We start from the raw sequence: 52813 nt of genomic DNA on the forward strand, positions 1-52813 counted from the left end.
TGACGCAGATCGCCAGGTCAATACTCGACGCCCGACAGGCCCTTCTGGAGCAGTTCAACCTTCTCCATCGAAAGGTTCTAGCTATGGCAAAGGCCGACCAGCGAANGTGTCGACTGATGACCATACCCGGCGTCGGCCCNNTAACCTCGCTGACTTTTGTATCTGCTATCGACCAAGCCGAGCGGTTCTCCTNGTCACGCGACATTGGTCCACACTTCGGACTGACCCCGCGAAAGTATCAGTCAGGAGAAACAGACTACACCGGCCGCATCTCAAAGACGGGGGATGCCAGCGTACGCACAGCTCTTTACGAGGCGGCGAACACAATCATGATCCGGCCCAGCAAAGCCATACGCCTGAAAGCGTGGGCGACAGCGATTGCCACGCGCTCGGGCCTAAAAAAGGCCAAGGTCGCCTTGGCCAGGAAGCTCGGCGTCATCATGCATGCCATGCTCCGCAATGGGCAGGACTTTGCGGCTACCCAAACAGAAAGGGCTGCCATGGCCTGACATATTACACCCTCAGGCCGCTCTACCATCCTCGGCCTGAGCCAGGTCCCTTCGCCGGGACGCGAGGATCGGTCAGACCGCACGTCCGCTCGCAGCCGAATAGGACTGCGACCTAAAGATTGGTCGGCCGAGCCTTTTTCCTACACCATCAAGCAGCGCTCTCAGAGATGACTGCGGACAGAAGCACGAAGCCGGCGATCGGAAATGGCTCAAAAGGGATTGACTTTAAGTGGCCCGTTACAGAAGCGGACGTTTGAAAACCAGGGCCATGCGATCGGTCTTGCCGCGGACCTGCGGATCAAACACGATCTTTGTATGGTCATCGGCCGGATTGGCAAGAGCCTTGCTATCCTCAACCAGTTCAAAACCCGCCGCCTTGAAATCGGCCAGAACACTCGCCTTTTCAATGCGGTGCAGGCTGTTTGTGGCGGTGGTTCCTGCGCCGGCCACGGTGGCGTGGTCGGTCACGATAACAAGGCCGCCCGGCTTGAGCGCCGCCAACAAGGCCTTGTCGAGCATCAGGGCATCGTGGCCCTTTTCATTGTAGGTGTCGTGGTAGACTGTGCCGATAAAGATGACATCGTAAGGCACAGCGGGCGTCGGGATCTTGCCGAAATCGGCGGTCAGCAAATGCACATTGGGACGCGCGGCGGCCATGGCATCACGCGCCGGCCCCATCTTGTAGCCATCGACCCAGCCCTGAGGGTTCTGCGAATCAACCTGACCGGAGCACACCGCCGATGATAGCAGCATCGAGGCGTAGCCCTGGCCGGCGCCCATATCGAGGACATGATCGCCCGGTTTGACGTGAGACAGTACAAAGCGTGTTTCACTCAGGCGGTGAGCGTCGTTATCGCGCTGATTGGCGGGACGGTCGGTCTTGGCCAGCACGGCCTCGACACGGGTGTCGAGCGTGGCGCCGGGCGCACATTCAGGCGCGGTTTCGGCCATGGCGGCGCCGGATAAGGCGCCGAAGGACAGCGCCAGGGCGAGACAGAGGATACGCTGCGATACCATGGTATTTCTCCCGAAATTGATTATTGGCCAAAGAAAAAAGGCGCTCAGAAAGAACGCCTTTTTCACATATCTCACAAGTAAATTCTCAGTAACCTAGAGACCGGGAAGCTTGAACTTGCGATCCGGCTTTTGCGTGATGATGATCGGCTGCGTGCCGACCAGAGCCTTGACGCGCTCGGCTTCGGAAGTGGCATCTACCGGCGTCGACTGGTTGCCCAGGCTGGCATTGGTGGAGGCGGCCGTGGTGTCGTCCTTCTTTTTCCAGAACATCACCTTGTCGGCGAAAGAAGGCTCCTTGTAAGCCAGATCGCCGAATTGATCGTCAACCACGTAGCGGGCCAGCGGGTCGGCCTTATCGGCGCCCATGCGGGCCACAAGGGCGGCTTCACCGGCGCTGCGGTTGGTGGCGTCGCGCTGGCCGAGCAGGGCCTGACGGGCGGCGCTATCGGGTTGCAGTTCCTGCGGACGGGGCTCACCGGGTGCGGGCGGACGCAGGGCGTAATCGGGCGGCACGACCAGCGGCGCCTTGGTGACCACGCGGAATTCGTCGGGCACAACCTTATTCAGGCCGAGCGCGTTCTTGGTGGACGAGCAGCCCGACAAGGCTACACCCGCCAAAATCATCAAACCCGCCGCGATCTTAACCGACTTCATCATTTGCTCCAAATTCCCCATCCGACATTTTAACCATGCGGGACCGTGAAGTGATACTTGTTTTCTACATACCTGCCAAGCGCTTTACGCCTGACCGGCATCTTTGTCCTTGGTTGTCATGTCCGCGCGGATGAAATACCACACGAGCAGGGCCACCCCGATGCAGATGGCGCTATCGGCGACATTAAAGACCCACGGGAAGATATGCGTCCCGGAAAAGTCAAGAAAATCTACCACATAGCCCAGCCGCGCCCGATCGATGCCGTTACCCAGAGCGCCACCCATGATCAGACCGAGGCTCAAAGCGGCCAACGGGTTTTTCTGGTTACGCAAGAAATCGACAATGACCGCGGCCATGCCGAACTGAAACAGCACCAAAAGCCACCGGCCAGGGCCTTCCAAAGTCAGAAGTCCGAAGCTGATGCCTTTGTTATGAACCATGGTGAAGGAAAAGAACGGCAAAATATTGACGTGCTGTATCTCCTCCAGGCGCAGGCCGAATAAAATCCAAAGCTTGCTGGCCTGATCGAGCACCAGCACGACCAGCGCCAGAAGGATGCCTTGCAGGCCAAGCGGGCTGTAAAGCGGCGTGAAATGGGTGCGCAGTTTCTGCATCAGGTTATCCGGCATGGGTTTGGTCCCACAGGGCCACAGCCTCGGCATCGCGCAGGGACAGATCGGGGTAACGCGAATCCGTGCCAACCTCCGGCAGGATGCGCCACGATCTCTGGCACTTTTGCCCTTCGGCGAGCGCGAATTCGACCGCGATCATCGGCAGGCCTTCGAGCGTAAAGGCGTGGGCCGGCGGCGAATCGGTGGTAACACTCGCCTGTGACGTGCGGAACACTTCGGCGGCGTCAATGTCTTCGAAGGCCTCAAAGGCGGCGCCATCGGCGAGATAGACCCTCGGCGCGGCTTCGAGCGCCGAGCCGATCACCTTGTCACGGCGCTTGTCTTCGAGGGCTGCGGTGACGACCGAAAGAACCGTCTCGATCTTGGCCCAGCGGTCGCCTTCGGCGACATTGTGCCAGACGTCCGGCGCGGCTTCGAGCACGCGGAACAGATTGGCCTTGTCGTTCGGGCTACGTGAAGACCAGGCTTCTTCCATGGTGAAGGTCATAATCGGCGCCAGCCACAGGGTGATGCGCTCGAACAGGATGTTCATGGCGGTGCGGCAGGCGCGGCGTTTCAGCGACGAGGGCGCGTCGCAATAGAGGCTGTCCTTGCGGATATCGAAATAGAGCGCGGAAAGCGTCTGGATGCAGAAATCGGCGACCGGGCGAACCACGGCGGCGAAATCATAGACCTCGTAGGCAGCGCGCACCTTGGCATCGAGCGAATAAACCTCATTGAGGATATAGCGCTCCAGTGACGGCAGGTCAGCGTAATCGACCGCTTCGGCCTCGCTGTAGCCGTTGAGTGCCCCCAGCAGGTAGCGCACGGTGTTGCGCAGCTTGCGATAGGCGTCAACCGTGGTCTGGATGATCTGTTTGCCGATGCGCAGGTCTTCGGAATAGTCGGCGAAGGCGACCCACAGACGCAGGATTTCGACACCGGATTCCTTGGCGATATCCTGCGGGGCCACGACATTGCCCTTGGACTTCGACATCTTCTCACCCTGTTCGTCGAGAACGAAACCGTGGGTCAGGACGGCGTTATAAGGCGCGCGGCCGCGCGTGCCGCAGGATTCCAGCAAGCTTGACTGGAACCAGCCGCGGTGCTGGTCGGAGCCTTCGAGATAGAGATCGGCGGGCCAGTGGCTATCCGCACGGCCTTCGATGGTGAAGGCGTGGGTGCAGCCGGAATCGAACCAGACGTCGAGGATGTCGGTGACCTTCTCGTAATCATCCGGGTTATAGCCGTTGCCGAGGAAATCGGCATCGGGTCGGGTGAACCACGCATCGGCACCGCCATCAGCGATCATCTTGATGATGCGCTCGTTGACGGCTTCGTCCTTCAGCGGTTCGCCGGTCTTCTTGTCGACAAACATGGCCAGGGGGGTGCCCCAGTTGCGCTGGCGGCTGATCAGCCAGTCCGGGCGCGTCTCGACCATGCCGCCGATACGGTTGCGGCCCTGATCGGGATAGAAGGCGGTGGCGGCGATGGCGGCCATCGCCTTATCTCTCAGAGATTCATCGCCATCCATGCGGATAAACCACTGTGGCGTGTTGCGGAAGATGACCGGAGCTTTCGAGCGCCACGAGTGCGGATAGGAGTGCTCGACCCGGCCGCGCGCCAGCAGATTGCCGGTCTCGATCAGCTTCGTCATGACCGCGCCATTGGCCTCGCCAAACTTGCCGGCCTTCTTGCCTTCGGTTTCCAGCACCTTCATGCCGGCAAAGAGCGGCACGTGCGAATAGTAGGCGCCGTCGGGATCGACCGTATCGGGGATCGAATCGAGCGAGCGGCCCGATTTCAGCCAGACAAGGTAGTCGTCGGCGCCATGGCCCGGTGCGGTATGGACAAAGCCGGTGCCGGCATCGTCGGTGACGTGATCGCCGGCCAGCATCGGCACGTCGAAGCCGTAGCCCGAATCCAGCGTGGCCAGCGGGTGTGACAGCTTGAGGCCGCCCAAAACGTCCGGCGGCACATCGATGACCTGTTTCCAGGCAGTGGCGTTGGCGGCCTGCAGCACGCCTTCGGCCAGCTTTTCGGCCAGCACCAGCTTGTCACCAGCCTTGACCCACGGCGCGAACCCCAGCTCTTCCTCGGACTTCACGGCCGTCACTTCATAGACGAAGTAGGCGACCTTGGGATTGAAGCTGACGGCGCGGTTGGCGGGGATCGTCCATGGCGTCGTCGTCCAGATAACGACCGAGGCATCTTTCAGATTATCGAAGGCTTCGGTGGCTTCCGCCCAGTCGCCGGTCTGGATCGGGAACCTGACCCAGATGGTCGGGCTGACATGCGGATGGTATTCGATCTCGGCGTCGGCCAGCGCTGTGCGCTCAACCGGCGACCACATCACCGGCTTGGAACCGCGATAGAGCTGACCCGACATCAGGAACTTGTGGAACTCAGACGTCACCTTGGCTTCGGTGGTGAAATCCATCGTGGCGTAACGGTTCTGCCATTCGCCAAGCACGCCCAGTCGCTTGAATTCGTCGCGCTGGCTCTCGATCCATTTTGCGGCGTATTCGCGGCAGGCCTTGCGGAACTCGGCGGCGGGCACCTCGTCCTTCTTGCGGCCCTTGGCCCTGAATTCCTCTTCGATCTTCCATTCGATCGGCAGGCCGTGGCAATCCCAGCCCGGTACGTAGTCGACGTCATGGCCGGTCAGGAACTTCGAGCGCACGACAAAATCCTTGAGGATCTTGTTGAGGGCATGGCCTATGTGGATATTGCCGTTGGCGTAGGGCGGGCCGTCGTGCAGCACGAACAGGGGGCTACCCGCGGCCTGACGGGCCTTGCGAACGCCATGATATAGATCGGCCTCATCCCACTTTTTCAGCATTTCGGGCTCGGCCTTGGGCAGGCCGGCACGCATGGGAAATTCGGTTTCGGGCAGGAAGACGGTTTCGCGGTAATCGCGGGCCGCAGGGGCATTTTCGAATTCGGGCATGACTCTCAGGTCTTATAAAAAGATGTCGGTAATGGGGCAGGCACGTTTATTCCCAGCACAGGCGATCCTGCGCTGGGCCTCAAATTCGTATGATTTGCAAGCCTGACATCAACATGGTTCTGGCTTTAACAGAGCGTCCCAAACTTGCCTAGAGCCTTATGCCAAAAAGTGGATGCCACTTTTGGGAAAAACATAAGGCGTCACAAAGATTTACAGCCTTGAACCGATTTAACCTCATCGTTCAAGGCTGTAACGCAAAAATAGGATAAAGTGGCTTTTTGCAAACACAAAGCCGCATTGACTTTGCCGGTGGCTCCGAACTAGCCTGCGCTCATAAAACAGCCAAGGAAGCGCCCCATGAAAGCCATACCCGTTCTCAGTCTCGCCCTGCTGGCCCTGACCGCCGGCGCCTGTCAGGCGCAAACACTCGCGGAATCGGGCGCCACGCCCTTCACCGTCACCGAGGTGGCGCGCTTCGATCAGCCCTGGGCGATGGTCTTTCTGCCCGGTGGCGACGCGCTCATCACTGAAAAGGCTGGCAAGCTGAAATGGCTGTCCGGCAAGACCATCAGGGACGTGGCCGGTGCGCCCAAGGTGCTCGAGGAAGGCCAGGGCGGTTTCGGCGATGTGGCTCTGGCGCCGGATTTCGCGCAATCGGGCATGATCTATCTGAGCTGGGTCGAAAAAGGCGAAGGCAGCCTCAGCGGCGCCGTGGTCGGTCGCGGCAAACTGACGCTCGATGCGGCCAAGCCGCGCCTTGAAGGACTTGAGGTCATCTGGCGGCAGACCAAGGTGGAAGGCGACGGGCACTTCTCGCACCGCCTGCTGTTCTCGCCAGATGGCAAATATCTCTATGTCACCTCAGGAGAACGGCAGAAAAAGACGCCCGCGCAGGATCTGACCGTCAATCTCGGCAAGGTGCTGCGCCTTTTGCCCGATGGCAAACCGGCACCGGGCAATCCCTTCGCCGGCAAGGGCGGGCAGTCGGCGGAAATCTGGAGCTATGGTCACCGCAATCTGTATGGGCTCGGTTTCGACAAGGACGGCCGTTTGTGGGAAAACGAGATGGGACCGCAGGGCGGCGACGAGGTCAATCTGATCGTGGCCGGCAAGAACTATGGCTGGCCGATCGTTTCCAACGGCAGCGACTATGACGACACCGATATTCCGGATCATTCGACGCGGCCGGAATTCGAGGCGCCGAAGGTGTGGTGGAACCCGTCGATCTCGCCGTCTTCCATGCTGATCTATACAGGCAAAAAATTCCCGAAATGGCAGGGCGACATGTTCATCACGGCGCTTTCGGGGCAGGCCCTGATCCGCGTCCATCTCGATGGCGACAAGGCCACCAAGGGCGATCAGTGGCCGATGGAGCGCCTGCGCGAAGTCGAGCAGGGGCCTGACGGTGATATCTATCTGCTGGAGGATGGTGACGGGCGGTTGCTCAAGCTTTCGCCGAAAGCCTGATCCTGCTGGCAGATTTTGGCATCAGGCCGGTTATTCTGCTCAAAACAGGAGACCGGAATTGAGCAAGATCGATCTGAAAACGGAATATAAGTCGCTGTATAGCGCCACGTCGAAGGACTTTGCGCTGATCGAGGTGCCGTCGCTGCACTATCTGATGTTCGATGGCGCGGGCGATCCCAACACCGCGCCGGCATATGCCCAGGCCATCGAGGCGCTGTATTCCTTGTCCTACACGCTCAAATTCATGAGCAAGCGCGCCTTTGACCGCGATTATGTCGTCGGGCCGCTGGAAGGGCTGTGGTGGGCCAGGGACATGAAAACCTTCGTCACGCGCGACAAATCGAAATGGTCGTGGACCATGATGATTCTGCAGCCGGACTGGATCGAGAAGAGCCACCTGTGCGCCGCGCTCAGCGAGGTGGTGATGAAAAAAGGCTTGCCGGGGCTGGAAAAGGTGCGGCTGGAACGGCTGGATGAAGGCCTGAGCGCGCAGATTCTGCACGTAGGGCCTTACGATGATGAAGGGCCGGTTTTACAGCGGCTGCATGAAGAGTGGCTGCCGGCACAGGGTCTGATCGAAACCGGCAAGCATCACGAAATCTATCTCAGCGATCCACGCAAGACGGCGCCGGAAAAGTTGAAAACCATCCTGCGTCAGCCGGTAAAAAAACGTTAGAGCACTGGACTTGCCCGGAAAGGGACGGCATTTTGCCCGCCGTAGCGGCGGAGTGTTATGCGTATCAAGTGGATCAGTGGCGTGGTGGTGATGACTCTGGCGGTAGCGCTGGTCAGCCGACTAGGGAGTAACGCCGATGCGGCCATTCGTTCCCATTGCACCGCTATTGGCCTGGAACTGCGGGTTCGTGCCGCTAAGAAGGCCAAAGACATGGCGGCCTTGCGCAAACGGGGCGCCGATCCCGTTGTGATGACGCAGTGGGACGTCTATATCAGCCATGTTGACGCCATGGGGCGCACACTGATCGATAATTTCAGCGAGCCTGAACCGCCACGTCCGCGCGATACGGCCGCCATGCGACGTCTCGATCTCGACAGCCTGACCCATGCGGGCGAAAGCTGTACCGGTTAAGCTTGGAAATAGGCCCGCGCCTTGGCCGCATCGCCCTGGATGGCGATCTTCATCTCATCGAACGAATCGAACTTGGCTTCCGGACGAATGAAATCGAGTAGGCGGGTCTCGACCACCTGGCCATAAACCTCTTCGCTGAAATCGAACAGATAGGTTTCGAGCAGTTCGATATCGCCGCCGACCGTCGGGCGGACGCCGATATTGCTGACGCCATTGATCACGCGGCCATCGGGCAGGGCGGTCTGGGTGACATAGATGCCGTAACGCGGGCGCAGATAATCACCCAGCGTCAGGTTGAGGGTGGGAAAATCGATCGTGCGGCCCTGCTTGGCGCCATGGATGACCTCGCCGAGATAGGCCTGCGGGCGGCCGAGAATCTCCGTCGCCAGGGGCGCATCACCGGACAGCAGCGCATCGCGCACAGCGGAAGACGACAGCTTGTGGCCTTCGGCATCGGTCTGACATGGCAGGATGTCGGTGGTGAAGCCAAGCTGATCACCAAACGCCACGAGATCCTTGGCATGGCCGCCGCCGCGCTTGCCGAACTGGAAGTCGAAACCGGCCGAGACGTGGCTTAGTTTGAGATAGTCACGCAGAATCAGGCGGGCGAAGTCTTCGGCAGAGAGCGATGACAGATGGGCATCGAAGGTCAGCACAAACGCATAGTCGACCCCCAAGGCCTCGAAAGCACGCAGTTGTTGCGAAAGCTGCATCAGGCGGAAGGCCTTGCCGTCCTTGTGGAAGAAGCTTTGCGGATGCGGATCGAAACAGATGACCGCCGAGGGCATGCCCTTGGCTTTTGCAGCGCGGATAGCCGATTCGATCACATGCTGATGGCCTATATGCACCCCGTCGAAACTGCCGATTGCGGCGCTGGCGCCAACGGGCAGAGGCGTATCGGCCTCAAGACTTTGGTCTGCTGCCACGCCAAGCGTGATGACCTTGATGGAGCGAGGCAGGAGAACGGTCACAGACTTATGCAGGTCTCTTAGGGGCGATAACCACAGCGGTTCCGCTCAACATGGTCTTGTTGCGCACTTTGACAAGGGTCGAGAGCGTGACATGGCCGGATTTTAGGTCGATGGCCTTGATGGTCAGTTCTACTGTCGCTTCATCGCCGGGTCTGACGGCGCGCTTGAAATCGAGCGTCTGCGAGACATAGATCGCTCCTCGGCCTGGCAGGTCGGAGGCCAGGGTGGCCGAGATATAGGCGCCGAGTAACATGCCGTGGGCGATGCGGCCCTTGAAGGGCGAGGCGCTGGCAAAGGCCTCATCGACATGGACGGGGTTATGGTCGGTCGAGACATCGGCGAAGGCGCGGATGGCGGCGTCATCCACCATAAAGACCCGGGCGGCGGTCTGGTCGATCGACAGTTCGTCAAGATAGAAGGCGTTGGTCATGATGTGAGGTCTAATGGATGGGACGAAGGCTGCCAAGGGCAAATCCCGGGACCTATTGATTTTGCTTCAACCGCGGCCGGGCGGGATAAACAGGCAAGCGCCAAACGATAGAATCGTCCCGCTTCGGCACAAATAATAGAGATTTCAGCGCTATTTTCACCATAAATGATGGTTAATATAGGATAAATGATTGAATTTATTGAATAAAAAATGAAATCGCTCTTAACCTGATTTTATCGTCTGCAAGCTATTCTGGACCGGTCTTGAAACAAGAGCCTGCGTATTGCAAGGTTCGCTTAGAAAAAGTGGGGCGTTACATGGCCATCGATATGTCCATGCCGGTCTTGGTAGTTGATGACTATAAGACCATGCTGAGGATTATTTCCAATCTGCTTAAGCAGTTGGGATTTGAAAACGTCGAAGAAGCTTCGGATGGTACCGAGGCGCTCGATAAAATGAAAAAGAGTTCTTATGGACTGGTCATCTCCGACTGGAACATGGAACCAATGACCGGCTATGAGCTGTTGTTGAAGGTTCGCGCAGATGATGTTCTGAAGCGCACGCCCTTCATCATGGTCACCGCCGAAAGCAAGACGGAAAACGTCATTGCGGCCAAGAAAGCTGGTGTTAACAATTACATTGTTAAGCCTTTCAACGCCGCGACTCTCAAGCAAAAGATCACCGCCGTTCTCGGCGACTTCTAAGCCTGTCCATTCGTATTAAGTAGGATTATCATGGCCCTGCCAGCATCAAAAACGCCAGAGTCTCAAGGTGATGACAGCCACGGTGCCGGCGGGTTCGAAGCCGCCATGGCCGGCGAGCTTGAGCCCAAGCTCATCAATCTGATGCAGCAATCCGAGGCGCTCGTCGCCCTGATGCGCGGCTTCTTCCAGCAGCTCGATAAGCGCCGCTCGGACGAATTCAGCATCATCGCCGGCTATATCGCCAAGGCAAAGGAAGAAATCCGCGACATGCGTCCGCATGATATTTCGCAGGAACGTATTCCGACCGCCGGCGCGGAACTTGAAGCCATTACCCGCGATACCGAAAACGCCACCCACAATATCATGAACTGCGCCGAGGCGATGTTGGGCTTTTCCGTCAAGGACTTTGGCGACGATCCGAAGGCTTACAAGGCCGCGGTCGATGATGAGGTCATGAAGATTTTTGAGGCCTGCTCGTTCCAGGACATCACTGGCCAGCGCGTGTCGAAGGTCGTCAATGTTTTGAAGCAGATCGAAGAGCGCGTTGGTCGTTTGGCCAACACTCTGGGAATCGAAGACGGTTCGCCCCGTGAAATGACGGCTGAAGAGAAGCGGGCCCACGATCTGTTGCTCAACGGTCCCGCCATTGGTGGTCCGGAAACCAAGCAGGACGCCATCGACGCCATGTTTGATGAGGCGCCGGCCTTTGAAGCCCCGATCAAGGCCGATGCCCTGGCCGACAAGGCACCTGCTCCGGCTCCGGCTCCGGCACCTGTTGCCAAGGCGCCTGAACCCGCTCCGGCGCCTAAGCCAGCCCCGGCGCCCGCACCGGTCGCTAAAGCGCCTGAACCCGCACCGGCTCCCAAGCCGGCTCCAGCCCCGGCCCCTGCGCCCCAGGAAGCCGCCGGCAACTCGCAGGACGATATCGACTCGATGTTCGATATCCCCGAAGAGGATATGGGTAAGACAAATTCGCAGGACGATATCGACGCCCTGTTCGATTAAGCATAAGCAGCAAAGACATTTCGAGCCTCATCAAGAAGGCAGAATGCTAAAGATTGCGATGGTGAAGAAGCGCGGTGGCCAGTGTGGTCGCCGCGTTTTTTCGTTCCACGTGCCAAGCTTTTTTGCTTAAGTTGTCCTTATGACAGAGACATATATCGTGCGGCCGATAAGGCCGGAAGATTATCAAAACTGGCGGCCGCTATGGGACGCCTACAACGCCTTCTATGGCCGCAAGGATGGCACCGCCTTGCCGGAAAGCGTGACCGACATGACATGGGCGCGTTTCTTCGATGCGGCCGAGCCGGTTCATGCTCTGGTCTGCCTGAGCGGTTCTGAAATGGTCGGGCTGGCGCATTACCTGTTTCATCGCTCGACCTCTGCGATCGAGCCAAGCTGTTACCTGCAAGACCTGTTTACGGTGCCGGCATGGCGCGGACAGGGCATAGCCCGCCGGCTGATCTCAGCCGTCAGCGAGGCGGCTCAGGCGGCCGGTACGGCGCGCCTCTACTGGCACACCCATATGAACAACCGCACGGCGCAGAAGCTATATGACAAGGTCGCCGAGCGTTCTGGCTTTATTGTCTATCGCAAGACGTCGTGACTATTTCCAGCGCAGGGCGTCAGCCACGTATTTGGCATTGGCCATCTGGGTATCGAGAACGGCCTTGAGCAACAGCGGATCCAGCACGCCCTGGGCATTGGTGGCCTCAAGCGCATGGATGCCCGCGGCTATAAAGATGAGGTCGAGGCCCTGACCATTCGCGCCCAGAACATCTGTCGGCAGGCCATCGCCGATGGCGACAATGCGCGTCTTGTCGTGCGACTTGCCGGTGATTTTTTCCAGGGACTGATAGCAAAGCTCATAGATGGGCGCATAGGGCTTGCCGGCCATAATCACCGGGCCGCCAAGAGAGGCGTAAAGATCAGCCAGCGAGCCCGCGCACATGATGATCTTGTCACCGCGCTGCACCACCTTGTCCGGATTGGCGCAGATCATCACGATCTTGCGCTGGGCGGCGAGGGTGAAGGCATGCTGATACTGGTCGAGCGTATCGTTTTCGTCGTCGAACGGCCCGGTGCAGGAGATAAAGGTCGCCGTTTGGGGCGTGCCTGACAGGTCGATATCTATGCCTTCGTAGATGACGCTGTCACGCTCGGGACCAACCTTCCAGGCAGAGCCTTGCGGTGCGAATTTCTTGAGATATTCGCGGGTGGCGTCGCCGGAGGAAATGACGTCGGAGAAGGCATCATCCATGATGCCGAGGCTGGCCAATTGTTCGATAAGGCTTTCGCGGGGACGTGGCGAATTGGAGATCAGGATGACCGGGCCGCGCTCGGCCTTGAACTTGCGCAGGGCTTCATAGGCGGGCGGGAAGTGCTGACGACCATTGTGAAGGACGCCCCAGATATCGCAGAAGATGGCGTCGTAATGTTCGGCAATGTCAAAAAGACCGTTCAGCAGTTCAGGATGGCTCATCAGACTCACATAGGTTACGCGGCGGTTCGGCCTTCCTTATCGGCTGCGTGTGACGAGGGAAAGGCAGAAAGTCAGTGTGAGCGCATTAAAGCCTATCAGGCTCGGCGGCGGCCTTGCTGCGGCATGGTCGATTTGACGAAGCCTGCAGGTGGGTCGGTTTCTGCCAGAACCTGTTCCTTGATGGCGCGCGGTTCGCCGAACAGATGACCCTGCGCATACCCGATCTCGATGTCGAGAATATCGACGACCTGACGCTCGTTCTCGACCTTTTCAGCGATAACCTCAATGCCATAGCGCGCCAGCAGGCCGGCATAGTCACCGGCGTGGATGTCCTTGAGGAACTTGAGCGTGGGCTTGCCTTCGACGTCCAGCAGTTGTTCGAGCAGCAGATTAGCGCCAACCTTGACGTAGCGCACGTCAGAACGGTGCAGATCCTGCAGGTCGAAATCGATGGTCGTCACCTTGTCGATCGAGAAGCGGAAGCCGAGATCGGCCAGCTTGGCCATGTTGCGCGCCTCAACCGAAGCGCGGGTGGCAAAGGCGTCCTGACCCAGTTCAAAAATCAGCGAACCGGCGAGATCACGGTTTTCATTGAGGAATTCCAGGAACTGCGGGAAGAAGGTCTCGTCACGCAGGCTCGTCAGGGATATATTGCAGAAGATGCCGATGCGGCGGTCCTGCTTGGCCAGGCGGCGCACGATCTGCACGCAGCGGAACAGCAAAAGGTTGTCAATGCTCGGCACCAGACCTTCGGCGTCGGCCACGGTCAGGTATTCGGCGGGCATCAAGACACGGCCGGTGACATCGCGCAGGCGCGAAAACGATTCATAGAAGATGGTCTTGCGCTGGGGCAGCGAGACGACCGGCTGGAGATAGAGATCGACCCGGTTTTGCGTCAGGGCTTCGCGGATGGTCTCGATCAGCGCCAGGGCCTGCGCTTCTTTGTGGTTCATTGCGGGCGAGCCGCGCAGCGGCACCACAACGGGGCCGGATTTCCACTCGTTCATGCGGTCTTCGATGCTTTCACCGAGCTTCATGACCAGATCTTCCAGCATCTTCACTTCCGAGGTCAGTTCCTCGGACCGTGAGGTGCGCTGGTTCTGCACGCGATCGGCCAGTTCGATCATGTCTTTTTGCGTGGAATCGATGGCATCGACCATCAGGCGGTGGGCGTCACGCACATTCTCGACATCGCGGATGATGCGGCGTTCAGCCATCTGCTGCGAGGCATAGGCGTGAAAAGCAAGGCAGCAGCCCAGCGTGCCGGCGAGGGCCGCAATCGCCGTGCCGCCATCCGAACCACCACGGAAGATCATCGCGGCGACGCTCGCGCTGATCAGAATGTAGGTCACGACAAGGATGGCCGGAACAAATTTGCCCATTGGAGGTCCCAGATACGCCAAAAGCGGCACGCAGAATCACACATTGACTATGGAATGATTCAGGAGACCCGGAAAGGGGCTGTTAACACTTGTAAACAGATATTAACGGGCAGATCTAAATAACGCCGTCGGTATTCCGGCGGAACGGGCCGGGATAGTGTTGGTCGGACGTCCGGCGGCGATCCGGGCCGAAATAGGTCTTGCACCGGATGTAGGGGCGGGGCCGCATGATGACCGAATCGAGCCGTCCGAGCAAGGCGCGGGCTGTCAGCGGTTTGACCACGAACTCGTTGACGCCGGCATCACGGGCCTGAATGACGCGCGAACGCTCCGAATGGCCTGTGATCATGACCACGGGCAGGTAGGGGTTCGACGAATCGGGGGCGTTGCGCAGCATCTTGGTGAACTCGACGCCATCAATCGGGTCCATGTTGAAATCGACAAGGGCAATATCGGCTGGAAACTGACGCAGCATATCGAGTCCTTCGGCGCCATCGCGGGCCTCGCGGACATTACGGATGCCGGTGCCTTTCAGGATGGCGGCCACGATGGACCGCATATGCTGATTATCCTCAATCAGCAGAATTTTCAGACTACTGTAGTCAGCCATGGTTCAGATGCAGTTTGAATAGATGCGAGCCTTACGCCCGGGTTGTTATGGCGAACGCATAGAGCTGTTATGCGAAATGTCCAAATCTTTTAAAAGCGAACATTGATATTTCGGGGATATTTCCGACAGAGCGGATATTAGGTAACACCGATGTGGAAATATCGCTAAACGCTTGTGACCATGAAACTGGGGTCCATATGGAAATCGCCCCATTTGAGTCGCCAGCACAGGTGCGGGCCGGTGGCGCGGCCCTTGGCGCCGACGAGACCGAGCAATTGCCCTTGCACAACACGGTCGCCCTTCTGCACCAGCACATTGGACTGATGCAGGTACATCGATATGACGCCCAGACCATGGTCGATAAAGGTCAGGCCGCCTTCGTAAAACAGATCCGGCTCAGCCAGTACCACCAATCCGCCTTGCGGCGCATAGATAGGCGTGCCGATGGGGGCGGCCATGTCGAAGCCATAATGCGGGCTTTTCGGTACGCCATTGAGGACGCGCTGATTACCGAACTGGCCAGACACAATGAAGTTCTTGAGCGGATAGATAAAGCCGCCCTTGAAGGTGTCATCGGTGTCGCGGCTGGCGAAGGCTTCGGCCTTAAGGGCCGAATCGCGCTTGATGCGTTCCAGCACTTCCGGGGCTGTGGGGGTGACTGTTTCCGGGGGCAGGCCATCGACGCGCTGCACATCATAGAGGCGCGGGGTGAAAGCCAGGTCGAAACTGTCGCTGCCGGCGGGTGTGCGTATCTCGATACGGTAGGGCGATACACCGTCGCGGTCGATGCCGATATAGAACCAGCCTTCCGGCGAGGTATGGCCGCGTAATGTCCCGTTCAGCCATAGCTCGGCGTCAGGATCCGCCTGACCCACAGCATAGCCGCTTTGCTCGAAACGGCCGCGCAGACGAAAGGGCAGGTCAGCCGAAAAGGCCGGCCGCGCCAGAAAGCCAAGCGCCGCGCCAGCGCTCAAACTCAGCACGGAACGGCGGTTCAGCCCTTTGGATATCACGGGTTCCGTCTTTTCCAGGCCTGGGTCGCTTCTTCGGGACCGGCATAGGCTTCCTGCGTGCGCGGGTCCCAGTATTTCAGCGCTTCGAGCGGGATCTGCTTGCCGGAAACGGCGCAGATCACAAACTTGCCGGGGCGCATGAGCGTGTAGTCGCCATCGCCGTAATGGATGATGGCCTGGCCGGGCAAGGGAGAGGGCGTGTGCATATTCATGACGGCAACATAATCCGATGATGCCCCACGATCAAGGGCACCGACTTAAAACAGGCTGCCCTGATCCGGTGATGGCGGTTTAGGCTTGGCAGAGGCGGGTTTATGGGACGGATGGGGTTTCGGCGCTTCTGATCGGGCAGCCACGGGCGGCGGGCCATCGCCATGGGCGATGACGCCCAGGGTTTCGTGGTTCTTGAAGGTCAGAACCAGCGCCTCGCCCGGTGCAATGCCGGCGGGAGAGGTGACCAGCGCGCCATCGGCGCGGTTGACGCGGGCGAAGCCGGTATTGAGCGGACGATCCGGATCGAGACTGACGCGCAGTTGCTCCAGTCGCTTCAACTGCTCTGTGCGCTGAGAAAGGGTGCGCGTCATGGCCTCGCCAAGGCGTTTGGCAAGCTCGGGCAGGCGTTCGCCGCTGCGCGTAACGGTGCGTGTGAGCGCGGCGTCCATACGCGTGGTCAGGCTCGGCAGGCGCGCGTGGCTTTCGGCCAGGGTGACACGGCGCGCCACGGCCAGATCGAGGCGATGCGCCAATTGTGCCAGTTGTGTGTGTTTGAGCTGACGCGGCCGCTCCAGCAGACCGGGCGAAAAGCGGCCGGAGACGCGAACATAGGCGGTCTGGTGCAGGTTGAGGTTTTGCAGCAGGCCGCCGCCGAGACGGTGCGCTACATAATCCAGACGTTGCTGGGCAGAGTCGATCAGGTCGAGCGGCTTGGGCAGGGCGCGCGCCAGCATGGTCAGACGTTCGCGGCGGGTCTCTAACAGACGCGCCATGGTGCCCTGACGGCGGCGTTCGAGATCAGCGGTGAAGGCGCGCAATTCGCCCAGCACAGGCGTAGCCATTTCAGCCGCGCCGGTGGGGGTGGGGGCGCGCCGGTCGCTGACATAGTCGATCAAGGTGGTGTCGGTTTCGTGCCCGACGGCCGAAATGATCGGAATGGTGCAGGCATGGACGGTGCGGGCGAGGTCTTCATTGTTGAAGGCCCACAGATCTTCGACCGAACCGCCGCCGCGCGCCACGATGATGACATCGGGACGCGGAAGAGCGGGATCGGTGTGAAAACCGCGCAAGGCATGGATCACCTGAGGCGCGGCGGTCTCGCCCTGCACCACAACCGGCCAGACGATAACGCGGCACGGCCAGCGGTCGCGAATACGATGGAGGATATCTCGGATGACCGCGCCGGTGGGCGAGGTGATGACGCCGATGGTTCTTGGCGCGTAGGGGAGGGCTTTTTTAAGTGCCGGATCGAAGAGGCCCTCGGCGTGGAGTTTTTTCTTGATGCGATCGAGCTGGGCCAGCAAGGCGCCGACGCCGGCGACCTCCATGGCCTCGATGACGATCTGGTATTTCGATGACGCCGGGAACGTGGTGATCTTGCCGGTGACGATGACCTCAAGGCCGTGCTCCGGCTGGGCTTGCAGGCGACTGACATTGCCCTTCCAGATAACGCCGTCGATGGCGGCCTTGTCGTCCTTGATGGTCAGATAGACGTGGCCTGAGGCGTGGCGCGTCACCTTGGACACCTCGCCGCGCAGGCGGACGTGATCATAGGTGGTTTCGAGCGTGCGTTTGAGCGCGCCGGCCAGTTCGGACACCGAATAGGCGGCGGCATTACTTTGAGCGTTGGTTGATTCGGGGGGAAGCAGATCGTCGGCCATGCCTCAGTTTAGCGAAATTTGCGCCTGCGGCCAGCCTTCATGCCAAAACAGAGGTGTAAACTTATTTTTACGCGATCGTTAGGCTTTCCTTAGCGCCCCCAACTTAGGGTGAGCCTTTTAGTGCCCGTGTAGAACAGAGCCGATGCGCCAGCTTATGCCATCCTCGGACCTGGAAGTCAGCCGCCACGCTGCCTTTCATCAGCCGGAAAGCCTTGATGCCGAACCGGATTCCGGCTTTGGTCATCTTGTCACGCTGGCCGCTGATATCTTCGAGGCGCCGATCGCCCTGATTTCGCTGGCCGAAGGGGATACGCATACCTTTATCGCCTCGGTCGGCCTGGATATGACCTCGGTGCCGGCCAAGGTTTCCTTCTGCGATCACGTGTTGAAGCGCGGCGATGTGATGGTTATCCCTGACGCGACGTCTGATGCACGCTTTATGGCCAATCCGTTTGTGACGCGCACGCCGCACATACGTTTTTATGCCGGCGCTCCCTTGCGCCACGAAGGCGCCCTGATCGGCACATTCAGTATTATTGACACGCAACCGCGTGACGATTTTGACGCCATAAAGATTGGCCGCCTGCGAAAACTGGCTGATACCGTGGCGGCTATGCTGGCGATGCGCAAAGGGGCGGCGATCCGCAAGGCCACGATCCGGAAGCTTCAGGAAACCCAGCGCAAGCTCGAACTGATGGAAGAGGTGGCCGGTGTCGGTTACTGGCATATCAACGCCAAGAGTGGTGCCTGTTTCTGGTCTCGCGGTGTCTACGCCATTCATGGCCTGAACCGGGTCAGCTATCAGCCGCAGCTTGAAACCTCGATCGCGCTGTTCCATCCCGAGGATCGTGAGGCGGTCGAGCGTTGCGTCCGTCAGGCCATGGCAAACGGGGAGGATTTCACCTTCCAGCATCGCCTGATCCGTGCCGATGGCGAGGAGCGCATCGTCTATTCCAAAGGCGGCGTCGAGATGGACGAAAACTGCGCGCCTGAGTTCATTTTCGGCATCCTGCAGGACGTCACCGAACAGGTGCATCTGCAGGAAACCTTGCTTGCCGCCAAGGAGCATGCGGAGGCTTTCGTGCTTGCCAAGTCGGACTTCCTGTCGAATATGAGCCATGAGATCCGCACGCCGCTGACAACGATCCTCGGCTACGCCACCCTGCTCAATGGCGTGCCGGAAATGCCAAGCGATGCCAGACACTATGTCGGCCGTATCAATAAGGCTGGCGAGGCGCTGCTCAGCCTGATCACCGATATTCTCGACTTCTCGAAGCTGGAGGCCGGGCAGGTCAAGCTGACGCCGCAGCCAACGGATCTGCGCAGCCTGGCCTCGGATATCATCGACCAGTTCGCCGTGCTGGGTGAAAGCCGCAACATCACCCTGAGCCTCGCCTATGACGCACGCACGCCGGACTGGCTGATGCTCGATGAGGCGCGTCTGCGTCAGGTGCTGTACAATCTGATCGGTAACGCCTGTAAATTCACCCATGACGGCGCCGTCACCCTGTCGGTGGAGATGGATAAGACGGGCCGGCTGCGTGTCGAGGTCCGGGACAGCGGTCCCGGTATTGCGGCCGATCAGCAGGCCCGTCTGTTCACGCGCTTCAACCAGATCGACAACAGCATCAACCGCAAGCACGGTGGTTCGGGGCTTGGCCTGTCGATCTGCTACGAAATCTGCAAACTGATGCAGGGCGAGATCGGTGTAACATCGGTTCTGGGCGAGGGCTCGTGCTTCTGGTTCGAGATTCCGGTCGCCATTGCCAAAGCGCCTAAAGCGGTTACGGCCGCGCTCGATCTCAAGCCGTTTTTCCTTGAAGACCGCAAGGTGCTGATCGTCGATGATCATCCGATCAACCGCGAACTGATCCGTCTGTTGCTCACCGATTCAGGCCTGGAGATTCATGAGGTTGGCGATGGCGAGGCAGCGCTTGAAATCTGCGAAACCATCAAGTTCGACCTGATCTTCATGGACATCCAGATGCCTGTGCTCGACGGTATTGCCGCCACGCGCTGTCTGCGCGAACAGGGCGGCCTCAACGCGGAAACCGCCATTGTGGCGCTCAGCGCCGCCGCCCAGACCAAGCTTTCAGACGACACGCGCGGGCAGGGCTTTACCCATGTGCTGAGCAAGCCGATCGACATGCCGCAGTTTTTCGCCATCCTGCGCGATTGTCTCGAAGGCACGTTTATCTCGCACCGGCTGGCGGGCTAATTTAAGTTTTTATGATTTTTCGGCTTGACCGGAACCCGGTCGCAAAAACCTCACTTTCCAATTTGGAAAATTATGACTTGACGATTTGGAAAGTCGAGATTAAGTTTCCAATATGGAAAGCGAGGATCTGCATCATGCCAAATTCTGAAATTGAACCTAAAACCGATTTATCCCCCGCCGAATTGCTGGCCTCTGTGCGGGCCTCCCAAGCCATTATGGCGGATGGGTTTTCGCGCCATAGCTGGACTTATGACCTGACCTATTCGGCCCTGGCGGCCGTGATGGTCGGGGGATATGGCCTCCCGCTGCCCTATCCATTTTTGATTGAAGGTTTGGCTCTGGCGGGGCTGGTTGTTCTGGCCAAGTTATGGGCGCGCAAGCACGGCATTTGGATCAGCGGCTTGACCCCAAAGCGGGCGCGGTGGGCGGCGATAGGCATAGGCGCGGCCATGCTGCCCTTGCTTTTCATTACGGTTTGGGCGGCGCGCCTCCATAATGCGCCACTGGTTCCTTATCTTGCCGGGGGCTTGAGTTTTATCGTGGCCCTGGCCGGGGCGCGCCTGTGGCGGTATCTGCTCCGCCGTGAAGTGGGGCTGCAAGGATGACTGTGGTTCCCCACTTTGATGCGGTGATCCATGCGCCGGGGCGACTGCAAATCTGCGGCATACTGGCCACGGCCGATGCCGCGGAATTCTCGGCGATCCGCGAAGCCATTGGTGTCTCGGACTCTGTGATGTCCAAGCACATCAAGCTGCTGGAAGAGGCCGGCTATATCGTGGTCAAGAAGGCGGCACGCGAGGGGCGGCAGCGCACCTGGCTGTCCTTGACCGCTGAGGGGCGCATAGTCTTCACCAAACATATTGCTGAACTGACGCGTTTGGCCGGAATTGTCGGATAAAATTATGGCTTTTTGCCCCGGAATTGAGTAGGGGCTTGGGCCATGAACATTCTGCTGATCGGTTCGGGCGGCCGCGAACACGCCCTCGCTTGGAAAATCGTGCAATCGCCGCTTTGCGACAAACTGGTCATCGCGCCGGGCAATCCGGGCATGGCGGCTTTAGGCGCCAAAGACATAGAGTGCCATAATATCAAGGCGACGGACGTGGCCGGCCTGGTCGGTCTGGCGCGGGACATCAAGGCCGATCTGGTCGTGGTCGGTCCCGAAAATGCCCTGGCAGAGGGTTTGGCCGATGCCCTGGCCGTGGTCAATATTCCTTGTTTCGGTCCGAAGAAACAGGCGGCGCAGCTTGAGGCCTCCAAGGCCTTCACCAAGGATTTCTGCAAGCGCCACAATATCCCCACCTCAGCGTCGGAAACCTTCGATAACGTCGCTGAGGCGCGCGAATTCCTCAAAACCTACAGCCCGCCCTATGTCATCAAGGCCGATGGTCTCGCCGCCGGCAAGGGCGTTGCGATCTCGCCGGATTATCAGGACGCCGTGGCCGAGATCGAGGCCATGCTGGGCGGCCGTTATGGTCCGGCCAGTTCGAACATCGTCATCGAGGAATTCATGACCGGCGAGGAGGCTTCGGTCTTCGCTATCTGTGACGGCGAAACCGCCATGCTCTTCGGCTGGGCGCAGGATCACAAGCGCGCTTTCGACGGCGATACCGGCCCCAATACCGGCGGCATGGGCACCTATTCGCCGGCGCCTATCGTGACCAAGGCCTTACTGGATATTACGCAGAAAGAGATTCTTGATCCAACCATGGCGGGGATGAAGGCCGAGGGCAACCCCTTTAAGGGCGTGCTCTATCCCGGCCTGATGATCGAAAACGGCAAGCCTCGTCTGGTGGAATACAATGCCCGCTTCGGCGATCCGGAATGTCAGGTGCTGATGCTGCGGCTTAAAAGCGACATCGTGCCCTATCTTCTGGCGGCGGCCAAGGGTGGCCTCAAAAACATGCCGGCACCGGAATGGCATGACGAACCGGCGGTCTGTGTGGTCTATGCCGCCAAGGGCTATCCGGACAGCCCTCTGACGGGGTCGATCATCCGTGGCGCCGAGCAGGATTTCGGCGACGATGTCACCGTGTTCCACGCCGGCACCAGCCGCGCCGAGGACGGTTCTTTGCGCGCGGCCGGCGGGCGCGTGCTGAACATCTGCGCGCGTGGCAAGACCTTGCAGGACGCGCGCGATAAGGCCTACGCCGCGATCGGCAAGATCGACTGGCCGGGCGGCTTTTATCGCACCGATATCGCCTGGCGCGCTTTGTAAATCGCTGTCTTTGGCCGGTTAGCGTGTGACGACGTCTCTAGCGGGTATCCATCCTACCTGCGTCGCTCCGCTTCTGCTACTCGATGGCACCGGCCGTTACGTTTAGCCTTCGACCATATAGGTAAAAGGTTTTCCGCGTGATTCCGGCTCCCAGCCATCCGCGATGGCCTTGCCGATCTGAATGGCCACGTCCTGCTTGTTGACCTTCGGGCGCTGGGCATGGCGGCTGGGCTTCGGGAACGGATATTCCAGCAGCAGCACCTTTTGCGGGTTTTCCTCACGCTGCACCGAGATGCACAATCCCTTGGCGCCATCCACCGTGGCCCATTGCGGTTCACGGTGGATATGCCAGCGGTACGCGACGCCGTCGACCTTCGCGACGTCTTCCATGGCTCGTTTCGCCTTAGCGACCATTATTTACTCTTTTGAATCAGGGCTTCGAGGATCGGTTTGATCCATTTCTGCTTATCTACATCATAGACAGCGAAACCGCCATCCCAATACCAGTAAGCGGTAGCGAAGCCGCGTTTGTGGGCCGCCTTCGTCACCGAGGCGGTCCAGACGGCACGGTCCTCAAGCTTGCCGTGCTTATCGTAGGCGCCGTATTCGCCCAGAAAAATCGGTCGGTTGGCGGCCTGCGCCCACGCCTGCACCTTGTCGAAATCCGCGTCGATGGCGGCCACTTCTTCCGGCTTGCCGGTCCAGCGTACGCCCTTGGTGTCCTGAATGTTCTTAGGCGCCCAGCTTGCGCCCTGGTGCGTGAAAGGGAAGGGGTCGTAATAGTGGAAGGTGACGATCAGGTGTTTATCTTCCGCTGGCAGTTTGAGCAGCGCCAGATCGTCGCGGCTGTTCCAGTGCGTTGGCCCGACGATGACATTACGGGTCGGATTGGTTTCGCGGATGATCGCTATCAGATCGACCAGCCAGGCGTTCCAGATCTTGTCATCCACCTGGCCGTTCGGTTCGTTGAGCAGTTCAAAAATGACCTTGTTCGGCGCATTTCTGTAGCGCTCTGACAACTCGTACCAGACATTGGTCAGATTGGTGGCGCAGGCATCGGCATCCTTGGCGCAGAACTCGAAGTCGTGCTCATCAAGGATGACGTTGAGATCGCTGGCCAGCGCCGCCTGAACCACGTCATCGATACGTTTGAGGTAGGCGGCGTCCAGATGACCATCGGGCTGCAGGTGCTTGAAAGCAAACAATGGAATGCGAACGGTCGAGAAACCGGCCTCATGCACCTTGGCGAAATCGCTCAGGTGGAACTTGGTTTGGCCACCTTCCCAGAAGGCATCGTAACCTCCGATGATGTTGACACCGGCGCCCATGTTCGCCACCTGTTCGGCGGCCGAAATCTCGACAAAGGGCTTGGGGCTTTCAGCGTGAGCGGCTGAGGCCAGGCCTGCCGCACCGGCCATCAGGGCAAACGCCAACCGAAGGCCCGTCATGGGTTTGAACATATATCATCTCCCTCATTTATCGTTGTTATGAGGGGAAGGTAGTCCGCGAGGTTTACCGAGTCAAACCCTGCGCGCCACTTCTGACAGCGTTGTCGAGAAAAGCCAGCAGACCGGCTTCATCGTCGAATTTGGCGCGGATCGGCAGGCAGGCGATTCGGCTGCGCCAGGCCGGATCAAGCTTGATCCAGTCCTTTTGCGTGGTGATGAGCCGGGCGCCCAAGGCTTCGGCTTCAGCCATCAGCCTGGTCAGATCGTTAGGGGTAAGGGCGGCATGGTCGGGAAAGCCGCGAAAGCCCGCGATATCATAGCCTTCGCTCTGCAGGGTAGCCTCAAACTTCCAGGGCTTGGCGATGCCGGCAAAGCCAAAGACCGGTGCGGGGATCGCTGGTGCATGGGCTTGCAGGCGGGCGACGAAGACCGGTTTGTCGCCGAGCAGAGCGATCAGATCCGGATCGGGCTGGGCGTCATCGTCCGGCATCCACAGTATGCAGAGGTCAGCACGCTCAAGGCCTTGCGCCAGCGGTTCACGCATCGGGCCATAGGGGCAGATGCCATTGTCGCCGAAGGGCCAGGCACCGTTACGCGTATCGCCGTCGATGACCAGTATATGCAGGTCCTTGGTGATTTTCAGGTTCTGGTGAGCGTCATCGACCACGGCGATGATCGGCTTAGGTTTTTTGCGCACCTTTTCAATAAGACGCAAACCGGCGGCGCGGTCATGGGCAATGACGAAGGGGTGATCCTGCGCCAGCATCAGCGGTTCGTCGCCAACTTCGGCAGCGCTATGGAGTGCAGGATCGACCCCGATCGGCCCGGCCAGCGTGCCGCCGTGACCGCGCGACAGACCGTAAGCCTGAGGCGCCAGCAGGCTGAGGATCTCATCGGCGATGGGCGTCTTGCCCGATCCACCGAGCGTCACATTACCGATGCTGATAACGAACAGCTTTGAACGGTAGGGCTTGGCCGTGGCGCTTTTGATCGTATTGATCGCCAGCCACAGCAGGGACAAAGGCCACAGGAGGAAACGCCACCACGGCGCGCCAGCGGCGTTTTTCTTATACCACCAGTCCGGGGTTTTGATCGTCATGGCGTGTGTTCGGGCAACAACGGCGACAGCGCCGCCCAGACGGTATCAAGCGTATTGGCTTCGCGCTTGCTGACGATATTCGCCTTTTCGTTGGCGGTGCGCACCACTTCAGGGTGCTGGCGCAACTGGCTGAGCAGGAAGCCGAGTTCGCTCGGCCCCTGAACGCGGAAGCCCGCATCATCATCGAGCAGGTCGGCATAGATGCCGCTCCAGTTGCTGATATCCGGCCCGGTGATCACCGCCTTGCCAAGACGCGCGGCTTCGAGCGGATTATGCCCGCCAATGTTTTCCAGAAAGCTGCCGCCCATGATGGTGATGCCGGCGAGGCTGAAAAAGACGCCCAGTTCGCCCAGCGTATCGGCGAGGTAAACGTGGGTCTTGGCGGTGATCTTTTCGGTCTTCGAGCGCTGCGCCACTTTCAATCCCATGGCTTCGAGATCGAGCCTGATCTCGGCGGCGCGGATGGGATGGCGCGGCACCAGAATCAGCAGGTCGCCGCCCCATAACGCCGGTTCCAGCGTCTTGGCGATCAGGCCGTCCTCGCCATAATGCGTGCTGGCCGCCAGATAGGTGAACTGCTTGCCGACCAGCTTTTTCAGCTCTGACAGGGCAGCCTGATCGACCGGCAGGGCAGCGCCGACCGATTTGAGATTGGCGCGCGGACCGACGACGGCACCTATGGCCTCCAGCCGTTCCTCGCTGTCGGCATCCTGTGCCATGATCAGGCTGTAGCCCTTGAGCAGGGTGCGAACCCCGCCCTGGAAACGCTGCCAGCCCCTGTAGGTCTTCTTGGTGATGCGCGCGCTCAGCAACACATGCGGCACCTTGCGCAGGCTCAGTTCGCGCAACTGGATCGGCCAGATGTCGCTTTCGATGAAGACGGCCAGATCGGGACGCCAGTGATCGAGGAAGGCCTTGACCGCCTGCGGTGTATCGATCGGCGCAAACTGGTGGATGACGCCTTCTGGCAGGCGCTTGGCGAGAATATCGGCCGAGGTCGTGGTGGCGGTGGTGATCAGGATGGTGAGGTCCGGGCGCTCGGCGGCCAGCACCACGATTACCGGCAGGGCCGAAAGGCTCTCACCGACGCTGACGCCATGGAACCATACGAGTCCTCCGGAAGGGCGCGGCTTATCGGTCTTACCGAGACGTTCGGTGTAACGCACGGCATCTTCCTTGCCGCGCGCCACACGGTTTTTCAAAAGGCGCGGGGCGATGCCGTGGGCCAGTCCCATCAAACGACGATAGAGGGCCAGCGAAAAGCTCATGACGTCAAACTCGCATTCAAACCCAAAAGCGCGTCGGCGCGATCGGTGACGGCGGTCAGGGCCTGTTCGGCCTCAAGGCGCAAGGCCTCAAGCGCGGCTTCGTCCGTATCGGCCGGCACGGGCGGCAGCACGCCCCAGACCATGGCGCCTTTGGTGAAGGGCAGGGGCACACGCATCCGGTCCCAGGTGTTGAATTCGAGATAGGTCTTGGTCGATTGGCCCAGCACCACCATCGGCGCCTGACTGATCTGCGACAGCTTGAGCGAGCCCTCCGTCATGACGCGCGACGGACCGCGCGGGCCATCGGGGGTCATGGCAACGCAGCGGCCGCCGGTCTCCTTGTCGCCGCGTATCCAGCGGATCAACTCGCGGAAAGCGCCGGCGCCGCCTTTTTGCTTCGTCGGATCGGACTTCTTGGCTGATGAGCCGCGGATCGAATGGTAACCGAAGCGCGTATTGATCTTGACGCTGACATCGCCGCTTTTCGACATCGAGGCCAGCACACAGACCGGCTGCCCGCGATCGCGCGGCCATGAGGCGTGGCCGAGGTGCAGGCGACCATGCCAGAACATCAGCACGACCGGGCCCTTGCCATCCCAGATGGCTTCGACGGCGTCTTGCCCCTCGACCCGCCAGGTGGTGGTGGCGTAACAGAACTTGAGATAGCCAACGATAATCGTGGCGATCAGGGTTTGCATAAAATCGGATTGCAGCAGTTTTTTCACGCGACCACCTCCGCAACATAGGGCTGGCCGAACTGGGTGGCGGCGAGGGTGGCGTAAAGCCCACCGCTGTTGATCAAAGCGTTGTGCGTGCCGCGTTCTACGATTTGGCCGCCATCCAGCACCAGAATCTGGTCGGCGTGGCGGATAGTGGAGAGGCGGTGCGCGATCATAAAGGTGGTGCGGCCGGCCATCAGGCGCTCCAGCGCTTCCTGCACCTTGATCTCGGATTGGGTATCGAGTGCCGAGGTGGCCTCATCGAGCAACAGGAGCGGGGCGTTTTTAAGGAAGGCGCGGGCAATGGCGATACGCTGCTTCTGACCGCCGGAAAGACGCGAACCGGCCTCCCCAACGCTGGTGTCGTAGCCTTGCGGCAGGGCACGGATGAAATCATCGGCAGCGGCATCCTTTGCAGCCTGTTCGATTTGCGCCGGTGAGGCGCCGGCAGTGCCGTAAGCGATATTGGCGCGGATGGTGTCGTCGAACAGGAAAGGGTCTTGCGTCACCAGCGCTATCTGGTCGCGCAACGAAGAGAGGGCGATGTCGCGGTGGCTCACATCATCGAAACGGATATCGCCGTCGCTCAGATCATAGAAGCGCGGAATCAAATTAAGCAATGTTGATTTTCCGGAGCCGGACGGGCCGACCAGCGCGATGCTCTCGCCCGCCTTTACAGTGAAGGATACGGCGCGCAAAACCGGGGCGTCGCCATAGGAGAAGCTGGCCTTGTCGAAGGTTATAGCCTTGAAATCACGCGGTAACGTCTTGGCGTTGGCGGTCTCGGTTATTTCCGGCTCGATATCTAGCGCGGCGAAGAGACGTCGGGCGGCGGTCGTGCCTTGCGTAAACGTGCCTTGCAGACCAGCCAGTTGGCGCAGGGCCTGGCTGGCAGTGCCAAGCGCTGCGATGAAGGCGAACAGGCTTCCGACGGTGATGGCGCCGCTCTGGGCGCGCCAGCCAGCATAGCCCAGAAGCCCCGCCAGCAACAGGGTAGTCAGCACTTCGGTGGCGGGTGCGGCCATCGAACGGGCATTGGCACCCTTGATCATATGGCTCTGGCGGCGGGCGATGACGTCGCCGATGCGCGCCTCTTCGGCAGTCTCCTGATTGCTGATCTTGATGATTTTGACGCCATCCAGGCTTTCCATGACGGCGGTCGAGAGGGTCGAGGTCTCCACCATGGTGCCCTGCGCCGCCTTGCGCGTCAGCTTGAGGTAGCGTCCCATCACCAGACTGATGAGGGGGGCAGCGACCAGCACAGCCAGGGTCATGCTCCAGTCATTGATCAGCATGGTGACGATGCCGCCCGCCACGATCAGGCTGGCTTGCACGTATTGAACCACGCCGGTTGAGGCGGCATCGCGCACCAGATCGGCGTCATACAGCACCGACGACAGGTATTGACCGGAGTGGGCCTGTTGCAAACGGCCGAGATCGGCGCGGACGAGGCGTGAAAACAGTTGTCCCTGGATCTTGCCGACAAGCTGATTGCCGAGCTGATTGAGGGACACGGTGAGGGCGCGCTGCCCCAAGAAGCGGATCAGGCCTGTGACGATAATCACGGCTGGCACGATCACCAGCGGATGCGCGCGCAGCCAGGTCTTCAGATCGGCAGGGAAGACTTTCAGCGAGGCTTCGGCGCTGGCGGCGTGAAAGAGAAGGTCGATGGCCGGGCCGAGCCACCAGGCCAGAATCGAGGTGGTGATGGCCACGACAACGGCGCCCAGGAGCGCTATCGCCAGCAAACCTCGTTGGGGCTTAAGATATTGCACCCACACGCGCGCCATCAGCGCTTTGGCGCTAAGGTTGTCTGGGGCGGTCGAATTTGCTTGGTTCATCGATCGGTCTGGTAATCGCTTTTTGAGCATTTATATAGGTTTATGCGTCAATTCTGTAAGCCTGTCGCCTGTTTATGTGTTAATGGCAGGGCGAATCCACAACGCCGTAAGCCTGAAGGCTGTGGCAAGGGCGAGTGTTTGCGCGACGCCTGAGCACAAAGAGACTGTATGAAACTGCTGCCCAAGAAGATCCACAAAAAGGCGTTTCCTACTGACACCAAGTGGGGGCTTTTCACCACCTATATGCATTATCTGTGGGCCGATCACGCCTATCTGCGCGTCGGTTTCACCAATGCGCACTGGATCGGCAACGACATGGTGCGGACCAACCAGCCGTGGCCGTTTCAGTTGGCCTGGTGGAAAAAAGAGGGCATCCGCACGGTGATCAACCTGCGCGGCGGCAAGGGCTCGTTCTATTATCTTGAAAAACACGCCTGCGAAAAGCTGGGGCTCAAGCTGGAGGATTTCGGCCTGACTTCGCGCAGCCTGCCGACCGCGGCGGAATTCCGTGAGGCCAGGGCGCTGTTTGAGCGCATCGAATATCCGGCGCTTTTGCATTGCAAGTCGGGCGCCGACCGCGCCGGCATGATGAGCGTGCTGTATCGCCACTTCCATCTTGGCGATCCGATCCGCGAGGCGGCCAAGGAACTGGGCTTGCGCACCCTGCACATGAAGGCCGGGCATACCGGCGTGCTGGATTATGTGTTCGAGGTCTATCTGCGCGATATCGAACCGAAAGGCATCAGCTTCTATGACTGGACCCAGAGCCCGGACTACGATCCGGATAAGATCAAGTCGACCTTCCACGCAAGCTGGTGGGGTACGTTGCTCACCGATAAGTTACTGAAACGGGAGTAGTTTTACTCATCAGGCGCACTAAAGGCAGCCATCATACGCGGTCTGTCATAGTCGAGAAGCCATTTATCGAAATTATGATAGATGTTGAGCAACGCTTCAGCCGTCAGGGCTTTAACATCCATCCCCCTATCGTCATAGATTCCCATGAATACTTCTGATTTGGGGCTATACAGATAAATTTCGACAGGAACACTAGGTTCTATTGGCATCTCACGGGTAATAGCGCCCCAGATCAAGACGTCGCGCATGGTCTTGTTATTAGATACATCATAGGCAGTCCAGTTTATGGGAGAATAATCTTCATCATCTTCCGTTCCTGGCGGTTTTGCGCACCATTCCGTCATGGGAATGCCGCCGTCGAAGCCGGTCATTTTCAGAATATCAAGTCCGGTTTTGCAGCCTTTGTGCTTACGGTAAAAGAATTCACCTTTTTCTAGCGTCCAGAACCCTACGATCGCCAGCAAAGGTGTTGTCGACGGGAAAACGTAGTCTGCAATGTGCCTCGCCCGATCAAAGGCCTGAACGAAACGTGGCACAGATTGGGTTATATTATGAAATTCCTCTCCCCCCAGTTCAAAACGTAATGAATAGGGGGAGCGGATAAAACGGTCGTACCAATCAGGCCCTGGCACCGCAAAATCCATCATAATCAGTGGCTGTGATCGTCTGAGGAAGGATCGATCAGCTTATGGGCGTGGATGACGAAATAACGCATCAGCGCATTATCGACCGTCGATTGCGCCTTGGCGCGCCACGCTGCGACGGCCTCGGTGTTATTGGCGTAGGCGCCGACAAACTCGACCTTTTTCAGATCCTTGAAGGTGGTGCCGTCGAGGCTCAAAAGCTCGCCGCCGATGACGAGGTGGAGGAGTTGTTTGTCGCTCATAATCTTACTCGCTAAATATCAAAGGTGTTCCAGGTGAGCGCAACGCCGGATGATATCATCGAAAAGCGGTGCGCCCGCGCAGATCAGGGAGGGCTTGAGGCTATCTATAGCATTGAATCCGTAAGGATTACCTAAATGGTCTGTGACAATCGCGCCAGCCTCCTGCGCGATCAGGGTGGCGGCCGCCACGTCCCAGTCACGTTTTGGCGTAAGCGCAATGGTGAAATCGGCCTTGCCGGCGGCGACGCACACCATGCGGTAGGCGACGGACGGGCGCGAATGGACGCTGAGGCGCGGCCATGGCACCGGCCATATATCCTTGCCGAACAGGCGGGAATCGCCGAGCACTTCGGAATCTTCCAGTTGGATACGCTGGCTGGCGCGGATCGGCTGGCCGTTGAGCCAGGCGCCTTCGCCATAGGCGGCCGCGTACATTTCAGATGAATCAGGCGCATAGACCACGGCGGCGACCGGCAGGTTGGCCTCGATGACCGCCAGGGCGATGGTCCAGTAGGGACTGCCCTTCGACAGGCCCATGGTGCCGTCGATCGGATCAAGTACGAAGGTGCGCACGGAGGTCAGGCGTTCGGCGTTATCGGCTTCCTCCTCGCTCTGCCAGCCATAATCGGGGCGAGCCGCGAGCAGGGCCTCCTTGAGCCACAGATTGACCTCAGTATCGGCATTGGTGACGATGGAGCCGTCGGCCTTGTAGCTGGTGATTAGGCCGTTGGCCTTGAGGTGCTGGGCAAGCGCCCCCGCACGACGCACCTTGTCGATAATCAGTTCGAGGTCGGTGGCGTGATCATCGCGCATCATTTGCCCCCAAGGCTCAAGCCTTCGACGAGCAGGCTTGGTGTATCCATGGTGCCGCGAACCTCCAGATCGGAGGCGGGAACCAGCCGCTTGAAGATATCGATCAGATTACCGGCGACGGTGATTTCATTGACCGGATAGGCGATGACGCCGTTTTCGAACCAGAAGCCCGAAGCGCCGGCCGACCAGTCGCCTGTATCGTTATTGACGCTGGGACCGAACATCGAGGTGACAACGACCCCCTTGCCCGCCAACTGCATAAGGGCTTCCGGCGATTGCGTGCCGGCTTCCAGCGTGATGTTGTGTGTAGCGACGCCCGGCGGGCTGGCAAGGCTGCGCGAGGCGTGGCCGGTCGAGGGCATGCCGAGTTGCTTGCCGGCGCCGGTGTTGAGCAGCCAGCCGGACAGGACGCCATCCCTGATGATCGCGCGCCGGCTGACCGCCACGCCTTCATCATCGAAAAAGCATGAGCCAAGGCCACGGACGCGCAGCGGATCATCGATGATCTGCACAGAGCTGTCGAAAAGCTGATGGCCCAGTTTCTTCTTCAAAAAGGACGAGCCGCGCGCAATCATGCTGCCGGAAATAGCGCCGAGGAACTGGCCGATCACCGACTTGGCGATGCGCTTGTCAAACAGGACTGCCGCTTTTTGGGTCTCGATCTTGCGGGCGCCCAAAGAGGCCAGGGCGCGTTCGGCGGCCAAGCGGCCGGTATCGTTGACATCGGGCAGGTCAGCGGCAAAACGGACGCTGCGGCCTTCGCCATCGCGCTCCATATTGCCGTCGGCATCCGTGGCGATAAAGCGGCCGGACTGGAAGAACAGGCTGGTCTGGTGCGTGCCGCGGAAACCATCGGAGGTCAGCATCGACCACATATTCTGTACATAGCCGGTGCTGGCGGCGTCGCTTTGCAGCGCGTCATTGCCAGTCGCCAGTCCGCCGGCTTCGATATCGAGCGCGCGCTGTTGCAGGCTTTCGGCGCTGAGATGCGTCGGGTCGAAGAGTTGCAGATCCGGCTTTGTGGCTGCGGGCTTGTAGAGCAGCGCCGGATCGGCCAGGCTGGCATAGGGATCTTCCGGCGCCAGGGTGGCCATGGCGACGGCACGCTCGACCAGGCGATCGAGCGTCGCTTTCGAGAATTCGGAAACCGAAACGACAGCCTGTTTCCGGCCGACGAACACACGCAGGCCCAGATCGCTGTTCTCATCGCGCTCGACGGTTTCAACCTCGCCCTTGCGAACGCCGACCGACAGCGAACGGCTTTCGGCGAAGACTGCCTCGCAGGCATCCGCGCCGGCCTTGCGGGCAGCGGTCAGGATATCGTCAAGGCGCTGGACTTGCGCGTCTGCGCGGGCGGAATCTGGGTCGTTTCGCGTTTGCAACATGAAAAATCTATAGGCCCGCGCCCCGTGGTTACGCAAGTCTCGTTTGTGACAATTCGATCTGGCGAAAGATTCGCATAACGGCTTTTTGTTGCAACGGGGTACCGTAGCTTAGAGGTTTTTTTATATGTGAGGTCTAGAATGTCGCGCAATCGGGCCCGCCTGATAAGACTTTCAAGGCCATGACTGAGGCGAAATGCACATTGTGATGAACAGCTTGGCGAATTTGCTTACGCCCCGGCGGTGGTCAAAGAAAAGGGCTCCGCAGGCGGTTGAAACGAACAGCCTGACCCTGAGCGAAGCGGAAGAGGTGGCGGCTATGAAGCCCATCATCTCCAGCTATTGCCTCATCATCGGTTGTTACTACGCGTTCGTCACCCTTAACCGCTTCTTCAGCGAAACGGGGCAGGGCTTAGTGATACTGGCCACTTTGTCCGTCTTGACCACAGGCGCATCTTTGGCCTTCTACGCCTTTTACGTCAAACGGGCGCGTCACGTCTATCAACTCAACATCGCGAGCCTGACGGTCAACTTTTTGCTGTTCTGCAATCCGGTTGCTTTCCAGGCACTGCATTTCAATGACAACAGACTGGTTTATTTCATTTTCCTGAGCCTAGTCTACGCCATGACCGGGATCAGCCTGCGCGTGGTCATTCCGAGCGTCGGCGTCACACTCGTGACGGTCGCTGGCATGGGCTATATTCATAACGGCAGACTGTCCGTCGACAATGTCGCCATGGTGATCCTGATGGTGGCCCTTGCCACCCTGCTAACGGTGGTCGTGCGTCAGACGCTTCTGCGTGCCGTGCAGGCGCGCGTCATGGCGGAAGATCTGCACAGTAAAGCGCAAACCATGGCTGATAGCGATATGCTCACCGGCCTGCCCAATCGTCGCAGCTTCTTCCGTGTCATGGAGGCGGCTCTGGCGGGCGTCAACACAGGCCGGCAGGTCTTCCATCTGGCACTCATCGATCTCGACGGCTTCAAACCGATCAACGATATCTATGGCCATAGCGTCGGCGACACCTTGCTGATCGAGGTCGGCAATCGCCTGAATCAGGTCTGCGCCGACCGTGCCTTTGCCGCGCGCATGGGCGGCGATGAGTTCGCGATTATCCTCTATGGCGATGTCAGCGCGCAATTGCTTGAAGACTTCGGCGCCAGACTATGCGACGCCTTGCGCGATACCTATTTCCTCGGTGGCGTGACGGCCAATATCTCCGGTAGTGTCGGTTTCGTCAAATGCGCTTCCGATCAACTTACCGCTTCGCAATTGTTGGAGCGTGCCGACTATGCGCTCTATTTCGCCAAGCAGAACCTGCGCGGCGCCCCGGTGGTTTTCACCGACAAGCACGAAGCCGACATGCGCGATTTCTCGCTGGTTGACCAGACCCTGCGCACCAGCGATCTCGATCGAGAACTGTCGATCATGTTCCAGCCCCAGGTCGATGTGGTGGACAACAAAACGGTCAGTTTCGAGGCCCTGGCGCGCTGGAACAGCGCCAAGCTGGGCTCGGTTCGACCGGATATCTTTATCAAGGCGGCCGAGCGTTCCGGCCTGATCACTCAGATCACGCTGTTGCTTCTGGAAAAAGCTCTCGCCGAGGTGCGGACATGGCCGGAAACGACGCGTGTGTCGTTCAATCTGTCGGCGCGCGACCTGCGTTCCGGCATTTCGATCGTCAATATCTGCAATGCCGTGCGTAATTCCGGCATCGATCCGCACCGCATCGAGTTCGAGATTACCGAAACCGCCATGCTGACCGATTTTGAGCAGGCGTGCGAGGCGCTGACCAAGATGAAAAGCATGGGCTGCCGCATCGCCATCGACGACTTTGGTTCGGGCTATTCGAGCTTCAGCTACATCCATCGCCTGCCGGTCGACAAGATCAAGATCGATCGCAGCTTCGTGGTGCAACTGCTGCAGCACGGCTCAGCGCTCAAGATTATCAAGACGATCATCGATCTGTGCCGTAATCTCAATCTGGATTGCGTCATCGAAGGCGTGGAAACGCAGGCCGAAATGAACAAGCTGGCGCAGATCCGCGCGCGCTATATTCAGGGTTACCTGTTCTCGAAACCCATGCTGGCCGAGCAGGTTCTGCCCTATCTCGAGAACGAGACATCGCGCATGCATGCGGCGCTTGAGGCGGGCTGATTACTTCCAGATGCTCTTCCCGCTGCCGGGCAGGCCCATCTCGGCCCACTTTTCCGACACGCGGTCGATGACCTCCTGCTCCATATAGAGCTTCTCGCCCCACTCGCGGTGCGTTTCGGGTTCCCACTTATTGGTGGCGTCGAGACCGATCTTGGAGCCCAGACCTGATTCCGGTGAAGCGAAATCGAGATAATCGATCGGGGTGCGATCGACCAGGGTGATGTCGCGCGCCGGATCCATACGCGTGCTCATCGCCCACATGACATCCTTCCAGTCGCGGGCGTTGATGTCGTCATCCACTACGATGATCCACTTGGTGTACATGAACTGGCGCAGGTAGGACCACGCGCCCATCATCACGCGCTTGGCGTGACCGGGATAGGCCTTCTTCATCGAAATGACGGCGATGCGGTAGGAGCAGCCTTCGGGGGGCAACCAGAAATCGACGATCTCCGGAAACTGCTGCTGGATGAGCGGGATAAACACCTCGTTGAGCGCTTCGCCGAGCACCGAGGGCTCATCGGGCGGACGTCCGGTGAAGGTGGAGAGATAGATCGGCTTCTTGCGCATGGTGATGGCGCTGATCTTGAAGATCGGGAACTTCTCGACCGAATTGTAATAGCCGGTGTGGTCGCCGTAAGGGCCTTCGTTGGCATAGTCATCGAGCATGACGTGGCCTTCCAGGATGATTTCGGCGTGGGCAGGCACCAGCAGCGGCACGGTCTTGGCTGGTACGAGCTCGGCCTTTTGTCCGCGCAGCAGACCGGCGAACTGGTATTCCGACAAGGTATCCGGCACAGGCGTGACGGCGGCCAGGATCAGACCGGGATCGGCGCCCAGCACGGCCGCGGCGGGCAGGGGCTCACGCCGGCCCTCGGCCTTCCAGCGGCGGTGATGTTGCGCACCGCCGCGATGGGCCAGCCAGCGCATGATGGTGGTGTCCTTCGATAACACCTGCATCCGGTAGATGCCGAGATTGTAGTCATCCTCGCGCTTATCCGAAGGCCCCTTGGTGACGATGAGCGGCCAGGTGATCAGAGGCGCCGGCTCGCCGGGCCAACAGCCCTGGATCGGCAATCGGGTCAGGTCGATCTGGTCGCCGGTCAGCACCACTTCCTGCACCGGCGCGGTTTTCACCGTCTTCGGGCGCATGGCCATGACGGTCTGGGCCAAGGGCAGCATGTCCCAGGCGTCCTTCAGGCCACGTGGCGGCGCAGGCTGGCGCAGGAAGGCCAGCAGTTCGCCGACTTCGCGCAGATCAGAGGGCAGGGTGCGGTCCTTGCCATCCATGGTGACGCCCATGGCGACGCGTTTAACGGTGCCGAACAGGTTGACCAGAACCGGCATGGGAGAGGGCGTGCCGTCTTCGAGCATGACGTTCTCGAACAGGACGGCCGGGCCTTTTTCCGCCAGCAGACGCGTCTGGATCTCGGTCATCTCCAGGTGCGTCGAGACCGGCGTGGTCACCCGGACCAAGTCACCGGAGGCTTCAAGCTTGTCCAGAAAATCGCGCAAAGACTTATAAGCCGACATACTTTTATTCCTTAGTCGCTCAAGCGCCGCGAAGGCGGCTTCGCATAGGCTCGGGCGGCCCCATGTTGAAATAATGCTGCCCTCGCCACGGCAAGACCGGTGGAGAGTTGTTCATTTGCGGTGACATAGGCCGGATTGCGGGCCGTGGCAATGGGGCCAAGGGTCGCAAGCGCTTTAGCTCATGTGCCGCGGGGCTGGGCCATTGAAAACCTATGGCAACTCAGCCAAGGTGACGCGATTCGTCGGGAGGATGCCGTGGTCGCGGACAACAGAGGCTTGCTGGTTATTGGCGCGCGTTCGCTGGTCGGACGCCGCATGGCCGAAGCCATCAAGGGCGCCGGCTGGCCGCAGGACAGCGTGCGCTATACCGCGCGCGAACCACTGGCCGGACAGAGCCTGATTCTCGACACGACGCGGCCGCAGGACTTCCAGCCGGATCGCAATCTCGTGGCTGTCATTATGTGCGCGCCGATCTGGCTGATCAGCGAAGCCCTGCTGGAGCGCCTGATCGAGCTTGGCATGAAGCGGATCATCGCCTTTTCCTCGACCAGCCGGCTGACCAAGGCTGCTTCCGCGGAACCGGCCGAACGCGAGGTTGTGGCGCGCCTGGCGGAAGGCGAGGCGATCCTGACCGCCTTTTGCGAAGCGCGCGGGGTCGCCTGGACCATCCTGCGCCCGACCCTGATCTATGATGAGGGCGAGGATGCCAATGTCAGCCGTATCGCCGGGACCATCCGCAAGTTGGGCTTTTTTCCGGTTTGCGGCCTGGCATCGGGCCTGCGCCAGCCTGTACATGCGCGTGACCTCGCTACCGCCGCCATGCAGGCCCTGACCGCGAAACCGGCTTATAATATGGCCTATAACTTAAGCGGTGGCGAAGACCTGACCTATGCCGATATGGTGCGGCGTATTTTCGAGGCGCTCGGCAAGGCGCCGGTGATCATCGCCCTGCCGGTCTGGATGTGGCGACTTGGTTTTTTCGCCCTCAATCTGATCCGACCGAAAAAGTCGCTCAAACGCAATATCAGCATGGCTCTGCGTATGAATGTTGATCTGTGGTTCGACCACAGCGCCGCCACGAAGGATTTCGGCTATGCATCAAGAGCTTTCAGGCCTGTGTTCCAGACGTAATTATTTAGGCTTCCATTTCATCGATACGCGTACAGACTTGCCATCAAAGCGCTTAGCCCAGTCGGTCTTGTTACCCGAACTGCCGAGGCGGTCCATGATCCGCATCAGCGAGGCGCCGAAACCATAATCCTTGGGTGATTCCGTCACCAGCACGCAGTCGTCTAAATCGCCGCTGGGGGTAAAGCGACATTCGGCGGCGGCTTCACCGCTGATGTTGTCGTTCTGGGCGTCCCCGGGATAGGACGAAACGCTCAACTGATCGAAATAGCCATGGATATCCATGGTCTGGAAGCGCGGGTCGTTGGTCTCTGTGGCATAGAAGATGACGTCGCGCGGAATTTGCGCCAGCGACAAAATCTCGGGCTCTTTGGGTGCATCGGGATGGGCTGTCAGCCAGGCATGGCCGATCTTGTCATCCTCGTCACGCGCCAGAATGTGATAGAGGCGCGCGGCACGGTCGAGATCGACGGTTGCGCCCTGACCAGCCTCATAGGCTTGCGCCGTCAACGCAATCGCTGCACGGTCACCACGGCGTGCCGCTTTCTTGAAGAGGATCAGCGCCTCGGTATAGTCTTGGGTCACGAGATCGCCGATCTGGTAAAGCTGTCCAAGTTCGGTCAGGGCCGCGCCCTGTCCCTGATCGGCAGCCTTTTTCAGATTTTGCAGCGCTAAGGCGTTGTTGGGCGCCGTGCCGCGACCTTCGGCATAGGCCATGCCCAGGGCATATTGCGCATTGGCGGCGCCTTCAGCTGCGGCCGTTTTGCAGTAGGGGAAGGCTTTCGGCCAGTCGGCGTGGATCGTGGTATCTTCTGTATAGGCCGTACATATAAACAGACTGGCCTCCGTACGCCCCTGATCGGCGGCCTTTTGATACCAGGTCAGCGCCTGGCCGGAATCCGGCTTCACGCCACGGCCCAGGCGGTAAAAACCGGCCATATCGAGCTGGGCCTGTGCATTGCCGGCGTCGGCAGCCTTGCCTATCCATTCAAGGGCGGATTTTTCATTCTTCTTCTGAACGTACTTGCCGATCAGATAGGCCTGGCCGAGATCGTATTGCGCCTGAATATCACCGGCCGTGGCCTTGTTGCTCAGCGCTTCAAACTGTTCCTTGGCGGAGGGCGGCTTCGGTGCGGCCAGTGTTGCCATAGCCGGCCGAGCGTTCCCGATCAGGGATGCCGCCAGAAACGCTAAAACGGAGACCAAAGCGGCTTTACGCACAAATGCCTCTACTTATCTGACCAGACACCCAGTTCATTACCGGAAGGATCACGAAAATGAAAGCGACGTCCGCCGGGGAAATCGAAGATCGCCAGCGTGATCTCGGCGCCTTGCGCCTCGACCTGCGCAAGTGAGGCTTCGAGATTGTCACTATATAGGATCACCAGCGGCTTGGCGGAAGAACTGTCGGCGTCAAAGCCGCCGTCAATTCCGGCATCGGCCAGCGCCGCATAGGTCGGGCCGTAGTCGATAAAGTTCCAGCCGAAGGCCTTGCTGTAAAAGTCTTTCAGCGGGTTGAGATCGCCGCCGGGAAATTCGATGTAGTCGATCTTGTGGTGCGCGGGCATTCAGGCGTTTCCTTAAGGGGGCAGTTTCCAGACGCTCGCCGGCTTCAGCGCGCGGTCTTCGATATCGGCATTGGTGATGATGTCGTAATCGGCCAGTCGGGTCAGGCCATCCTTAGGGAAGTAGGTCCGGTGCGGATCACCGATATAGACCTCTATAGATTGCCGCGCGGCGCGGCGAAAATATGTCAGCATGGCGTCAGTCATCGCTTTTTCATAGCATATATCACCGGCCAGAATGACATCGATCTCCGGCAGCGGGCCGTCAAGCAGATCATCGCCTGTGAAGGCGAGCGTGACATCATTGAGCGCTGCATTCAGCGCCACCGCTGCTTCTGCATAAGGATCGATATCGTTGCAAAGCACGCTTTCAGCGCCAGCCTGAATGGCGGCGATCCCGACCAGGCCGGAGCCGCAGGCGATATCGAGCACACGCTTGCCTTTGACGATAGCCGGGTGCGCGGCGACATATTTCGCCAGAGCCTGACCGCCCGACCAGGCGAAGGCCCAGAAGGGCGGCGCCAGCCGTTCCTGCACCAGATCCTGCTCGGTCATCAGCCACAGCGGCGTGACTGCGTCAGCTTGATAGAGACGCATTTCGGGCAGGCTGGGCACAGGCAGCACGCGGGTATGGCTACGAATAAAGGCTTGCTTATCGGGCATTACGGCTTGGAGACCGACTCTGCCAGCGCCTCTGCCTTGACGGCTTCCCCGCCAAACTGGCTGGCAAATTCAGGCGCGATGAGGCCCGTCAGCATGGCCTGAGGCACGTGAATCTCATAGGCCCCCTCGGCATAGGGACCGACATCATAAGGCGCATAGAGCGCGCCAATAGCGCCGATCTTGCCCGTCTGGACGGAAGGAAGCAGGATCAGGCGGCTCTCGGCAAATTTCGGGCAGGCAAAACCGGAACCGCCCTGCGAGATCGGCTCGCCGGCGCGTTTGGAGCGCTCGGCTTCGATCTGGCGGCAGACGTAGGAATCAATCGGTTTGAAATCGGCGCCCGGCGCAAACAGGCGCGCAGCCGGCAGCAGATCCTTGCCGGTCTTGTCCCACAGAAGCGTCTGAAAGGTATGGTTGGGGTGGGCGCCGCCCTGAAAATCATCTTCCTCGGCGAAAAGCGACACAAGCCGCTCGCTTTGAGCCGATATTTTCCAGTCGATCGCATGGGAATAGGGCGGCTCAATGAAGCCATCGGCGCTGTTTTGCGCATGGTCCTTGCGCGCCTGGTCGATAAAGGCGGTCAGGGTCGCTTCGCCCTCCTTATAGAGGCGCGCGTGCAGTTCGGGATAGAGCTTGATGAGATCGGGCAGAGACAGGCGGACATCGACATCGGCGTCCGACTTGGCGAAGCTCATCGGCGCCGCTATGGCTGGCGGCGCGTCTGGCGCGGCTTCGTCCTTGGGTTTCTTGTGGCACGCCGAAACCGTGACCAGCGTCAGAAGAAGCAGTCCGGCGAATTTTAGCGTATGCGTCATGCCGTTCCCTATAGTAGGCTGGTGAAGTGCACAGCCAGCAGGCTGAAAAACCAGATCAGGCCGGTGGTGTGGTTGGATTTGAACAGTTTCAGCGCCTGGGCGCTGTCCCAGCCATCTCCGTTTGCGTTCGGCCGCAGGCGGACAACCTGCCAGAAAAGATGCGCCGTTACGAGCAAAAGTCCACCGAAAAAGAGGCCGGGCAGATTGGCGTAATAAGCCGCGACGCCGGTCAGAGCCGATGCCATTCCGTAGAAGATGCTGACGCCGTTCACCGTATTCTTGCCAAGGGCGCGGGCGCTCGACTTGACGCCGATCATGGCGTCATCCTCGATGTCCTGCAGGGCGTAGATGGTATCATAGCCCAGCGTCCAGAAGATCAGGCCGGCATAGAAGAGGATCGCGGGCAGGGTCAGGGTGCCGGTGATGGTGGCGTAGCCCATCAGGAAGCCCCAGTTGAAGGTCAGGCCCAGCCACGCCTGCGGCCACCAGGTGATGCGCTTCATGAAGGGATAGCCGGCGACGAGCAGAAGCGAGCCGACGCCAAGCAGGATGGTGACGAGACCAAGCTGGATCAGGATCAGGAAGCTGATCAGCGAGCACGCGGCGGCGAAGGAGATGGCTTGTTTCGGCTTAATCTGGCCGGCGGGAATGGGGCGGCTGCGGGTGCGCTCGACCTTGGCGTCGATATCGCGATCGACGAAATCATTGAAGGCGCAGCCGGCGGCGCGCATCAGCACCGAGCCGATGGCGAACAGGAGCAGCTTGTACCACGGGAAATGATTGCGCAGGACGTCCTGTGGTGACAGAACCGCCGCGATTCCATTGTTATTAAGCGTGAAGAACGGGTGCGCGATGGCGAAGGCCAGCCCCATGGCGCCGGGCAGGAACAAAAGCCAGATGCCGATAGGGCGATCCAGCCGGCCAAGCTTCAGCCACGGCTGGAGTTTGGCGGGCGCGTAACGGTCAACCCAGTTGAGTTTGGCGGCATCAGGGAGTGGGGCGTGAGCAGGAGTCTTCATGCCCTGTTGATGAACCGCGCCATTGGAATTGTCGAGTGGATTTTGAGGCGATCAGCGCGCGCTGTCAAACAAACGGGTCAAGGGCCTGTGGCCCTTGTCAGGCCCGGCGCTTGTGCAGCAGCGAGCGGTCCTTGCGCACCTGGCTGGCTGGGATGACGCGGGCGAACGGACGCATGCCAAACAGGCTGTCCTCCATGCCGGTTTCAAGGATATCGCCGCGCTTGGGAGCCTTCAGGAACAGGTCTTCCATTGGCGTGATGACGTAAAGGCCTTCCGGCACATAGACCAGAACCAGGCCTTCGTTCTTCGGCATGACCTCGGACCAGATCTTGAGCTGGTCATAATAGTGCGGACGGCGCCAGTCGTTGGGGCGATCGGGATCGACATCCACAGCGAGGGTGGTGCCATTGGGCTCAAGGCGCAGCACAAAGCCGGCATGATCCGGGCGCCAGACGCCATTCATGTCGTCGTGCTTCAGCCACAGGCACTTGAATTCCTGGCAGATAGTTGGATGCAGGCCCCATACGCCGCAGCCGCCTTCGGGGCGCACGTTGAAGCAGGTGTGACCGGCTTTCTTTTCCAGATCCGGGATATCGTAGACCTTGCAGCACAGGTTGCAGTCGCCGCATTCTTTCAGCTTCGCGCGCTTGGCGGGCGGCGCTTTGTGACTGTCATCATGGTACGCTTTATGCGTGACGTGCGGCATCGTAAGACCCTGAACCTTTTGTCCAGTACTGCCGGCCCTTTTGCCTGCAGAACGGCTGAAAGGGTGTCAAATCAGAGTCAACAAACGGTTACTTTAACCTTTTATTTTTCAATATTTTGCACAGCGATTCGACGTTCTCGACCTGTTCTATTTTCTGAGTGACTTGCGGCCTTCGATAACCTCGTCATAAGAAAAAACAATCGCCGGATCAGGGGGGGCGACATCGTCTGAGGCGTGCGGGCAGGCCAGCACCTTGAGGACATGGCGCAGGATATGTTCGCGCGCCTTCACCTTGCTGTCGGTAGCCACGCAGATCCATGGGCCATGTTCATGGTGTGACCGGCGCAGCATATCGTCCCTGGCCGCGGAATAGTCTGCCCAGCGATCCTGGGCCACCTGATCGAGGTCACTGACCTTGAGCTTCTTGCGCGGGTCGGAACGACGGTCATCGAGACGCTGCTTTTGCTCGTCACGCGAGATATCGAGCCACAGCTTGATCAGGGTGATTCCGCTGCGCGCGATCATGCTTTCAAAATCCGGCACGTCGCGGATAAAGGTCTCCTGCTGATCCGGCGTAGAGAAGCCCATGACCCTTTCGACGCCGGCGCGATTGTACCACGAGCGGTTATAGACCACCCATTCACCGGTGGAGGGCAGGCGGTTGACGTAGCGCTGAAACCACCAGGCGCCCTTGTCGAAATCTGTCGGCTTGGGCAGGGCGATGACGTGCGTGTTGCGTACCGACAGACATTCGGTCAGGCGCTTGATGGCGCCGTCCTTGCCGGCGGCGTCACGGCCTTCCAGCAGGATGCAGACCTTCTGGCCATTCGCCATGGTCCAGATCTGGGTATCGACCAGGGCAATCTGCAATTGCTCCAGACGTGCCTCGGCAGCTTTTTTTTTGGAACGTTTGTCGTCTTCGGATTTGGACATGGGGGCCTCTATAGAATGACAGCCCCATACCATGCGCTGAACGTATAAAGAATCAAGCTATTCGGCGGCCCTCCGAGGCTATGAGGCGCAGATGGGCTGCCTTGATGTCCGCGTCGGGGGCATAAAGCTTGGATGCCACAAGCGTGTACTGGCCGAGCCAGCCGTTAGGGTTGCGCGGTGCCGCACAGGTAGTCTGGTAAATGCCAACCATACGATCGACCTTGCCATAGCGGTTCACCATGGGACACAGACAGATTTCAAAGGTCACTGTCTCGGTTTGAAACAGATCGGCGTCTTCCGGTTCCATGTCCGTATTCTGAGTCTTCCAGGGCGCGCTGAGGGTCAGCACGATGGGCTGTTCACGCCTGCGGCTGATGCCCAGCGCGGTGACGATCGTATCGACGAAGGCCGGGCAGAAAAGCGCCAGAAAAGACGTATCCTTCAGTTCATAGCCATGCAGGGAGCGCAAAAAGCCGCCTGATAAGCGAAAACGGTGGCCTGGCTGCGCCGTGGAGATCATGATCATCTGCGGTATCAGGCTCTTCAGGCGTGCCGGATCAAAGCTGTCTCGTGAGGGCGCCTTATCCGGGCTGGCCTGAAGGCCGCGCCAGTAGCTTAACAATGAAACTGTGCTGGAATGGGGCACGGTGGTCTCCTTTGCCCCTGTAAAAGGCAAGATCGTTGCCGTGATTGTCCATTTTGAAGCGTTTTCCACCGCTGATTTAATCAAAAGGCAAGTTTGGTGCGGTATGGTTCTTGCTGATGATCGGGCTAGAATAGCCAAGAGGAATGTTTTGATGCGCGCTATGTTTGCAAAATTTGTCACCGTCCTTCTGGGCGTCAGCATGCTGACCTTTGCCGGCCAGGCCATGGCCTGCACCACGGGTTGCACGCCTCCGAAGCCGCCCACCGTCCCGACGAACCCTAATCCGCCCCACACGCCCTGCACGAGTTGCGGTGGTGGTCACGGCGGCGGCAAGACCACGGTCGATGTCAATGTCAATGTTCGCGCCAACGCTTCCGGCTCGGCCTCGGCTGGTGCCACCTATTATGGCGGTGGTTACAGCAATTGGTCGCAGACGCCCGGTTACCCGCAGGCCGCGGGTGGCCTCAATGTGATCACCGGCGACGCAGCGGCTTTTGAATCCTATTCGGAACAAAAGAGCTTCACCCGCCAGACCATCATTCAGGCAAGCTGCATCGACGACACCGGCGTGCCGCACCCGGCGTCGCAGGTCTTTTCGGGCCGTGACATCGCCAACGGTTATCGCGGCGAAGTCTATCGCTGCATCGCCGGCACCCACATGCAGTGGACCTATGCCGATTATGATGGTTCTAAGATCAATTTCGATGGCGGCAAGAACATGACCTGCGCCAAGAACGAGGCCCTGTGGTTCGAGAACGGCGCCCTGACCTGCAAGGTGCAGACCCCGCAGCGCCAGTGCAACGAGCGCTCGCTGCTGCGTCGTTTTGGTGTCGGCATCAAGATCCTGACCCTGACGAGCACCGAGACGATCACCAAGCAACGTCAGATCGCTTCGGCGCAGAGCTCTTCGAGCTCGACCGTGATGAGCTTCGATGGTGGTGTCGGCGGCTTCGTCCAGTAAGCTATTGGATATAAAAAAAAAGCGCATAAAACTGAAAACCCCGCAGGTCACCTGCGGGGTTTTTGTTTGTTTTAAAGAAAGAAACAACACCACGCCTCAAGAGAGGCGCGATGGTGGGGTATCTTACTTCGCGGCGGCCGCTTCCGCCGTCACTGCCGGCTTGATCTGGATACGCACGGCCTTGCTCATGTCGAGATATTGCGCGGCCAGGCGCTGGATATCAGCCGCTGTCACCGCCTGGTACTGTTCGCGGCGATTGCGGATATAGTCGAGCTTGCGGGCATCCGTCGTCGAGCCGGGCAGGGCGCCAGCCCAGTAGGTATTGGTTTTCAGGTCGGTGTCCATCCGGTCGAGCAGCGGCTTTTGCGCGCGCAGCAGTTCGTCATCACTGATCGGCTTGGTCTTCAGTTCGGTGACGATCTCCGAAAGCGTGTCATAGAAGGCTTGATCATCCTCCGGCTTCACCTGCGCTACGGCGCTGAGGTAACCAAAGCCGGGGAAGGTCTGGGAATAATAGTTGCTGGCATAGGGGCTATAGCTCAGCCCCTTCTTTTCGCGCACGATATCGGTCAGGCGCAGCGACATCACTTCGGCCAGCACCGTCAGCGCGCGGGCGCGCTGGGTATCCGAGGTGAAATCGGCGCTCGGCCAGGCGACATAGCTCAAATCCTGATCGGCGCGTCCCTGATGCTCGAACACCTGTTTGAGGTTTTGCGTCGGGAAATGCAGGGTCAGGCCATCGGCCGGGATCACCGGCTTGTCGGCGCGCTGGGCCAGCGTAGCGAAGGTCTTGGCGATTTCGGCCTCGGCGTCGGTTTCGCTAATATCGCCGACAATGGTGATTTCGATCGGGCCCGTCTTGAGCTGGCGATCGACCAGCGCCTTGACCTGCTCATTCTTCGTGGCGAGGAAATCGGCCTGAGACGGCATGGTGTAACGCGGATCGTTATCGCGCAGGACGGCGCTGCCCTTCATTTGGAAGACGCCGCCGGGTGTCGAATTGAGCGAATTATAATAGTCGGGGATGAACGCCTTAAGGCGCTCGAAGGCGTCACTGCTGTAGGCCGCATCGGTGGTGAAGGCCATCAGGACTTCCATCTGCGTGGCGAAGTCGGCCTTGGTGGTGCCGCCGGAAAGCGTGGTAGCGTCTTCACCGAGCCCTAAGCCCACGCCATAGATCTTGCCGGTCAGGCTGTCCTTCAGTTCCGAAGCGGTCAGCTTGCCGAGGCCGCCTTCCTGCAGATCGGACACCGAGGCGGCGAAGACCGGCGGCTTGGATGCCGGCGATAGCGAACTTAAGCCACCGGCGAAGCGGACGGTGATGCCGATTTCATCGGTCTTGAAATCCGTGGTCTTGATGGTGGCGCGCACGCCATTGGCATAGGTAAGCTGGGTGATGCCGAGGTCTTTAATGTCTTCCCGCTTGATCACCTTGCCTGGTGTGCCGAAGCTCGTATAGGGCCACGGCTTGTTGGCGCGCGCTTCCGAAGCCGTCATTTGTGCGGCCTGCACCTGCTTATAGGTATCGAGGAGGGACTGCTTGTCGAAATCACCGAGCGTCGGGCCTTCGTGCCACAGCAGCGGACCGTCGCCGGCAAACAAGGGCTTGATGCCGTCGTTGAGGGTGGCCAGGGTGACCTTCGGCTTCATGGCGACGAAATAGTCCCAGTCCTGCTGGGGCGAGGTGAAGACATCGCCATCGGCCACGGAGCTGACGAGGGCTTCGGACAGATCGCGGCTGTTGCGCGTCTTGGCGCCTTGCAAGGCCTGTTTGAAGTAGGTTTCGATATCGCTGAGCGTGCGATCGAGTTCGGCCTGGTCGGCGCCGAATTCGGCATACTGGCGCACCGTAGTATAAGCAGCGATGAAGGCATCCTTCTCGCGGCCGGGCTTGGGCGTGATCGAAAGCTGCGTCACCTTGGCGGTATGGTCGATGTCGTCATGCGCGATGGTAGCCGAGGCGAAGGGGGTATCCGGCAGCTTGGCCTGACGCTCCAGACGTTCGTTGAGGATCTGGGTGCGGATGCCATTGAGGAAATCGACATTGGCGCTGGCATAGGTCTGGTAGGTTTCGGTGAGCGGCGCGGCCCAGGTCAGGCTCAGTTCGGTGCGCAAGCCCTTTTCGGTATAGACTTCCGAGATGACGCCCTTGGGCTTGTAGGCGCCGAAGTCGGTGACGCGGATCGGCGCGGCCGGCTTTTGCCAGTCGGCGAACTTTGTCTTGATCTTGGCTTCCATGGCGTCAGGGTCAAAATCCCCGACGACGACGAGGGTGGCTTGTTCGGGGCGGTAGAAGTGGTTGTAATAGTCAACGAAGCGGTCGCGCTTGGCGTTGCTGATAATGTCGGTCAGGCCGATGGGCAGGCGGACTGCGTATTTCTGGTTGCCGAAGGCGGCGGTGGCCCACTTCATATAGGCGTGACGGCCGGGGCTGTCGCTGGCGCGTTCTTCACCCAGGATAACGCCGCGCTCACGATCGATGGCGCCGTCGTCCAGCGACAGATTGCCGGCGGTTTCACGCATCAGGAACAGGCCGGTGTCGAGATCGTCCTCGGCCACCTTGGGCAGGTCGAGTTCGTAAACCGTTTCGCTGAATCCTGTATGCGCGTTGGTATCGGCGCCGAACGACAGCCCGTGGCGTTCGAGAATCTTGACCATGTCGCCTTCGGCCACGTTCTTCGAGCCGTTAAACGCCATGTGTTCGAGGAAGTGGGCCAGGCCCTGCTGGCTGTCGTCTTCCATCAGCGAGCCACCATTGAAGCGCAGGCGGATCGAGGCGGTGCCGGGGGGCGTTGCGTTTTTCAGGATGATGTAGGTCATGCCGTTCGGCAGTTTGCCGAAGCGCACGGCCGGATCGGCCTTAATGTCGGAATGGTTTTGCGCGAAATCCAGTCCCTTGCTGATGTCGATGGCCATGCCGATGGCGGGGGCGGAGACGGTGGGCGTCTCGGCATAGGCGCTGATCGGCGTCAGGGCGGTCGTGTTCAGGGCCGCGACGGCAAAGGCGGTCAGCAGGGTTTTCTTCATCAGCATAGGTGCGCTCCGGTTTGATGGGAGGACACTGCCGCAGGATTGCGTCTGAAGAAAGGGGAATTTGGCGGATTAACTTTTGTTAAGGTGGCGCAAAGGCACGAAAAAGCGCGCCATCCGAAGATGACGCGCTTTTAAATTGACTTTGCCGAAAATTTTAGTTGCCGACGTAGAAGGTGGCGCTGTTACCTGTGGCGCGGGCGGTCGAGACAATCGTGCGTCCGCGGCCGACGCTGGCGGTTGCCGTGGCGTTGACGTCGGAGGTATTGACCTGAGTGTTGTTGACACCCATGTTGGCCTGGCATTCGGCGCAGGCATAGGCCACCGCCTGATTGCCGACCGCATCGGCGGTGACGTAGCCATCCCAGCCGGTGGTGCCGTCAAACGAAGCGACCACATCAACTCCGCCCGACGATAATTGATTGTTGTCGAGGCGCACATAGATGTCGTTATTGCCGGCAGAAACCTGATTGCCAATGCCCGAAGCGGTGGCGAAGGCCTGACCGTATTCGTCGGCCTGGATCACAGCCTGCGACTGGACGAGGCCGCTTTGCGTCTGGGCGTTGGTGACGACGAGCGAGCCGCCCTGGTTTTCCAGATTAACTTTGTTGCCGAGCGCGGTCGATTTGGCCTGCATGTTCCAGACATTGCCAGCATAGACCTCGGCGCGGGCCTGGGTCATGGCCGAAGCCGCCTGGGTGACATCGTGCTCTTGTGAACCGCGATCATCACTATAGGCAGTATAAGCGTTGTTCGTCGCCGATGCGTTGTACGCATTGGGAGAGGGCGAGTAACGCACGGTCGCTGACACGTTGGAGCGCGCCTCGGTTGACGAGGTCTGGGCAGCCGTCGAATCGAGGCGGCCATTGGTCATCTCATAGGCGGTGTGGTTGACCTCGGTGATGGCATTGCCTTCGCCGCTGACATAGATGGCGTTGTTCGGCGCATTAACCTCGGTGGTGGCTTCGACGCGATCGGCGGTCGAAACCTGATGTGTGTCGGCGGTCAGGTGGCCGGCCTTGGTGACGCCGGAAGCATAGTTGCCAATGCCCTGGCTCAAAGCATAGACCGGCGTGCCGAGCGAGAGGTCTTCTTCACCGGTATTGGTGCCGGTGATCGTCGTGGTCGCCGTCGTGCGACCGCTCAAGAACTGATACGAATAGAGCGTCGCGTCATAGGTGTCGTTGCCGGTCTGAACACTGTTGGCGGTGGCATAGGTATCCAGACGCGTCAGACCATCGTTCTGCACCACATTCAGAGTCTGGTTCGCGGCAATGACGCCGCCCTCGGTCTGATTGTTGGTCCATTCCCCGTCGGGGATGGTCTGACTAGTAGCGGGAACCGCCGTCAGAAGCACTGTAGCCAGCGTCGTGCTCAGCAGGGCCGCGACGCTTGTCGCCAGCGATGTTTTGCCAACGGCTCGGTTCTGCGCGCGTACCAGCATTGTTCGTCTCCAGATTATCGTAGGCCGGGGTCAGGCCACCCGTGGCGCCCAGGGTGTCGTTGTAAAGGAAGTCGTTTTGCGGATCGAGACAGACGTCCGGACCGGAAGCGCCGTAAAGATTGGCCATGAATTCCAGCGTGGCGCGTTCGATCATGGCGCGCACGGCCAGTTGCATGGGCTCAAGTGCGCCCTGGCCGCCACTGATGTCGAAGATATTGCCGTTCAGCACGTCGAACACGCCGGCCTTCACTTCTTTACCAACGATCTGCTTCTGATAGGAGATCACATCGACCACTTCCAGCGTGCGCGTATCGACGAGGCGCAGATCGAGCGCGACATTCATCACCAGCGTGCGGCCGTAGAACAGGCCCTTGACGCCGGTCGTCTTGGTTTCGCCAGCATAGGCGTCCACGCCCGACGAGCGGATGTTGTTGTTCAGTTCGGTGATGCCGCCGACGATGAAGAAATCGGAACCGGCGACCTGACCGGCCATGATCTTGCGGTAATCGGCCGGATGCGTCGGGTTGGAAACCGGCGCGTCGGTAATCAGCTTGTTGTTGGCGTACTTCAGTTCCAGTTCGCCGACCGAGGTGTCGAAACGCTCGACCTGACGGGCGCCGGCCTTGGCCAGGGCGGTCATCGCCATCAGCGAGGCGCCTTGGGTGATTTCGCGGCCACCGTCGAGCGAGGCGCGGCCGGTGTAATCGGAGATACGGCCAACCGCGAGGCGCGGCGAAGCCAGGCGGTGCGAGCGGGCATAGCCGCCGAGGCAGACCAGAGCGTCCGAATAGGCGGTCGGGTTGGCCGTCACCGGTGCTTTGCCGATAGGGGTCTTGTAATTGCCTTCGGCATTAACGCTTGGCGTGGTCATGCAGCCGGTGAGCGCGACTGCCATTGCCGCGGCGCTGATGAGGCCAAACAGGGCGGGTTTGCGGATTTGCATGGTCATCAGAAGTTTACCTGTCCGTTGAGAGTTCCCTGCTCGCCAGTAACGGTCGTGCCGTTGGCGGTCGCAGTGACATTGCCGTTGTTGGTTTGGGTCGAGTTGACGATCACGGTATTGTAGTTACCCTGAACCGTGACCTGGAGATTGTTGCCGATGGCCGAGGCGCCGCCCAGAGCACCTGCGCCGGAATAAGAGTCGCCGGCGCCAAGGGTCTTGGAATAGGAATAGACGCTGTTGTCGCTGCCGATTGACATGACGCCATCCACCAGGACGCGGTTGCCATTGGCGTCGCGCGTCGAAGGATCGATGGCCGTCTGCATCTGGTGCAGGCTGAGACCGTAACCCGCCTGATAGGACGCTGAACTGGTGTTCATGCTCTGAGCCTGCGCACTGGCTGCGAGGCTGGCCATGCCGGCTAAGGTCAGGATACATACTTTACGTAACGGCATTTGGTTCGCTCCGCTGTCCGGGCCGATACGCCGCGGATACGGCAGACGACCAGCAATTTGGATGCCACTTTCCGTTGCAACCCTAAAAATTAGGTGTATTTTTCCTAAAATGACGCATTAAATTCATTTATATAGGCTTTTTTGTCTGCCTTCAGCGCGCATCACCTCTGTTAAAAGGGGAAAACTGCGGGCATATATAACCAAATTGAACCACTTTTGATCTCGCAGTTTCTGAGAAGTCCCGAAATATGACAGACGGCCCTGAACCCGAAGTGCCTGAAAACACGCAACGCCACAGGGAGCCTGCTTTTAATGCGCCTTTGATGGTGGTGGTCCTGCCGGTTCTGATGATCGGGGCCTATTGGCTACAAATATCTGGCGGCCCTGCGCTCGAAGGTGCGTTGCTTGATAATTTCGCCCTGTCGCCGATCCTGTTGCGTCAGGGACATTTCGAACTGTTGTTTACGCATATCTTCCTGCACGGACGCTGGACGCACGTTCTGTTCAATGCCGGCGCATGCCTGATCTTCGCCACCCCGGTGGTACGGGCCTTTGGCAAGGGAATTGGCGCCGGTCTCTCCTTCTTCGCCTTCTTCTTTCTATGCGGCATCGCGGCGGGCCTCGGTTTTTGCCTGCTCAATCTTATGTCCAGTATGCCGGTTGTGGGGGCATCGGGAGCGATCTACGGCCTGATCGGCGCCTCTACACGCATTATAGGTGCGCGCGGTGCGGGGCGTGTGCTGCCGTTAATGAGCCGCCATGTCCTGACGACAAGCGCGGTGTGGTGTGGGCTTAATCTGCTGCCGGCCCTGCTGCCGTTCCTGCCGGGCGGGGAGGGCGTTGTCATCGCCTGGCAGGCGCACATTATAGGCTTTCTCTTCGGTGTGTTGGTGATCGGCCACTGGTTACATGCGTTTCACCCGCGATTCTTCACGACAAATTGACTCTCCCGACGCGCATGTGAATTGCTATTCTATCTGTTGAGCGCACCGTTCACCTCCCACATGGGGGCTGGTGCCTGACATCGGGTGCCGGAAAAACAGACATCCGGGGAGGATGCGCATGCTGATAAATCAGTTACTGAGTACCAAGGGGCGAGAAGTCTATACGGTCACGCCAGACGATAGCCTGGCTTCGGTCGCCGCTCTTCTTTACACGCGCAAGGTTGGGGCGTTTGTCGTGACGGATCGCGCCGGCGCCGTGGTCGGCATTGTGTCAGAGCGCGACATTGTCCGCGCGATAGCGACAACAGGCGGACAATCGCTTGGTCAGCCCGTCAGTCAGGTGATGACGCGAGAAGTGTTTTCGGCGGGACCGGGCGAAACCATTGATGCGCTTCTTGGCCATATGACGGATCGTCGTATCCGCCACTTGCCGGTGATGGAGGGCGGGCGTCTTATCGGGATTGTGTCGATCGGTGATTTGGTCAAGGCCAAGATTGCCGCTAGCGAACACGAAGCCCAGACGCTTAAGGCCTATATCTCGGCGGGGTAGGGCATTTTTTGCTGTGTCGTGGTCAAGTCTGTGAGTAAGAGTCATTTTGTGCTTGCGCCCACAGGCTTGTCTCACTAGATACCGCGCCTCGCTGTTGATGTCCTTTAAGGGTTGCGACGAAGGCGGATCGATCCGAACGGTTTGATCATTTTGAGTCTGTAAAGATTTAATTAACGCTTGATGTCGTCGAAAGAAGGTATTAAAAGAGCGCTTCTTCTGAGTCTGACGGAAACTGACGGGGATTGTTCTTCGGAACTACCTAGTGAGGATCTGTCGTCTCAAAAGGTTGAGTTTCCGGGTTCGAATTTTTTGAATTTAGTTTCTTGACTGAAGAATTGGATCGGTTATAAGCGCCGCTCCGCTGTTTGAGCCTAAACGTTCGAGCGGTTTGGTTGTCGAGAAAATCTTTTTGAAAAGAAACGCTTGACACTAAAAAATGATGCGGTATAAGCGCCGCTCTCTTCGATAACGAGATTAAGTTGTCGCTCTGGATGGTTTAACCGCCGTTCAGTGTATCTGCTTTTTGCGCTTAGTTTTTGAGCAGCAATTACGGTCTTTGACATTGTTATATTTGGAAAGGGAATCGCAGGCGGCGGTGTTCTTGCGGAGATGTTGAGATACATTTCCATACGACACTAATTTGTTTGCGGTCTCTTTAAAAAGACAACCATTAAGGTTGGTCTGGCTTCGGCTTGATCGACCTTTGTGGGAACTCGTTAATAATTAGATTTACGCAATGTAACGCAGTAACGAACATAGGCTTTTGTTTATGTTCACATAATGCTTATGAGCAGATTAAGGTCAAAACAAC

The 52813-nt window shown here is 59.3% G+C and carries 52 protein-coding genes; 17 read left to right on the top strand and 35 right to left on the bottom strand.

The genetic code is table 11. From position 1 onward, the window contains the following. Nucleotides 1-116 precede the first annotated feature (116 nt). The gene (locus B060_RS25085; RefSeq protein ID WP_157405622.1) at nt 117-509 is read left to right on the top strand and encodes a transposase; all 393 of its coding nucleotides are present in this window, start codon (nt 117-119) and stop codon (nt 507-509) included. A gap of 237 nt (nt 510-746) precedes the next feature. Here the strand turns inward: B060_RS25085 and B060_RS0117775 are convergent, their stop codons facing one another. The 4 genes from B060_RS0117775 to ileS form a co-directional block, all read right to left on the bottom strand. After that, the gene (locus B060_RS0117775; protein ID WP_244874639.1) at nt 747-1526 is read right to left on the bottom strand and encodes a methyltransferase; all 780 of its coding nucleotides are present in this window, start codon (nt 1524-1526) and stop codon (nt 747-749) included. Between the two features lie 93 nt (nt 1527-1619). Continuing rightward, a complete protein-coding gene (locus B060_RS0117780; protein WP_026172945.1) occupies nt 1620-2180 on the bottom strand; it encodes a DUF3035 domain-containing protein in 561 nt (186 codons plus the stop codon). A gap of 84 nt (nt 2181-2264) precedes the next feature. Continuing rightward, nucleotides 2265-2810, bottom strand: a complete 546-nt coding sequence (lspA, locus tag B060_RS0117785; protein WP_018083155.1) for a signal peptidase II — start codon at nt 2808-2810, stop codon at nt 2265-2267. Then, a complete protein-coding gene (gene ileS / locus B060_RS0117790; protein WP_018083156.1) occupies nt 2800-5742 on the bottom strand; it encodes an isoleucine--tRNA ligase in 2943 nt (980 codons plus the stop codon). The genes lspA and ileS overlap by 11 nt, the downstream gene beginning before the upstream one ends. Nucleotides 5743-6099: 357 nt before the next feature. Here ileS and B060_RS0117795 point away from each other — a divergent pair, with 357 nt between their 5' ends. Genes B060_RS0117795 through B060_RS0117805 form a run of 3 tightly spaced genes read left to right on the top strand, consistent with a single transcriptional unit; the run spans nt 6100 to nt 8296 of the window. Continuing rightward, entirely contained in the window at nt 6100-7209 is a 1110-nt protein-coding gene (locus tag B060_RS0117795) for a PQQ-dependent sugar dehydrogenase (protein ID WP_018083157.1), read from the top strand. 58 nt (nt 7210-7267) lie between these two features. Beyond that, entirely contained in the window at nt 7268-7885 is a 618-nt protein-coding gene (locus B060_RS0117800; protein WP_018083158.1) for a GyrI-like domain-containing protein, read from the top strand. Between the two features lie 57 nt (nt 7886-7942). Then, a complete protein-coding gene (locus B060_RS0117805) occupies nt 7943-8296 on the top strand; it encodes a hypothetical protein (RefSeq protein WP_018083159.1) in 354 nt (117 codons plus the stop codon). Here the strand turns inward: B060_RS0117805 and ribF are convergent. Both ribF and B060_RS0117815 read right to left on the bottom strand, forming a co-directional pair. Further along, on the bottom strand, nt 8293-9267 hold the full coding sequence (gene ribF / locus B060_RS0117810) for a riboflavin biosynthesis protein RibF (RefSeq protein ID WP_018083160.1): 975 nt from the start codon (nt 9265-9267) through the stop codon (nt 8293-8295). The genes B060_RS0117805 and ribF overlap by 4 nt on opposite strands. A gap of 4 nt (nt 9268-9271) precedes the next feature. Further along, nucleotides 9272-9697: a MaoC family dehydratase gene (locus tag B060_RS0117815; RefSeq protein ID WP_018083161.1), complete on the bottom strand. Its 426-nt coding sequence runs from the start codon at nt 9695-9697 to the stop codon at nt 9272-9274. Between the two features lie 317 nt (nt 9698-10014). Here B060_RS0117815 and B060_RS0117820 point away from each other — a divergent pair, with 317 nt between their 5' ends. The 3 genes from B060_RS0117820 (at nt 10015) to B060_RS0117830 (ending at nt 12007) form a co-directional block, all read left to right on the top strand. After that, the gene (locus tag B060_RS0117820; protein WP_018083162.1) at nt 10015-10401 is read left to right on the top strand and encodes a response regulator; all 387 of its coding nucleotides are present in this window, start codon (nt 10015-10017) and stop codon (nt 10399-10401) included. 30 nt (nt 10402-10431) lie between these two features. Beyond that, complete coding sequence (locus B060_RS0117825; protein WP_018083163.1) at nt 10432-11406, top strand: protein phosphatase CheZ; 975 nt, start codon at nt 10432-10434, stop codon at nt 11404-11406. A 139-nt stretch (nt 11407-11545) separates the two neighbouring features. Further along, nucleotides 11546-12007, top strand: a complete 462-nt coding sequence (locus tag B060_RS0117830) for a GNAT family N-acetyltransferase (protein WP_018083164.1) — start codon at nt 11546-11548, stop codon at nt 12005-12007. Here the strand turns inward: B060_RS0117830 and B060_RS0117835 are convergent, their stop codons facing one another. The 6 genes from B060_RS0117835 to xseA form a co-directional block, all read right to left on the bottom strand. After that, a complete protein-coding gene (locus tag B060_RS0117835; RefSeq protein WP_018083165.1) occupies nt 12008-12883 on the bottom strand; it encodes a TIGR01459 family HAD-type hydrolase in 876 nt (291 codons plus the stop codon). It lies immediately after the preceding gene. A 95-nt stretch (nt 12884-12978) separates the two neighbouring features. Continuing rightward, nucleotides 12979-14265 carry a flagella assembly cyclic-di-GMP phosphodiesterase TipF gene (gene tipF, locus B060_RS0117840; protein ID WP_018083166.1) on the bottom strand — a complete coding sequence of 429 codons (1287 nt, stop codon included), beginning with the start codon at nt 14263-14265 and terminating at the stop codon, nt 12979-12981. 115 nt (nt 14266-14380) lie between these two features. Next, nucleotides 14381-14875 carry a response regulator gene (locus B060_RS0117845; RefSeq protein WP_018083167.1) on the bottom strand — a complete coding sequence of 165 codons (495 nt, stop codon included), beginning with the start codon at nt 14873-14875 and terminating at the stop codon, nt 14381-14383. A gap of 164 nt (nt 14876-15039) precedes the next feature. Further along, entirely contained in the window at nt 15040-15888 is an 849-nt protein-coding gene (locus B060_RS0117850) for a M23 family metallopeptidase (protein WP_018083168.1), read from the bottom strand. Then, entirely contained in the window at nt 15885-16100 is a 216-nt protein-coding gene (locus B060_RS0117855; RefSeq protein WP_018083169.1) for a DUF2093 domain-containing protein, read from the bottom strand. The genes B060_RS0117850 and B060_RS0117855 overlap by 4 nt, the downstream gene beginning before the upstream one ends. Before the next feature lie 45 nt (nt 16101-16145). Next, entirely contained in the window at nt 16146-17762 is a 1617-nt protein-coding gene (gene xseA, locus B060_RS0117860) for an exodeoxyribonuclease VII large subunit (protein WP_018083170.1), read from the bottom strand. Between the two features lie 154 nt (nt 17763-17916). Here xseA and B060_RS0117865 point away from each other — a divergent pair, with 154 nt between their 5' ends. The 4 genes from B060_RS0117865 to purD are packed head-to-tail and all read left to right on the top strand — an operon-like array spanning nt 17917 to nt 22198. After that, complete coding sequence (locus B060_RS0117865; protein WP_155847899.1) at nt 17917-19980, top strand: ATP-binding protein; 2064 nt, start codon at nt 17917-17919, stop codon at nt 19978-19980. Between the two features lie 11 nt (nt 19981-19991). Then, nucleotides 19992-20585: a hypothetical protein gene (locus B060_RS0117870; protein ID WP_155847900.1), complete on the top strand. Its 594-nt coding sequence runs from the start codon at nt 19992-19994 to the stop codon at nt 20583-20585. Continuing rightward, entirely contained in the window at nt 20582-20878 is a 297-nt protein-coding gene (locus tag B060_RS0117875) for a transcriptional regulator (protein WP_018083173.1), read from the top strand. Before B060_RS0117870 ends, B060_RS0117875 begins: the two co-directional genes overlap by 4 nt. Nucleotides 20879-20920: 42 nt before the next feature. Beyond that, on the top strand, nt 20921-22198 hold the full coding sequence (gene purD / locus B060_RS0117880; RefSeq protein WP_018083174.1) for a phosphoribosylamine--glycine ligase: 1278 nt from the start codon (nt 20921-20923) through the stop codon (nt 22196-22198). A gap of 102 nt (nt 22199-22300) precedes the next feature. On the opposite strand, the gene B060_RS0117885 is transcribed toward purD, so the two are convergent. From B060_RS0117885 to B060_RS0117910, 6 genes are read right to left on the bottom strand one after another with little or no spacing between them, the layout of a single operon-like run. Then, nucleotides 22301-22588: a hypothetical protein gene (locus tag B060_RS0117885; RefSeq protein ID WP_026172946.1), complete on the bottom strand. Its 288-nt coding sequence runs from the start codon at nt 22586-22588 to the stop codon at nt 22301-22303. A 23-nt stretch (nt 22589-22611) separates the two neighbouring features. Next, the gene (locus tag B060_RS0117890; RefSeq protein WP_018083176.1) at nt 22612-23658 is read right to left on the bottom strand and encodes a glycoside hydrolase family 5 protein; all 1047 of its coding nucleotides are present in this window, start codon (nt 23656-23658) and stop codon (nt 22612-22614) included. 52 nt (nt 23659-23710) lie between these two features. After that, complete coding sequence (gene lpxK / locus B060_RS0117895) at nt 23711-24745, bottom strand: tetraacyldisaccharide 4'-kinase (RefSeq protein WP_018083177.1); 1035 nt, start codon at nt 24743-24745, stop codon at nt 23711-23713. Further along, nucleotides 24742-26013 carry a 3-deoxy-D-manno-octulosonic acid transferase gene (locus B060_RS0117900; RefSeq protein ID WP_018083178.1) on the bottom strand — a complete coding sequence of 424 codons (1272 nt, stop codon included), beginning with the start codon at nt 26011-26013 and terminating at the stop codon, nt 24742-24744. The genes lpxK and B060_RS0117900 overlap by 4 nt, the downstream gene beginning before the upstream one ends. Beyond that, the gene (locus B060_RS0117905) at nt 26010-26738 is read right to left on the bottom strand and encodes a lysophospholipid acyltransferase family protein (RefSeq protein WP_018083179.1); all 729 of its coding nucleotides are present in this window, start codon (nt 26736-26738) and stop codon (nt 26010-26012) included. The genes B060_RS0117900 and B060_RS0117905 overlap by 4 nt, the downstream gene beginning before the upstream one ends. Beyond that, a complete protein-coding gene (locus tag B060_RS0117910; RefSeq protein ID WP_018083180.1) occupies nt 26735-28573 on the bottom strand; it encodes an ABC transporter ATP-binding protein in 1839 nt (612 codons plus the stop codon). Before B060_RS0117910 ends, B060_RS0117905 begins: the two co-directional genes overlap by 4 nt. A 168-nt stretch (nt 28574-28741) precedes the next feature. On the opposite strand from B060_RS0117910, the gene B060_RS25090 reads away from it, so the two are divergent. Beyond that, complete coding sequence (locus B060_RS25090; RefSeq protein ID WP_018083181.1) at nt 28742-29431, top strand: fused DSP-PTPase phosphatase/NAD kinase-like protein; 690 nt, start codon at nt 28742-28744, stop codon at nt 29429-29431. Nucleotides 29432-29433: 2 nt separating this feature from the next. Here the strand turns inward: B060_RS25090 and B060_RS0117920 are convergent, their stop codons facing one another. The 4 genes from B060_RS0117920 to B060_RS0117935 are packed head-to-tail and all read right to left on the bottom strand — an operon-like array spanning nt 29434 to nt 32515. After that, the gene (locus B060_RS0117920) at nt 29434-30078 is read right to left on the bottom strand and encodes a DUF3885 domain-containing protein (protein ID WP_018083182.1); all 645 of its coding nucleotides are present in this window, start codon (nt 30076-30078) and stop codon (nt 29434-29436) included. A gap of 2 nt (nt 30079-30080) precedes the next feature. After that, nucleotides 30081-30317, bottom strand: a complete 237-nt coding sequence (locus tag B060_RS0117925; protein ID WP_018083183.1) for a DUF4170 domain-containing protein — start codon at nt 30315-30317, stop codon at nt 30081-30083. Between the two features lie 18 nt (nt 30318-30335). Further along, nucleotides 30336-31130 (bottom strand): inositol monophosphatase family protein, encoded by a 795-nt coding sequence (locus tag B060_RS0117930; RefSeq protein WP_236621672.1) that lies wholly within the window; start codon nt 31128-31130, stop codon nt 30336-30338. Next, a complete protein-coding gene (locus B060_RS0117935; protein ID WP_018083185.1) occupies nt 31130-32515 on the bottom strand; it encodes a TldD/PmbA family protein in 1386 nt (461 codons plus the stop codon). The genes B060_RS0117930 and B060_RS0117935 overlap by 1 nt, the downstream gene beginning before the upstream one ends. A 316-nt stretch (nt 32516-32831) precedes the next feature. Here B060_RS0117935 and B060_RS25095 point away from each other — a divergent pair, with 316 nt between their 5' ends. Next, nucleotides 32832-34670 carry a putative bifunctional diguanylate cyclase/phosphodiesterase gene (locus tag B060_RS25095; protein ID WP_236621673.1) on the top strand — a complete coding sequence of 613 codons (1839 nt, stop codon included), beginning with the start codon at nt 32832-32834 and terminating at the stop codon, nt 34668-34670. Here B060_RS25095 and B060_RS0117945 read toward each other — a convergent pair whose 3' ends face one another. Continuing rightward, nucleotides 34671-36203 (bottom strand): UbiD family decarboxylase, encoded by a 1533-nt coding sequence (locus tag B060_RS0117945; protein WP_018083187.1) that lies wholly within the window; start codon nt 36201-36203, stop codon nt 34671-34673. A gap of 255 nt (nt 36204-36458) precedes the next feature. Here B060_RS0117945 and B060_RS0117950 point away from each other — a divergent pair, with 255 nt between their 5' ends. Next, a complete protein-coding gene (locus B060_RS0117950; RefSeq protein WP_026172948.1) occupies nt 36459-37334 on the top strand; it encodes an NAD-dependent epimerase/dehydratase family protein in 876 nt (291 codons plus the stop codon). Here the strand turns inward: B060_RS0117950 and B060_RS26240 are convergent, their stop codons facing one another. The 8 genes from B060_RS26240 to B060_RS0117990 all read right to left on the bottom strand — a co-directional run bounded on the left by B060_RS26240 (nt 37335) and on the right by B060_RS0117990 (nt 43678). Further along, nucleotides 37335-38552 carry a tetratricopeptide repeat protein gene (locus tag B060_RS26240; protein ID WP_155847964.1) on the bottom strand — a complete coding sequence of 406 codons (1218 nt, stop codon included), beginning with the start codon at nt 38550-38552 and terminating at the stop codon, nt 37335-37337. An 8-nt stretch (nt 38553-38560) separates the two neighbouring features. Further along, a complete protein-coding gene (locus B060_RS0117960; protein ID WP_018083190.1) occupies nt 38561-38899 on the bottom strand; it encodes a VOC family protein in 339 nt (112 codons plus the stop codon). Between the two features lie 12 nt (nt 38900-38911). Next, on the bottom strand, nt 38912-39559 hold the full coding sequence (locus B060_RS0117965; RefSeq protein WP_018083191.1) for a class I SAM-dependent methyltransferase: 648 nt from the start codon (nt 39557-39559) through the stop codon (nt 38912-38914). After that, nucleotides 39559-40374 (bottom strand): DUF3298 and DUF4163 domain-containing protein, encoded by an 816-nt coding sequence (locus tag B060_RS0117970; protein WP_018083192.1) that lies wholly within the window; start codon nt 40372-40374, stop codon nt 39559-39561. The genes B060_RS0117965 and B060_RS0117970 overlap by 1 nt, the downstream gene beginning before the upstream one ends. A gap of 8 nt (nt 40375-40382) precedes the next feature. Then, nucleotides 40383-41393 (bottom strand): 4-hydroxybenzoate octaprenyltransferase, encoded by a 1011-nt coding sequence (gene ubiA, locus B060_RS0117975; protein WP_018083193.1) that lies wholly within the window; start codon nt 41391-41393, stop codon nt 40383-40385. Between the two features lie 97 nt (nt 41394-41490). After that, on the bottom strand, nt 41491-42099 hold the full coding sequence (locus tag B060_RS25105) for a hypothetical protein (protein WP_018083194.1): 609 nt from the start codon (nt 42097-42099) through the stop codon (nt 41491-41493). Nucleotides 42100-42246: 147 nt separating this feature from the next. After that, on the bottom strand, nt 42247-43032 hold the full coding sequence (locus B060_RS0117985) for a polyphosphate kinase 2 family protein (RefSeq protein ID WP_018083195.1): 786 nt from the start codon (nt 43030-43032) through the stop codon (nt 42247-42249). 52 nt (nt 43033-43084) lie between these two features. Then, nucleotides 43085-43678, bottom strand: coding sequence for a PAS domain-containing protein (locus tag B060_RS0117990; RefSeq protein ID WP_155847965.1), 594 nt, complete (start codon nt 43676-43678; stop codon nt 43085-43087). 151 nt (nt 43679-43829) lie between these two features. Here B060_RS0117990 and B060_RS0117995 point away from each other — a divergent pair, with 151 nt between their 5' ends. Further along, complete coding sequence (locus B060_RS0117995) at nt 43830-44639, top strand: hypothetical protein (RefSeq protein ID WP_018083197.1); 810 nt, start codon at nt 43830-43832, stop codon at nt 44637-44639. 123 nt (nt 44640-44762) lie between these two features. Here the strand turns inward: B060_RS0117995 and B060_RS0118000 are convergent, their stop codons facing one another. The 4 genes from B060_RS0118000 to hfaA form a co-directional block, all read right to left on the bottom strand. Next, the gene (locus B060_RS0118000; protein ID WP_018083198.1) at nt 44763-47672 is read right to left on the bottom strand and encodes a M16 family metallopeptidase; all 2910 of its coding nucleotides are present in this window, start codon (nt 47670-47672) and stop codon (nt 44763-44765) included. Nucleotides 47673-47826: 154 nt separating this feature from the next. Further along, complete coding sequence (hfaD, locus tag B060_RS0118005; RefSeq protein WP_155847966.1) at nt 47827-49113, bottom strand: holdfast anchor protein HfaD; 1287 nt, start codon at nt 49111-49113, stop codon at nt 47827-47829. Then, nucleotides 48998-50062 (bottom strand): holdfast anchoring protein HfaB, encoded by a 1065-nt coding sequence (hfaB, locus tag B060_RS0118010; protein WP_018083200.1) that lies wholly within the window; start codon nt 50060-50062, stop codon nt 48998-49000. Before hfaB ends, hfaD begins: the two co-directional genes overlap by 116 nt. Then, nucleotides 50062-50508 (bottom strand): holdfast anchoring protein HfaA, encoded by a 447-nt coding sequence (gene hfaA, locus B060_RS0118015; RefSeq protein WP_026172949.1) that lies wholly within the window; start codon nt 50506-50508, stop codon nt 50062-50064. The genes hfaB and hfaA overlap by 1 nt, the downstream gene beginning before the upstream one ends. Before the next feature lie 248 nt (nt 50509-50756). On the opposite strand from hfaA, the gene B060_RS0118020 reads away from it, so the two are divergent. After that, nucleotides 50757-51452, top strand: a complete 696-nt coding sequence (locus B060_RS0118020) for a rhomboid family intramembrane serine protease (protein ID WP_018083202.1) — start codon at nt 50757-50759, stop codon at nt 51450-51452. A 118-nt stretch (nt 51453-51570) separates the two neighbouring features. Then, a complete protein-coding gene (locus B060_RS0118025) occupies nt 51571-52002 on the top strand; it encodes a CBS domain-containing protein (RefSeq protein WP_026172950.1) in 432 nt (143 codons plus the stop codon). The last annotated feature ends 811 nt before the right edge of the window (nt 52003-52813 follow it).

Origin of the sequence: Asticcacaulis benevestitus DSM 16100 = ATCC BAA-896 (genome assembly GCF_000376105.1) — a bacterium.
GTDB classification, from domain to species: Bacteria; Pseudomonadota; Alphaproteobacteria; order Caulobacterales; family Caulobacteraceae; genus Asticcacaulis; species Asticcacaulis benevestitus.

Excerpts from the sequence above, each read along its gene's own strand:
- B060_RS0117775 (WP_244874639.1), bottom strand. The coding sequence starts at position 1,526 with ATGGTATCGCAGCGTATCCTCTGTCTCGCCCTGGCGCTGTCCTTCGGC.
- B060_RS0117780 (WP_026172945.1), bottom strand. The coding sequence starts at position 2,180 with ATGAAGTCGGTTAAGATCGCGGCGGGTTTGATGATTTTGGCGGGTGTA.
- lspA (WP_018083155.1), bottom strand. The coding sequence starts at position 2,810 with ATGCCGGATAACCTGATGCAGAAACTGCGCACCCATTTCACGCCGCTT.
- ileS (WP_018083156.1), bottom strand. The coding sequence starts at position 5,742 with ATGCCCGAATTCGAAAATGCCCCTGCGGCCCGCGATTACCGCGAAACC.
- B060_RS0117795 (WP_018083157.1), top strand. The coding sequence starts at position 6,100 with ATGAAAGCCATACCCGTTCTCAGTCTCGCCCTGCTGGCCCTGACCGCC.
- B060_RS0117805 (WP_018083159.1), top strand. The coding sequence starts at position 7,943 with ATGCGTATCAAGTGGATCAGTGGCGTGGTGGTGATGACTCTGGCGGTA.
- B060_RS0117815 (WP_018083161.1), bottom strand. The coding sequence starts at position 9,697 with ATGACCAACGCCTTCTATCTTGACGAACTGTCGATCGACCAGACCGCC.
- B060_RS0117820 (WP_018083162.1), top strand. The coding sequence starts at position 10,015 with ATGGCCATCGATATGTCCATGCCGGTCTTGGTAGTTGATGACTATAAG.
- B060_RS0117825 (WP_018083163.1), top strand. The coding sequence starts at position 10,432 with ATGGCCCTGCCAGCATCAAAAACGCCAGAGTCTCAAGGTGATGACAGC.
- B060_RS0117830 (WP_018083164.1), top strand. The coding sequence starts at position 11,546 with ATGACAGAGACATATATCGTGCGGCCGATAAGGCCGGAAGATTATCAA.
- B060_RS0117835 (WP_018083165.1), bottom strand. The coding sequence starts at position 12,883 with ATGAGCCATCCTGAACTGCTGAACGGTCTTTTTGACATTGCCGAACAT.
- tipF (WP_018083166.1), bottom strand. The coding sequence starts at position 14,265 with ATGGGCAAATTTGTTCCGGCCATCCTTGTCGTGACCTACATTCTGATC.
- B060_RS0117845 (WP_018083167.1), bottom strand. The coding sequence starts at position 14,875 with ATGGCTGACTACAGTAGTCTGAAAATTCTGCTGATTGAGGATAATCAG.
- B060_RS0117855 (WP_018083169.1), bottom strand. The coding sequence starts at position 16,100 with ATGAATATGCACACGCCCTCTCCCTTGCCCGGCCAGGCCATCATCCAT.
- xseA (WP_018083170.1), bottom strand. The coding sequence starts at position 17,762 with ATGGCCGACGATCTGCTTCCCCCCGAATCAACCAACGCTCAAAGTAAT.
- B060_RS0117865 (WP_155847899.1), top strand. The coding sequence starts at position 17,917 with ATGCCATCCTCGGACCTGGAAGTCAGCCGCCACGCTGCCTTTCATCAG.
- B060_RS0117870 (WP_155847900.1), top strand. The coding sequence starts at position 19,992 with ATGATTTTTCGGCTTGACCGGAACCCGGTCGCAAAAACCTCACTTTCC.
- B060_RS0117875 (WP_018083173.1), top strand. The coding sequence starts at position 20,582 with ATGACTGTGGTTCCCCACTTTGATGCGGTGATCCATGCGCCGGGGCGA.
- purD (WP_018083174.1), top strand. The coding sequence starts at position 20,921 with ATGAACATTCTGCTGATCGGTTCGGGCGGCCGCGAACACGCCCTCGCT.
- B060_RS0117885 (WP_026172946.1), bottom strand. The coding sequence starts at position 22,588 with ATGGAAGACGTCGCGAAGGTCGACGGCGTCGCGTACCGCTGGCATATC.
- B060_RS0117890 (WP_018083176.1), bottom strand. The coding sequence starts at position 23,658 with ATGTTCAAACCCATGACGGGCCTTCGGTTGGCGTTTGCCCTGATGGCC.
- lpxK (WP_018083177.1), bottom strand. The coding sequence starts at position 24,745 with ATGACGATCAAAACCCCGGACTGGTGGTATAAGAAAAACGCCGCTGGC.
- B060_RS0117900 (WP_018083178.1), bottom strand. The coding sequence starts at position 26,013 with ATGAGCTTTTCGCTGGCCCTCTATCGTCGTTTGATGGGACTGGCCCAC.
- B060_RS0117910 (WP_018083180.1), bottom strand. The coding sequence starts at position 28,573 with ATGAACCAAGCAAATTCGACCGCCCCAGACAACCTTAGCGCCAAAGCG.
- B060_RS25090 (WP_018083181.1), top strand. The coding sequence starts at position 28,742 with ATGAAACTGCTGCCCAAGAAGATCCACAAAAAGGCGTTTCCTACTGAC.
- B060_RS0117920 (WP_018083182.1), bottom strand. The coding sequence starts at position 30,078 with ATGATGGATTTTGCGGTGCCAGGGCCTGATTGGTACGACCGTTTTATC.
- B060_RS0117925 (WP_018083183.1), bottom strand. The coding sequence starts at position 30,317 with ATGAGCGACAAACAACTCCTCCACCTCGTCATCGGCGGCGAGCTTTTG.
- B060_RS0117930 (WP_236621672.1), bottom strand. The coding sequence starts at position 31,130 with ATGCGCGATGATCACGCCACCGACCTCGAACTGATTATCGACAAGGTG.
- B060_RS0117935 (WP_018083185.1), bottom strand. The coding sequence starts at position 32,515 with ATGTTGCAAACGCGAAACGACCCAGATTCCGCCCGCGCAGACGCGCAA.
- B060_RS25095 (WP_236621673.1), top strand. The coding sequence starts at position 32,832 with ATGAAGCCCATCATCTCCAGCTATTGCCTCATCATCGGTTGTTACTAC.
- B060_RS0117945 (WP_018083187.1), bottom strand. The coding sequence starts at position 36,203 with ATGTCGGCTTATAAGTCTTTGCGCGATTTTCTGGACAAGCTTGAAGCC.
- B060_RS0117960 (WP_018083190.1), bottom strand. The coding sequence starts at position 38,899 with ATGCCCGCGCACCACAAGATCGACTACATCGAATTTCCCGGCGGCGAT.
- B060_RS0117965 (WP_018083191.1), bottom strand. The coding sequence starts at position 39,559 with ATGCCCGATAAGCAAGCCTTTATTCGTAGCCATACCCGCGTGCTGCCT.
- B060_RS0117970 (WP_018083192.1), bottom strand. The coding sequence starts at position 40,374 with ATGACGCATACGCTAAAATTCGCCGGACTGCTTCTTCTGACGCTGGTC.
- ubiA (WP_018083193.1), bottom strand. The coding sequence starts at position 41,393 with ATGAAGACTCCTGCTCACGCCCCACTCCCTGATGCCGCCAAACTCAAC.
- B060_RS25105 (WP_018083194.1), bottom strand. The coding sequence starts at position 42,099 with ATGCCGCACGTCACGCATAAAGCGTACCATGATGACAGTCACAAAGCG.
- B060_RS0117985 (WP_018083195.1), bottom strand. The coding sequence starts at position 43,032 with ATGTCCAAATCCGAAGACGACAAACGTTCCAAAAAAAAAGCTGCCGAG.
- B060_RS0117995 (WP_018083197.1), top strand. The coding sequence starts at position 43,830 with ATGCGCGCTATGTTTGCAAAATTTGTCACCGTCCTTCTGGGCGTCAGC.
- B060_RS0118000 (WP_018083198.1), bottom strand. The coding sequence starts at position 47,672 with ATGCTGATGAAGAAAACCCTGCTGACCGCCTTTGCCGTCGCGGCCCTG.
- hfaD (WP_155847966.1), bottom strand. The coding sequence starts at position 49,113 with ATGCTGGTACGCGCGCAGAACCGAGCCGTTGGCAAAACATCGCTGGCG.
- hfaB (WP_018083200.1), bottom strand. The coding sequence starts at position 50,062 with ATGACCATGCAAATCCGCAAACCCGCCCTGTTTGGCCTCATCAGCGCC.
- hfaA (WP_026172949.1), bottom strand. The coding sequence starts at position 50,508 with ATGCCGTTACGTAAAGTATGTATCCTGACCTTAGCCGGCATGGCCAGC.
- B060_RS0118020 (WP_018083202.1), top strand. The coding sequence starts at position 50,757 with ATGACAGACGGCCCTGAACCCGAAGTGCCTGAAAACACGCAACGCCAC.
- B060_RS0118025 (WP_026172950.1), top strand. The coding sequence starts at position 51,571 with ATGCTGATAAATCAGTTACTGAGTACCAAGGGGCGAGAAGTCTATACG.